We start from the raw sequence: 57,671 nt of genomic DNA, 5'->3' as shown, positions 1-57,671 counted from the left end.
AGACTGAGTCTTAACACACTCAAACTGACCTTTACTCTGCTGAATCCCCAATACTTCAGTATTTTCCTTCAGTTCGACGTTTGGAAGCCCCAGCAATATTGCACGTAACGCCTGACACAACCGGGGATTTCGAATACTTCCCACCTGAGGCATATACATGCCCTCATTAAAGCCTGACCGCAGAGATGGCTCCAATTGATATATTTGCTCGCTGGAGACCTCTTCGAGCCACAACTGATGGTCACGAGACCAGGCCAACGCTCGCTCTCTATCGTCAATAGACAGCACTAGTAACCCGGTTCGGGTTAGCTGTGGATCTATACCACTCTCTGCTTCAAGGGACTGTACCAGGTTAGGATAGTATTCCTGCGACCAGGTGGATAATGCGGTAATGGGAGGTGAATAGCGCCAGGGGTATAGAGGAGAAATAATACCGCCGCCCGCCCAACTTGCTTCACGGCCACACATGTGCCGCTCCAACAGCACAACTTCGCATCCGGCCAGGGCCAACTCCCTAGCCTGCATCATACCAATCGCTCCACCGCCCACGATGACAATTTTCATTACAAACTCTTCGCTTTTTGCTTAGACCTAGTACTTTGCTGGTGACCATAGCGGTTTATCCAGGCATAATAAACCCCCCCAAATGGAATTTGGATACAAATCAAAAGGAGATTGAATCGTGAAAGGTAAGGGATTTACCCTCGTTGAACTATTGGTCGTTCTGGCAATTATCGGGATCGTAACAGGATTCGGTATACCACAGGTGGCATCCGCTCTTCAGAACTCAAAAAAGAGCAGCTACTTAAACGAATTTGTCGGATTAATACTCTTCACCCGAAACTCAGCCATAGCCTCAGGCCATGTAACACTCCTTTGCCCCAGCTCAGATGAAAAAACCTGTGAAGCCGACTGGTCACAACCTTTGATGGCTTTTAGTGATCTCAATGGCAATAAAGAGCTGGATGAAGATGAGAGTATTTTGAGGAAACTCCCGGCTAACGAGAATTTTAGAGTTTCATTTAGAGCTTTTGGAGGGACAAAAGCTCTTCGATATTACCCATCAGGCATGACTTACAGACAAAACGGGACATTTACTATATGCCCCGTTTCACATGACAACTCGCTGATCTCCGCCGTTATAATTAACCGCGGAGGCAGACCCAAATTAGCAACTGATTCAGATGGAGACGGCCTCGTAGATCTGCCTAGCGGCAACAGACCAGGCTGCACTTAGCAAGCACACACTGGGCGATTAGCGCCAGCAGTCATCCTCGTCTGCTCCCCTGGTTCCAGCAGAATTTAAAGTCAAGTCGCCACAACGGTCTCCAGCCATAGCATTCTTAGGCGTGGCGGTTAACGAGAAAGTACTGGCTGTCTCTGTTGTGATTTCAAGGTCATAGTACTTTACACTTCCATCCAATGGGGCTTCAGAAGGATATAAATCCGCTATTGGTGGATTTCCAGCCCCCCCATCGGCTGCGCCGACATAGGTAAAGTTGTTTTCTGTGTAATAGCGCTCCATTGCAGCCGCCAGCCCCACCAAGGCTGACTGACCATCAGCCCGGCGCGACTTTGCGGTTGATTCCTGATAGCTCGGGTAGGCAATCGCGGCAAGAATGCCGACGATTGCCATTACGATCATTAGTTCTATGAGGCTGAATCCTCGAGAATTATTAACTGATTTCATTATTCACCCATTTAATTTTCGAAGATTTCCCGCCAACCCAGACGACCTTCACGATCAGAACCACTTCCGAAGTCGCCGCGCTGCTGCTCAAGACCACCATCAGAGTTCGTCCCCATAATGAAGTCTCCCATAATACCGGTCTCATTTAGAAGAGCGTCTGATCTGAGTGCACTGGTTGTATTACCCTGACCATCCGTATCTCCTGCATCGACGACTCCGTCGTTATTCACATCGAATACCGGATCCCCTGTTGTGCCATTATCCAGCCCAAGAATCATCAGCCAACTATGACCGCCGCCTTCACATCCCACATTATTTGGCACAGTGGTAGAGATTACAGCAAAGTCATTACGAATTAGAGGCTTATAAATTATTCGTTCACCATCCTCAGCACTGACAGGGTTATCGGAGGAATCTTTGGCAACCAAGTCCAAATACCAGCCATATTTACTGGTCCATGGATCCTCTGTGCCAGAGATTGTCCTTGAATCATAGGTCGTCGAATCAATAGTGATGGTTCCCTGCGTCAAGTATCTCGGAGCGAGATAAGTTCTATCCAGTTCTCCTGTACCTTTATCCCAGATCACATAGAAGGTTTGATCGTCGGTCACTGTTTCATCGCCATCAATCAGGTATTGACCTGTACCGAATGCTACCAACGCGTTAGGATCACTCCCAGACTCACTTGGATGCTTGGACAAATTGGGCGGTGAAGTAATTGGCTGATTGCCAGCAGCAGTAAACAGCGGCTTAGGTGAGGGGTTAGTTCCGTACACCACACTACCGGTAGTTTCATCCAGATCAAAAGCCCACATGTTGCCATCCAGGTCTCCAGCGTAAGCTCGGTCTGCCACCCGGTCACCATCCATATCAGCTACAGCAACACCAGACAACCCGCCCGTGCCCTGAGTGTCAATCTCGATATAGTCTGTTCCCTCAGTCCAGGTACCATCAACTCCTCCCTCTATATATACGATATATAGCTTGGTTGAATTATTTACCGAGTTATAACCGTTACCAAAGATCACCGCCCATTTATAGTCAGTGCTCTGATTACCAGTTTTGACCATTGCCACAATTGGAGGTGAAACCATATAACCAAGGTCATCGTCTCCCGTGAATTCCCACAGGGCGAGCTTTCCGATATCACTATCAGTAGAAGAACTATATTTGGTAGGGTCTGTTATATCCAACGCAAACAGTCCTTTTCCGCCTGTCCGCATTCCACCGACCAGAATAGTACGCCATTCTTTAGTACCATCTCCATCAGCATCAATATATACATCAGCAGCAACCGGAGTCAGATCCACATAATGTTTGTGCGCATAATCGGGATCGGTCAGATAGCTCAATCCTCCGGAGGTCAGACTTGAATACACAAGGTTAGGGATATAAGCCATCACCTCTTTTCCTTTGTCTGTATCTGAATCACCGGTATTGCCATTGAATCCATGCAACATTCCATCATTAGCCCCGACATAAACGACTGGGGTCCGGCTGGAATATGAGGAATAGAATGAGCTATAACGCTTTCCAACCGCTCCAAATGGATCACTGTCTGGATAGTTTTGAGACGGAGCTCCAACATATACAGGAGTTGAATTGATTATGTCACCCAACAACCTGTATCCATCGTTAGTTGAATCTTCGTCTTCCACATAGCGATCACGGAAATCCGTGCCATCCTTCGTGGTATCTCCACGCAGATAGTCAAGCCGGTTCTTGGCCGACGTTTCCTGATCTGAAGTAGCAGACCCCGGCGCAACACCTTCAAGCAAGTCTGTCTTTTGGGTATCCGTCAGGTTATCCCACGCAAAAGTCTTAGCCCGTCCAGTTCCACCACCTGAAATGTCAGTTGCGGTAGGATTGTATGTAAAGATATAGCGAGTTGGTGCTGCGGACTTTGTAGAAGATGTAAGGTGATCACTGGCTCTCCATGCCTCGTTTTCGGTGATACCTGTATTTTCGTTCAGTTTCGTAGCAATCAGATCCCCATACCAAGAAGTAGAATTAAATATTGTGGAGAAAATAACGGATTCCGACAGAATCGAACTGGTATTGAAGGTTACACCAGACCCTGACCCGATCTGCCCAACAATAGAGGTGACTGCACTTGACAGCTTACTGGAAAGTTCTGCTGAATCACTCGCAGTATACATTTCCCCCCGACCGTTCACTGCAGCATGATACATATCATCAACCTGTTCAGATCCCGGGCTGCTCAAGCCTGAAACATCAGGCCAGGTAGGCGTTGTAGTGTATGCATCAGTCACTTCATCATAATTTACTTCATCAAAAATAGTTCCAATTACACCCAACCCGACCATGTAAGTATTCATGTGAAGATTCGGATTACAGTCGTGATAAGGCTTCTCATCTGCTGTATCACATTTAGCGTTTACATTAACCTGACCTGATGTCTTATCGGTCCTCAGATTGTTCTCATAGTAGTACATCGCTACGTCTGCGAGTGTTTGAGAATAGGTATCCTGATACGGAAGTGTATGAGTAACAGAATCAGAATCAGTATAGGACTGGTCATCATAATCTGAATCATTATCTCCATCGTCATTCGCGATACTGGAAGTATCAGTATCATAATCCACTGTGCGGGTATTGAATCCATCACTGAATACCAGAGCAAAGTTCTTCTGACATGCCGCATCGATCGGTGCTGAACCATCAGTTCTCTTATACTGTTCACCGATAAAATCCAGTGTCCGTCTTAACGGTGTGCCGTTTGCATCAACTGCGTTGTATATTTTCTGCTGGAATGTAGTCGCGTCTGCAGTAACATCCAGGTCATACATACTCAGGTCGCTGCTGGTATTCTTGGTATCACTGAATTCAACGAAACCAACTCGAATTCCACTAAATCCTTCGAACGATTTGGCCAACGCTGCCCGAGCAATCTGGTGACGACGCCTGTGGAAAGAAAACCAATTGGCAAAGTTCTGCTTTTCTTCCAAGTAAGTTCTACCCGAAGGCAACACATCTGCATCAGCATAATTGCTAGAGGTCAGTTCGATTTTCTTCAAACACTTACCGTCAGGAGCAATCGCGTCCACCCCAGAAAAATCATTGGGGTATTCAAAGAACTGATCATAGTGAGAGGCAACAGGGTCAGTACTACAGTTACGCGTCTCCGTCGTTGCGGAAGTCAATGTCAATTGACCAGAAGGAGTGCTGCTGGCTGTTGTAATCAATATCTGGTCTACAAAAGCCAAGTTTTCACGGTAGCGTATACGCAGGGTTTCCGAACCATCTAAAGTGACATCAGCCCACTTTTCCCATACCCAAGAGGAAGATAACGTATGATTATCCCTCCAATAGTTCCACATCTGGCCTGTACCATCATCCAGCCAGTTGCCAGTGTTACCAATAGCGGTAATATCTCCACTATCCTTTCCATCAATGCTCATATAGACGGAATCATGACTTCCATCCCAAAACCAGCGCCGGACCCATATAGATACGTCCCCGGATAGGGAAATATCAACTTTGATTTCCCCTGTAGAGTCGCTTGGCACTGCCCCTGTAGTGCTGGCAGTCAAATTGTCTGTTCCCACAAAGTCTTTTCCGGAAGCATCCTTGGCGAGGTTTACATAATCCGCAGTGGACAAATTATCATCGCTATTGAGGACGCTGCCTTTTTTAAAGTCCGTACCGCTTATAAGGGCATTCAGCGAATCTTCTGCTTCATATAACTCTGAGTTAAAGTCTGTAAAGCCCGAATGGGTGAGGGAATATTCATAGGTGGATGTATCGCTTGAATCCACTATATAGTAGGTACCTGGCACATACTTAGTATCGGTGGTGGTAATACTACCATCTGCAGTACATTGTGTGGCGTCATCATCACACCACATATTAGTCGTTCCATAAAAACTGTTGCTTGGCGTGATCTCCTGGAACAGGGTTAGAGTTGTACCGGAAGCAGTAGAGTCCAACATAGGATCAAACAGAGTATTGGTTGTGCTTGCATCCGAGAAGGATGTATATGAACCAACTCCCGATACAGGTGACGTTACTGTTGCGCCGCCAAAAATTGTCCACGGTTCATAATCTGTACTTGGGTTATAAAACGCATTGTTGTAACTGCTACTACGCGCAAAGGCGTAAGCACGAAATGGAGGGATATTCTTGCGGCTACTATATAGTTGCTGACCTTTATTCCCATAATAACTTCCATTTGTCGTCCCATTGGGAAACAAATACCCGAAGTCTTCTACACCGACATCGCTGTCGTAAAAATTACCATTGGTAGAAAACTTCCCGTCGGATCCAACCCAAAACAACCCATCAACCATACTGGTAATGGTTTCCCAGTCCATACTTCCTGAATCATCAAAACCTACAATGATGTTTGGTTCTGCTGACTCATCAAGAAACAAGGGAGAATCAGGAAAATTACCCAATGCACTAGCGGTATATCCAGTCGTAGGAAGGACCAATCCGCCTCCCAAAAGGGCCCACGCAAACTTGCTGGCGTACTTTTTCATATAGTTACCTCCTACAACCACTTAGAAGCGCTTGCCGTAATATGATTCGATGATTCGTTGTGTCTGACCACTCCCACCAGTACTACGGGCAGTGATCTTGAAACCATAAATCTCACCGGATCCGGATTCATGGCTATAGGTGTTGACATTGATGGACGTATTATCTTCATCGGAGACAATTCCAACGTACTGAATATAGTATCTTGGCTCTGTACTTAGACCCGTAATAGCCGAGGCCTTTTTTGACTTGGTGTCAGTCCATTCTGAGTCGGTGTAATTGTCAGGCATCGCAGTGGAAGCATCGCTATACAGGCCATTATTACCTGCGTCAGTAAACAAGGACAGCGAGGCCACATTGTCTTCAATAAAGCTTTCTGCATCCTTCAACGCACTCTCCGCACCTTGTAAAGCAATATTTGAATCCTGCACAGCACCGGCCATTTTGGTCTGCATCACGGAATCACTCATCGAAGAAATTCCGAGAATTGTCAAAATCAGGAGAAATATAAGGCTTAAAAAAAGTGCCGCACCTGTCTGTTTTTTTAATGGCAAGTTCATTCAAACACCTCTTCCCTTACAAACGGTTTCTGATGGCAAATACTGACTCAAGATCCTGCTCAAACTGATCACCGGCCAACGTAATATTCTCTTCACTGGTTAAAGAAAACGTCACTTTGATGCTGACAATTCTACTCTCGACCAGAGATGCGTCCTCCGGCTCTAGGTAGCGGTTGACCGAGCCGTCTTCGTCTGAATCCTCACCCATTAGGAGCTGCATATCTTCAATGCCTTCCACCAATTCATGAGAGACATAGGAAGCCCCTTCGAGCTGTCTTAGATACAATGAGTTTCGACCGTCCGACCCCATACCTACATAATATGCTTTGGAGTAAAACGTCAGTATTTCCGAGTCACTTCCTCCATAGCTGCCTTCCAGTTTGTTATCGGTATTCACATCATTTGCATGCGTCACCGTATCCTTATTGGCCCCACTTGCGGTTGGAACATTACTAATGGCAAACAAATCTGCATTCTGGCAGTTGGAAACAATGACTACATCATTCTGTGAAAGGCCGCAGGAAGTCGCATCTTCAATTTTGAACTGCGCTGAGCTTTCGTTATAACTAACAACTTTACCGCCATCGCAGGGACCTGCCCCCTGTAACACCAGTGCATCCGTCTTTTCAATCAGATCGCCAGGGTCAGTTCCGACGGACAACCCCATGGCAGATAAGTCCCCTGCAGTGGCAGTAATATCGTTATATCCCACAATAGCGCTATCTGCGCTAAGATTAAAAACCTGTCCGGACGTTGAATCTGAAGCACCGGTCTTGCCTTCCCACTTGTCCCGGTCAAATATATTGTTCATGGATGCCCATTTAGCACAACCGAGATACGCTCCATTACGAATATCCCTGCCAAGTATTTCCATTCCAACCCTTCCACTCTCCTGAACTCGAGCCAACCCTGACTGCAATCTGTTAGCCTCACGAGAGGAACCAAACACTTGAGCCAATCCAAGCACTAATACAGCACTGAGAGCCAATGCAATCATTACTTCAACAAGAGACAGCCCTGACTGTTTTCTATTCATTTGAATAAACCTCACCTAAAGCTGTGTTCTCAAGTTAAGAGTTGATGTATCGGTACCTGCATCATCATTTGCAATCTCACCCTGCTTGACCCTTTCCGTCCAGGAAACAGAAATCGTAAAAACGCCACCAGCGAGCGCAATGTCCGCAACTCCATCAGGTAGCGCATCTTTAACGGCCTCTTCCCATTCATACTTGTCATTGTTTGCCATCTGCGAAACGCTGCACCCAGTAGAAGTCAGACAAGCTGCAGTCTGGGCTTTCCCTGTCATGCTGTTATAGTTTCCGCCCGAGACACCACCAGGATTGGCCCGCATTCTGTCCAGCATATTATTGGCCAGATATAGCGCGGTACCCCGAAGATTCGAGTTGGATGAAGCCTTGACCGAAAATGTCTGGATTCCAGCAACGCCTAAAAGGCCGATAGCGAGTATTAACACGGCCACTAGCAGCTCTATCATGGTAAAACCGGCTTGGTGTTTCTTAATCGGAGAGTTCATTAGCAATCAGCCCCCGTATCACCCACTGTAATTCGCCCGGCGGCATTAACTTCAATTTCACGATCAGTCAATGAAGCGTTTTGAGTACACATATCGAAGGTAAAGGTGTTTCCAGTTGCCATATTGGTAAAGCCCGAAGCACGAAAAGAAAGGCTGGACGCAGTTCCTGTCAGTGTAAGACCCGTATCAATAGCTTCAAATACTCGAATCTCTTCTCCTGCATCGTAGGTATCATCAGAATCAGAATCTATCCAGATTCGGAATCCGTTAGCCCAATCAGTAGTGCCGGAGACGGAGGAAATTCTTATTGTCCGTCCTCGTTTTACGGCTTCCAGCCTGGCCATATTTAATGCTCCTGAGAACTCATTAGTGTTGGCGGTCAATCTGCCGCTATCAACGATGTAGTTCATACTCGGAACACCGAATGCGAGAACGATGGCGATGATGGTTATCACCAACATCAACTCAACCAATGTAACACCTGTCTGCTTCATACTCACTCAACCCTTTTGCTGCAGTGTAAACATAGTCTAGTTGCCACGGGAGATCACGCCCAGCACGACGGGCGGGAGAATACATTGATAAGCGGTAATGTTGGAATGAAAAATGAGAATCAGCGCACGTTATGAGGAGCGAGACATCTCATTAGACGTGCGCGAGTATATAAGACGGGAGTTTCGGACTCAGGATATTTCTTTAGTAGGAATACGAAGTTCTTTCGGCATGGAAAACACGATATTCTCTTCCACCCCTGAAATTTCCACGGGTTCCTCGCCCCCCAGATCACGAAGCCTTTGTATGACTTGTCGAACCAGAACTTCCGGTGCCGAGGCACCAGCGGTAACCCCCACCTTCTTGGCCGAAGAGATCCATTCTGGCTGGATTTCATGAGCACCATCAATCAGATAGGCGCGCGCATTCATCCGCTCGGCGAGCTCTCGCAGCCGGTTTGAATTGGAACTATTAACCGAACCGACAACTAGAACCACATCACAGTCTGCAGCCAAATCTTTCACTGCATCCTGACGGTTCTGGGTCGCATAGCAAATATCGTCTTTACGGGGCCCTTTTATTTGGGGAAATTTGGCACGCAGGGCATCAATAACTTTTGCCGTATCATCCATGGAAAGCGTTGTCTGAGTGACATAAGCCAGATTCGATGCATTGTGTACTACCAGATTGGCCACATCTGTTTCATCTTCCACCAGGTAAATCGCACCACCGTTGCTGGCATCATATTGCCCCATGGTGCCCTCCACCTCTGGATGCCCCGCATGTCCGATCAGGATGCATTCACTTCCGTCACGGGAATAGCGCATGACTTCCATATGCACTTTCGTCACCAACGGGCATGTGGCATCAAATACTTTTAGGCCACGCCGATCTGCTTCTTTTCTAACCGCCTGGGATACACCATGTGCACTGAATATGACCAGGGAATCATCCGGAACTTCATGAAGTTCGTCGACAAAGATAGCGCCCCGCTGACGAAGGTTTTCCACCACAAAACGGTTATGAACGACTTCATGACGAACATATATAGGCGCTCCAAAAACATCCAGAGCACGATTGACGATTTCGATAGCCCGATCCACACCAGCACAGAACCCGCGGGGATTCGCCAATTTAATATCCATTGGATTACGCCTCACCATCCATTTCCGACAATTCGATGATTTCCACTTCGAATTCAAGATGACGGCCAGCGAGTGGATGATTGAAGTCTACGATAACTTCGTCATCAGAGACTTTCGCCACGACTCCAGGAAGTTCAGCTTTGGCCGCATCCGCAAACGACATCACCATTCCGGGCTCAAGTGTATCGAGATGACTAAAATCTTCCCGACGAAAGGTTTGGAGATTCTGAGGATTCTGCATCCCAAAACCCTGCTCTGGCTTGACCTGGAAAATTTTACGCTCACCACTGGCCATTCCGCGCATTAATTCCTCAAAACCCGCCGGCAATGTACCATCACCAAACTCAAAGGTTCCCGGAGCCTTATCGAAAGTAGAATCAACCACTTCCCCAGAGTCTAATCTAAGCTCAAAATTCAGTGTTATTTTAACACCGTGACCAACATACAACTTTGTCATGACGCTTTCCGGTTAAGAGGTTTTTTCTCGTTCCTGATTGGATTCGCTATGCTTATGCTGCCGAAAAAGATCAATGGCAATCATGAAAGCTCCAACAGTAATCGCCGAGTCTGCAATATTAAAGGCGGGAAAGTGGTACTCCCCGTAGAAGAAATGCAGAAAATCGACCACATATCCCAAGGTTATCCGATCATATAAATTACCTAACGCACCGCCCAATACCAGGCTTAAAGCGCAGGCAATCCACTTTTCCTCAGGCTTCAGTCGGGTCAGCCATATAATCAGCATCGCGCTGACAGCAACTGCCAGTAGCGCAAAAAACCAGCGCTGCCAGCCAGATGCATCGGCCAGGAAGCTGAATGCTGCTCCGGTATTGTGCAGCAATGTGAGATTAAAAAATGGCAGCACCGGCACCGACACTGCGTAGTCCAGATTTGTCGATGCCAGATATTTGGAGAACAGGTCAAGACCTATCACCAACCCGCTCAACCAGAGCCAATGCAACATTTTCAGATTTTTTACAGCCGCCATACCGATTAGCCGTTCTCCCGCTTACGCATATGAACGTGGCTCTCCATCGCCATCAACATTCTCAATACAACGGCCACATAAATCTGAGTGACTGTCGTGGGTACCGACGTCCGGCATATGGTGCCAGCAACGCTCGCACTTCTTATATTCTGAAGGAGACACTACAGCTTTCAAACCGGATACCTCAGTAGTCGCTGCCGCATCAGCCCCTGCGTCCGCCATGTTATGAACTGTCACACGCGAAGTAATCAGTACAAATCTCAGCTCGTCGCCAATCAGCTCAAGAGAGCTCTTCAAGTCTTCACTGCAGTACAGATCAACTTCCGTTGACAGAGATGCTTTGACCTTACCAGTATTACGTGCGTCTTCGAGCGCCTTGTTGACCGCCGCTTTGACTTCCAGAACCTGATTCCAGTATGCGCGCCCAAGCTCAACAGACTCTTCCAGTGGCTCCAGGCCCTCATAATAGGTTTCAAGGAAGACAGACTCGGACCTTGCACCCGGCAGACAGTTCCAGATTTCTTCCGCAGTAAAGCTCAGGATAGGCGCGATCCAACGTACCAGGGCTTCTGCAATATGATAGAGAGCGGTCTGCGCAGAGCGGCGTGCCACACTATCCTTCTGGGTTGTGTATTGACGGTCTTTGATGACGTCCAGGTAAAAACCACCCAGCTCCAGAACACAGAAGTTATGAACCTTCTGATATACCTGTACAAAGTTGTATTGCTCGTAGGCTTTCTTGATCTCTTCCTGAATCAACCAGGCTTTATCGACGATCCAGCGATCAAGGGCCAGCAACTCGCTCAGTGGCAACGCATGCTGCTCGGGCTCGAAACCATTGAGGTTGGCGAGAAGGAAACGCGAGGTATTACGAATCCGACGATAGCTGTCTGCTGTGCGCTTCAAAATCTCACGGGACAGAGCCATCTCGGCGCTATAGTCTGTCGCCGCCACCCACAAGCGCAAAATATCCGCACCCAGCTCATTCATGATTTCCTGGGGCTCAATGCCGTTCCCCAGTGATTTGGACATCTTGTGGCCTTTTTCGTCCACAGTGAAGCCATGTGTCAACACCTGCTTATACGGTGCTGTGCCATTGATTGCCACGGCGGTTTTCAGCGAAGACTGGAACCATCCACGATGTTGATCGGATCCCTCAAGATAAAGGTCTGCGGGATACTGTCCAAGCTCTTCTCTTGGCCTCAATACAGCGCTGTGAGTGACACCAGAGTCGAACCAAACATCCAGCGTATCTGTCACTTTCTTGTATTGGTCAGCCTCATCGCCCAGCAACTCAGCAGGATCCATATCCCACCAGGCATCCATTCCGACCTTTTCTACTCGCAGCGCTACTTGCTCAATCAATTCGGCGGTATTGGGATGAAGCTCTTCAGTGTTCTTGTCCACAAAGAAAGCGATTGGTACACCCCAAGTGCGCTGACGCGAAATACACCAGTCAGGGCTCTGCTCAACCATGGCTTCAATACGATTCTGGCCCCATGCTGGCACCCAACGCACTTTTTTGATCTCTTCCAGAGCTTTTTCTTTCAGCCCTGCCTTTTCCATACTGATAAACCATTGAGGTGTGGCCCGATAGATCAAAGGCGTTTTAGTACGCCAGCAGTGGGCATAGCTGTGCGTAAGCTTGCCATGACTGAGAAGATGGCCCTTCTCCTTTAGAACGTCGATGATATGGTCGTCGACCTTGTATACGTGTTCGCCAGCGAACAGTTCCACTGTATCCCGGTAGATACCCTTATCATCCAATGGGTTGATCGTCTCGATGCCGTATTTCCGGCATACCGCAAAGTCTTCCAGACCATGGTCAGGCGCGGTGTGTACAAGCCCTGTACCAGCATCAAGCGTTACGTGATCTCCCAGGAGAATCGGAACCTCCCGGCGATAAAACGGATGATGGAAACGCAGTTTCTCCAGGGCCGCCCCTTTGGCATGGCCAACAATACTGAAGTCGTCCAATTTCGCCCGTGCCATTACGGATTCCACCAGACTTTCTGCCATCAGCAGACGCTCCGCACCTTGACCGCGATCAATCTGGACCAGAACATAGTCAATATCCGCACCAGCAGAAATGGCCAGAGAAGCAGGCAATGTCCATGGAGTGGTTGTCCAGATAACAGCTGATACATCTCCGTCACCTGAAGCATCTTCAAAGACGTTTAATACTGCCGCCTGATCTACTGCCGGATATGAAACATCGATCGAGTTGGACGTTTTATCATGATATTCCACTTCAGCCTCAGCCAGCGCGGAACCACCTACGACACTCCAGTAAACCGGCTTATACCCTTTTTGCAAGTGACCACTTACTGCAATTTTGCCAAGTGCACGGATAATGTCGGCTTCCGTTTGAAAATCCATGGTGAGATAAGGCTTGTCCCATGAACCGAACACACCCAGACGAATAAAGTCTTTACGCTGTCCTTCCACCTGCTTCATGGCATATTCACGGCACTTCTGGCGGAACTCTTTATAGCCAACCTTTTCGCCGGCTTTGCCGATCATGGTTTCAACCTTGTGCTCAATAGGCAAACCATGACAATCCCAACCAGGCACGTAGGGAGAATCATATCCGGCAACCGTGCGGGATTTGACAATCACATCTTTCAGAATTTTGTTAACGGCATGGCCCAGGTGAATATTACCGTTAGCATAAGGAGGTCCGTCATGAAGTATAAATTTATTGCGACCTTTAAATGTGGCCCTGATCTTTTCGTACAACCCCATTTCCTGCCATTTTTGCAGCATAGCCGGCTCACGCTGAGGCAAGTTCCCTCGCATTGGGAAATCAGTCTCTGGTAGGTTCAGGGTATGTTTATAGTCGCTCATAATTTACCTAACATGCTCGCACCAGCCATCGTAGTGGTGCTGTTCTATTTTCCACATTGAAATTTACTGCTCTGCAATCTTTTTCGGCCGTCCGATAAAAAATTGCCTGGCTTGTTCAATATCCTGATGAATTCTGGTTTTCAATTCCGTCAGATCAGCAAACCGTTGCTCATCTCGCAGCTTTTCCAGAAATATCACCTGCAGCCTCTGCCCGTACAGATTCCGATCAAAGTCCAGCAAATGCACTTCCAGTGTGGGTTGGGGATCCCCACCTTCTATTGTCGGCCTGAAGCCCACATTTGCCACACCCGGTTTCATTTCGCCGGACTCGGTTAAAACATCGACGACGTAGACGCCTTTTAAGGCAGGCCGTCTGCGCCCCAGGTTCACATTGGCCGTCGGCACATTTAACTGCCGCCCTAGCTTACGTCCATGTAGTACCCGACCACTAATACTATAGGGATGTCCCAGCAGCTCCTCTGCTTTTTCAAAGCGGCCATCTCCCAACAGTCTTCTCAACCTTGTACTACTGACTCTGGCCCCGCCGACTTCAACTGTCGCGGTATGGTCTACGGAAAAACTATTCAGCTCCCCCGCTTTCTGCAACAGAGCAAAGTCGCCAGCACGATCACAGCCAAACCTGAAATCATCGCCCACAACCAAATGCTTGACGTGCAATCCCTCAACCAATACCTGGTCGATGAACTGCTGAGCCTCCAAATGACGCAATCGACGATTAAACTGAAGACACAAAACCACATCCACTTCCAGAGCGGCAATCGCCTCCAGCTTCTCCCGAAAACGCATTAAACGTGCAGGAGCATTTATCTCATCAAAAAACTCCCGGGGTTGCGGCTCAAAAACCATCACCACAGCAGGCAATTGCATCGCCTTGGCTTTGGCCTGCAATTGGCGAATGATGACCTGATGCCCATAGTGTACGCCATCAAAGTTGCCGATAGTCGCTACGCAACCACCGGAAAATGAATGCAAATTGTGGAGTCCCCGTATCAGTCTCATCAAACACTAAAGCCAAACAAAACGGCGATTATAAAGCAACTGGCCGATACAGCCCAACCGAATGCCGATAAATAAGCCAACTTGTGCACTAATCCTGCATTTTAAAATGCCGAACTCTCACACCGACAATAAACAGAAGAATAAAATAAGTGGCCGCTCCTCCGATACATAATCCGGAGATCCAGGCAATTTTTTGCCAAATATCGGCACTTAACCAGAATTGGTCACTGGGATTCAGCCAAATCAAGAACCCCACCATAGACAGCGAAGCGACCCCCAACTGTCCAACAAATCGCCACCACCCAGCCTGGACAGTATAAACTCCTTGCCTGAGCAATCCCCTCCACAGCAATCCTGCGTTCAAGGCCGCAGACAAACTGGTAGCAAGAGCCAGCCCGGCATGCGCCAATGGCAGAATCAGCATCAGGTTTAACACCATATTAGACACCATCGCAATCACCCCGACCTTGACTGGGGTCTTGGTGTCTTGACGAGAAAAGTAGCCGGTAGCGAGCACCTTGATCAGCATAAAGAACAACAATCCCGCAGCATATGCCCGCAGACTTTTGGCGGACATCAACACATCGTTGTCTACAATTGCACCGCGCTGAAACAAGGTAGAAATCAAGGGAACCGCCAGGATAGCGAGCGCCAGCGCAGCCGGCACACCGATTAACATCACCGCACGCATCGCCCAATCCAGAGTTGCTGAAAACTCTGTGCTATTTGCAGTGGCATGCTTACGGGACAAACTAGGAAGGATGACGGTCGCTATCGCAATCCCGAATACCCCCAGAGGCAATTCCGACAAACGATCAGAGTAATACAGCCAGGAAACACTTCCTGTCACGAGAAAAGAGGCCAACACCGTATCAAGCAAAAGGTTTACCTGACTGACTGAAACACCAAAAAGCGCCGGAGTCATCAACTTGAGAATACGCTTCACACCCTCATGATGGCGATCTACGCGGGGCTTGGGCAGCAAATTAAGTCTCGCCAGGAAGGGCATCTGAAAAATAAGTTGGGCAAACCCGGCGATCATCACTCCCCAAGCAAGCGCCATAACATTCTCATCCAGGAACGGGGTAATAAAGTAAACCGAACCAATCAGGCTGAGATTCAGCAGAACAGGCGTAAATGCAGGGACAGCAAAATTCCCATAGCTATTAAGTACCGCACCCGCGAATGCTGTCATGGATATCAAGAAGAGATAGGGAAAGGTGATTCGCAACATATCGACCGCCAAGCCGAACTTAACCTCTTCGTCCAGAAAGCCTGGAGCAAACAAAGCCGTCAACACAGGCGCCGCAAGCACTGCAACAGCCGTCATTACGCACAAAACCACGCCCAGAGTTCCGGCGACACTGTTCACCAATATTCGAATATCAGCAGGCGCAGCTGTGGCCCTATACTCCGACAATACCGGCACGAACGCCTGCGAAAACGCCCCCTCCGCAAACAATCGACGCATGAAATTAGGTATTTTGAATGCGACAAAAAACGCATCCGCCCCCGCACCAGCCCCAAAGAAGTTTGCGATCACAATATCCCGAATTAACCCCAATACCCGCGAGAGCATAGTCATCACGCCTACCAGCCCACTGGATCTCAACAGCGAGCCTGGCTTGATGTCTGCAGTCTGTTGCTTTTCCGGCGTATCAACACTCAAGGATTGAGCCCTTAAACATAAAAAACCAAGGAAACTGGCCGAAATTCGTCAATCCATACGATTCGCCCGACCCTAAAGGTGGCACATGCTAACACGTCGGAATAAAAGGAAGAAATGCTTTAACCTGCCTCCAACTACCCGCAATCGCACATCAAAAAGATTGGGGATTTTTTGACCTACCCATTGACAAACCAAGCTGAAAACGGCATTCTTCCGCGTCATTTATTTCGGCGGTCCTTTTTTCTGATACTCCTGAATGTCGAACAGCTTAGCCTGGTAACACTGGAGTATTGATAGCATCGAATTTTGAGGAGTTTACAGGTGGCGAATACCCCATCATCCAAGAAGCGCGCCAAGCAACAAGTTCAGCGTCGCTCTCACAACATGAGCCTGCGTTCCATGGTTCGTACTTATGTAAAAAAAGTTAGCGCACAAATCGAAGCCGGCAACTATGACGACGCTACCAAAGCGTTTCTGACAGCGACTCCGATTATCGACTCTATGGTAAACAAGGGAATTTTCAGCAAAAACAAAGCTGCCCGCACCAAGAGCCGCTTGAACGCAAAAATCAAAGCCCTGAAAGCATAATCAGCTTACAGAGTTTAAAAAAACCGGCTTTAAGCCGGTTTTTTTGTACCCAAATCACACCAAACAGACTACAGCAACACCATATTATCCCGGTGAATTAACTCCGGCTCATTCACATAACCCAGAATAGACTCAACCGCACTGGATGGCTGACCAATAATTTTAACCGTCTCATCCGCATCATAGTTAACCAGACCACGAGCCACCTCTTTGCCCTGCTCGTCAACACAGCTGACCATCTCACCGCGCTGAAACTGACCGCTAGCAGCCTTTACCCCTACCGGCAACAAACTTCGCCCCTGCCTGGTCAATACGCGCACAGCCCCCTCATCCAAGGTAAGCCGCCCCTTTGTCTTTAAATGCCCCGCCAGCCATTGTTTACGAGCATCCAACCTCTCTTGATCCGCAAGCAATAACGTTCCGACCTCTTCCCCCGAGCGTAAGCGCGCCAACACCTGCTCCTGCCGCCCCCCGACAATGACTGTCGCCGCCCCTGAGCGCGAGGCCAATCTGGCCGCCCTAAGCTTGGTTGACATCCCCCCACGCCCCAAGACACCAGCAGAGCCCGAGGCCATGGCATCCAATTCAGGATTGTTAGCCCTCGCCTGAGATACCATCCGAGCACCAGAACTCTTTCTCGGATCAGCATCAAACAATCCAGATTGATCGGTAAGAATCACCAAAGTGTCAGCTTCGATTAAGTTCGCCACTAGAGCCGCGAGAGTATCATTATCACCAAAGCGAATCTCATCCGTTACAACAGTATCGTTCTCGTTAATGATAGGGATAACCCCTAAATCCACCAGTGCCCGCAAAGCACTGCGCGCATTGAGATAGCGACGGCGATCGGACAAGTCATCGTGAGTCAGAAGAATCTGGGCGGTATGGCGACCGTGCTGCTTAAATTGCGCCTCCCAGGCCTGAACCAAGCCCATTTGACCAACCGCTGCCGCAGCCTGCAGCTCATGCAGATGATGAGGGCGCGCATCCCAACCTAACCGGCTCATACCCTCAGCCACCGACCCAGAGGAAACAATCACAACCTCTACGCCAGATTCAACCAGCCGCACCATCTGCTCCACCCAAGGCGCCATGGCATCAATCGCCAATCCCTTGCCATCATTAGTCAGGAGAGCACTTCCAATCTTGATCACCCAGCGCCGCCCATGCCTAAGCAGATCCCGCGCAACATCTGACGCCAAATCATCAAGCTGAATCGACTCAACCATGCCCCAACCCTTCTTTAACCCAAAGCATCGACAACATCACAACACCTATATCAGTATGGCGCGTAGACAACCTCAACATCCCCGTCATCATCATCGTCGTCGTCACCTCCTTCCTCTTTGGCCTTCTTCCGAGCCAGGCGACGCTGCTCCTGAAGAAACTGAATTCTTTCTCGAGCCTCATCATCCATCTTCTCGCGAATATGACGCTCTTCCTCTGCCAAGTCAGGATCCTCACGCTCCATTTCCGCACGCTCATCCATCCAACGCATGATGTCCTGACACAAACGATCCGTACCCTCTCCAGCCAAAGCCGAAATACTGTAGACAGGCCCATCCCACTCCAAAGACGAGAGAATGTGCTCACGAACCGCTTCCTGCTCATCATCCAGCAGCATATCCATCTTATTCAGCACCAGCCATCGCTCACGACCAGCTAGTGTCGGACTGAATTTCTCCAACTCTGCAGATATTTTCTTCACCGATTCAGCCGGATCTACCCCATCCGGCGGCACCACATCCACAATATGAAGCAATAACCGGGTTCTCACCAAATGCTTCAGAAAGCGAATCCCCAGCCCAGCCCCCTCTGACGCCCCCTCTATCAACCCGGGAATATCCGCAACAACAAAACTTCTGTGCTGCTGCACACGCACAACCCCAAGATTCGGCACCAGCGTAGTGAACGGGTAATCAGCCACTTTTGGCTTGGCTGCAGAAATACTCCGTATCAGAGTGGATTTCCCGGCGTTGGGCAGGCCAAGCAACCCAACATCTGCCAACACCTTCAGCTCCAACCTGAGATCCCGCGACTCCCCCGGCTGACCAGGCTTAGTCTGACGCGGAGCCTGATTCACACTTGACTTATAGCGGGTATTACCCAATCCATGAAACCCACCTTGAGCCACCTTGAGCACCTGCCCAATCTCAGTAAGATCACCTATAACCTCATTAAGCTCGGTATCCACCACCGTAGTACCCACAGGCACTTTCAGATAGATATCCTCACCACTGGCACCAGTGCAATTTCCACCACGACCAGGCTGACCATTTCCAGCCTTATACTTACGGGTGTATCGGTAGTCCACCAGCGTATTCACCGCCTCATCAGCCTGCAGATACACGGACCCACCATCACCGCCATCACCACCATCCGGGCCACCTTTAGGGATATATTTCTCGCGACGAAAACTCAGGCAGCCATCACCACCCTTACCAGCCTCAACATATATAGTGGCCTCATCAACGAACCTCATAAATCATCCCCCAGCAGCCTCGGATTGGCTGTATAACTTTGCATAATTTCACCATGCTGTCGCACCGACAGCACAAACAAAAAAGCTCCGCAAGTGCGGAGCTTTTTGATTCTGAGCAGATTCTTATTCCGCAGCGACGATACTAATAGTACGACGCTTAAGCGGACCAGCTACAGAAAACTTAACATAACCATCTTTTTTAGCGAACAGAGTGTGGTCACGACCACAGCCCACGTTCTCACCAGGATGGAACTCTGTACCACGCTGACGAATCAAAATGTTGCCAGCCTTAACCAGCTGACCACCAAAGCGCTTAACGCCAAGGCGTTTCGATTCTGAATCGCGACCGTTACGGCTACTACCTGCCGCCTTCTTATGAGCCATTGTATGTCTCCTTTAAAATCCAGTGAATGCCTGATTCCAACATCTAGTAAGATGCAAGAAGGCGGTTAGCCAGTAATGCCAGTGATTTTAACTTCAGTAAACCACTGACGATGCCCCTGACGCTTCATGTGATGCTTACGGCGACGGAACTTGATAATGTTCACTTTCTTGTGGCGACCATGAGCAATGATCTCAGCAGATACTTTGGCACCTTCAACAACGGGCGCGCCCACTTTGACATCATCACCGTTAGCAACCAGCAACACTTTATCGAACTCAACAGTCGCACCAGTTTCCAGTTCGATTTTTTCCAGCTTGATGCGCTCGCCTTCACGAACACGGTGCTGCTTACCACCACTAACAATAACTGCGTACATGCGTATTTATCTCCAACATGTCTTTCTACAGCCTCACCTGGCCCGGCGGGAAAGCCGAGTTTGTGCCAGCTTCGGCATTTGCGCCCATTTCTTGGTTACTGCCGCACCTGTTTTGACGGGAGTCACTTCGGACACCCTCTTGACAGGGAATGGATTTCAGCGGGCGCGAGATTATACAACCACGCCGATCAATAAGCAAACAATCCATTCCAAATACTGCCAAAGGCAATTACCCTGAAAATCAATGAGATGACCAATTCCAGACCTTATAACTTGACAGCCTCAGCCAAGGACCCATAGCATTGCCATCCCAATAGGTATCAACCAGAACGAATTGACATTCGTTCAATCCGGATTTCATCAAGACAATGCAGGCAGAACTCATATATAGCACCGTGAGCGATGACTTCGCCGCGGTGGACGAGCTTATTACGTCCCAACTCTTTTCGCGGGTCCCCCTGGTTGAGCGAATTGGCCAGTACATTGTCGAGTCCGGGGGCAAGCGGCTGCGGCCATTGCTAGTCCTGCTCGTCAGCAATGCAGTTCACAACAGCAATCCGGATTATATAAAGCTGGCGGCAATCATAGAATTCCTGCATACAGCCACTCTATTGCACGACGATGTTGTAGATACCTCCTCATTGCGGAGAGGTCGCGATACTGCAAATGCGAAGTGGGGTAACGCTCCCAGCGTGCTGGTCGGAGATTTCCTGTATTCTCGCGCGTTCCAGATGATGGTTGAACTCGGCAGCCTGGAAGTCATGCAGATACTGTCTGATGCCACCAACGTGATTGCTGAGGGAGAGGTTCTTCAACTTACTAACTGCAAAAATCCAGATATCACTCACGCCCAATATATGGACGTCATTACGGCCAAAACAGCCAAGCTGTTTGAAGCCGCCTCCCATAGCGCTGCGGCATTGGCAAATTGCACACAAAATCAACAGAAAGCTGCACAGATTTATGGTCTTGAGCTCGGAATAGCCTTCCAGCTAGTGGATGATGTTTTGGATTACACCGGCAATGCGGCTGACATGGGAAAAAATGTCGGAGATGATCTTGCCGAAGGGAAACCCACCCTCCCCTTACTGTTTGCCCAAGAACATTCTTCAGCGGAAGATCGCCAGTTAATCAGAAAGGCAATTCGTGAAGGAGGACTGGAGAATCTTGATGACATCCTAGAAGTGGTGCGTCGTTCAGGTGCCCTGGAATTCACAATGGAGCAGGCGCGTCGTCATGTAGACAACGCCATAGCACAACTTGAATTGCTCTCCCCCGGCCAGCATCGGGATGCCATGCTTCATCTTGCACAGTTTGCCGTCAATCGGAACAAATAGCCGCAAGTTAAATAAATTTATTGGCAATTAACCTGGTTCTACCGTTTCCGGCGATAGCCTGTTAAAGTAACTCAGAACCCAGCCAGTAGAAGTGATTATGCAGCAATTATCAGAATTGGATACCTCTTTCCTGTATTTGGAGAGTGAGTCCTCCCCAATGCATATAGGGGGCATCTACGTTCTGAACTGCCAGGATCGCGGCCGCCCATTAACCTATGACGACCTATACAAGCATGTAGAATCGCGCCTGACAGCCTCCAAGAGGTTTCGACAGCGGCTGGTCGAGGTTCCGCTAAAGTTAGACCACCCTTATTGGGTAGACGACCCCAACTTTGACCTCACCCATCACCTGGACCACGTCACCCTCCAAAATGGAGGCAATACCGCTTCCCGACTTCTTGAATTAGCATCATCGATACTTTCAATCCCCCTAAACCGGGAGCGTCCGCTGTGGCACATCACCCTGATTGACGGCTTATCCAATATCAAGGATTTTCCAGGTGCTTGTTGTGCCTTGGTGGTCAAGATTCACCACTCCGCCGTGGACGGAGTAACGGGCGAAGAACTGATGGGCGCTCTACTTGACTTTACCGCCGATGGAGAGCGTAAATTTCAGCCGGTAGAATGGAGCCCTCAACCGCTTCCTTCCAAAGCCAGGTTGATCAGTAGTGCCTATGGAAATGCACTGAACACCCCTTTTAGACTTGCCAATATGGCAAAAGACGCTGCGGCTTCAGCTTTCTATACCTTACTAGTACAGCGTTTACGTAAGCTATCTCTTCCACCTTCTCTGTTCAGTGCCCCCTACACCAGAATCAATCAACCGATAGACAACAGCAGAAGCATTGCATTTTTTGAGTGCAGCCTGAATCAATTGAAGCAAATCAAGAAGTCGCACCCCGAACTAACCCTCAACGATGTTGTCGTCACGTTGTGCTCCGAAGTACTTTCCTTTTATCTGTCGGAAACCAGTGAGGAACTTCCTGAGAGCTCGCTAATTGCAATGCAGCCAATTTCGGTCAGATCGAAACATATTGACAGCCCCACTGGCAGCCAGCTGTCAGCCTTGCTGATTTCGCTGTCCACTGACGAGCCCAATCTGGCTATCCGAATGCAGCGTATACACGACAGTGCCAGCGCATCTCACGTCTACAGACAGGCAATATCCGCATCTCGACTGACACAACTGGTCCCATCAGCGATGCTTGGTCTGTCTGCCCGCATTTACACCGAGTTTCAACTGGCCCAGAAACACAAACCCCTGTTCAATGTCCCCATCACAAATATCCCTGGCCCCCAATACCCCTTGTATTTCAACGGCGCCAGAGTTGACTATCAATTAGGAACAGCACCTCTTTTTGATGGTTTGGGACTGGTTTTTGTCATTTCCAGTTACGCTGGAAAGGTGACATTCACCCTGACATCCTGCCCCTCAGTAATTCCCGACCTCCAACCACTTGTAGACCACTTTCCGGTAGCCATAGACAAGCTGAAGAAAGACCTGGCAGAAACCAGCCCAGAGGAAATTGAAAGCCTAATAAGTGAAGAAACAGATCAAAATGTGCTGGCAGGAATGATTGGAGACATTGTTTCCCTGTTTAGCAATCTATTTACCAACAGCAAAACGGAAACTTCCGAGGAATCAAAGTAGCTCTTTTAGTTCGCCTCTAAAACTTAATCGCTCGATAGACTGACACTTCCATCTCAGGATCCCAGAATTCTTCCGATAAGCCCGCTTTCTTTTTAAGCTCTCGCACAAACCTGCGAGGGTCTGGCAGCATATCCCACACCGAGGGCAAATAGGTTGCCCGTCTTTGCCTCCAGCGCAAAATCACACCGTGCTCGCTCGGAATTAAACGCCGAACCAAGTCATCCTCTGAAGCAACGGGAAAGCTCTCAGGCGGCGTTAAAACGGATATTTCCAGCTCGCAAGACACCCTCTCATCTTTAGTCAGAGGATGAAACCTGGGATCCCTGAATGCGGCCGAGTAAGCATTTTCAGCAACATCCTCCGCCAGCGGCCTCATTGCCTGAAGTGAACCGATACATCCCCGCAGCACACCATTCAGCGTCAGGGTAACAAAGCTCGCTCCCGGCTCCGCCAGCACCCCGGACAGAGAGTCAGCATCAAGTCTCATTGGCCCAGCATGATCAAGAGCATAATCGATGGAACTCCATGCAATCTGGCGAAGCCTCTGCCGGTCCTCAGCCGTCATATCAGTGGAGTGCATAGGCCCCATACCCAACGACCCTGCTTTTGTCTCCCGCTGTGTCTCCGGAGTTGGCAATGCGGAGCCTCTCAACCCCAATATCCTTTCCAACAGCAATTTTTAGGAGCCCGTTAAGCACCCGACAACCACAAGCCTCATCACCGTGCAGCGTATATTCCCGGTTTAGAATTCTCATTGAGGTATGATCATCTTTTCGTCGCGCACTTTCATAGTCGAGATAGTGACTAAGGTCAGAGCTGGCTACAATTAAGGTTTCTTCGCCCCCCCATACCAGCTCCAGGACCTCAGACACATTTGCGGCACTTGCATCCCCAACGACCAGTGGAAGCAACTCAAAATCCTTTAAGCATAACTGAAGGAAGGGTAACTGAACTTCAAGGCTATGCTCCTGCGCATGAGGCCCTTCATGCTCAATCACTTGAGGCAACTCCAATACACGCCGCTTCAATTCCTGATCAATAGAAATCAAGCCCAAAGGGGTGGCAAACTCTGTTGACTCCGGGACCGCAAGACCTTCAAACGCCACTCTGTGACTGGGCCCAATAAGTACCACCTTATGTATTTTTGAAGCATAAGGCGCTAGCTGCGCATAGGCTGCCGCTGCGATAACACCTGAATAAACCAAACCCGCATGAGGAACAATGATTGCCTTGGGTAAAGCATCACCGGAAACCGGATATTCGGACAAATAACCGGAAATCATATTTTTGAGCTGATCTCTGTTGGCGGGATAAAACAGACCTTCAACCGCGGGCTGGCGAATAGACATCACAACACCTCCTGCGTTCAGACAATTCTGAATTGATACTGTAATAGTTTAGCAGAATTGCTCAGGCACACCGCGCTGACTTAGTAGCTTCAACATGACCTATCCAGGAGAAAATTATGTTGAGGGAATAAAAAAAGCGCACCTGGTTTTTCCAGCCGCGCTTTTTCTCAACTATTACCCATCTATCTGGTGGGTAGCGCTACTTCAGCTTATTGAAAAGCCCAACGAAGAAACTCTTTCTTTTCTTCTGCCGACGCCTTACCCCATAAGACTTTCAGAGCATCCAGACGTGACAATCCCGCATCCACCGGAGCTACCCCAGCCGTCTGGGCAGCGGGTGCTGCAGTAGTAGCGACTGGAGCCGAAGCTACCGGAAACGCGGTCACAGCAGGCGTTTGAGCCGGAGAGACAATTGTTGCGGGCTTCACATATTTGCTATCTTTGGCGACGCTTCTCCCACTTTCAGTCACAATGGCCGCTTGGAAGGTCTCAACGAACTCACGCGCCTCATTTTTGCTTCCGGGACGCTTGAAATTAAAGTTATATGTTTGACCAGCGCTGGCATTGAACTTTACTTGCCGCTGCTCGGATTGAATCAGCTCAGCACGGGGCGCATCTGCATCATTAGAATCACGCACCTTAGAAAACAGGCCGTTGTATTTGTACACAACCACGTGCTCGCCCGGCAACAGATCGTAGGTCAACGACATACTTTCCAGCACGTATTCTTTCTGCTTAATGCCATCGATTTCAATCACATCAATATCTTCCGGCGTTACCAGCTTCGCAACCTGACTCTTATCCAATGTATCCCCTTCATATACTTTAACCACACGGGATGAAGCGGTACAGGCAGATAGAACAACTGCCGCCATCAACATACTCGTCCAACAGAGACTTCTCTGAAGCAAATTCATAACTTCCTCATAATCATTATTACCGGAGTGGAATCAAGGCAAACAGGAAACTGATGCCCCACTCACCGATGATTTAAAAAACGCGGGTCATTTTGATATGGCAGAGACCGGGATGCAAGCTACAGGCACTTTGAGCAGGCGATCTCAATCAAATCAATGTTTATTGCGTAATTCAGTGATCTGTGCCATGGTTAATTCGTATACAAATACAATAATAATCAGCCTTGCCCAGATTTAGACGGAGAGCACGTCATGGATACTTTTAATCGCGCAGGTGAAAATGGAGCTACACCGTTCAGAACAGACCGCTTCTTTTCAGTAAGCGACAAGTGGTACTTCTCCACCAGAGAAGGGTTTGACAGCGGCCCATACGCAAGCAAATTAAGGGCCGAAGAAGGGCTAAAGCGATTCCTGAAAGTCGCGCAACTGGTCCCTCACGAAGACTCCCACAAGGTTACCCGAATACATAGAATTTATTAAACAGCTGCACCCGCGAGCGCCTCAAAAGCCAACATAGTGCCACGGGTGCATAGCAAGGCAATCCCGCCAGCCAGTATGTCATCAAGCATGATTCCAGCTCCCCCGTGGACATGGCGATCACACCAGCTGATGGGCCAGGGTTTCCAGATATCAAACAACCGAAAATACACAAATCCCAGTATCAGCCACGGACTATTCCAGGGGAGTGCAATCAGCGTTAGCCACTGAGCGACCCATTCATCCCAGACAATGGCGCCATGATCGTGAGTATTCCAGTCACGAGCAGTTTTACCACATAGATATATCCCGACTACCCCGCCTACAACGATGACAGCCAACTGTGCCCACCATTCAAGATGAGCCAGAAACAGCATGTAAAGCAATACTGCCGCCGCTGAGCCAACCGTTCCCGGCGCTACAGGACTCAAGCCAGACCCCAATCCTGTTGCCAGCAGATGCACAGGATTCGTCATCGTTTCTCCCACGCCAGGCCTGTATTCAGATTTTGAGAAAGCTTTATCTGTCGATGACGGCAGGTCATTTGACATACTACGATTTCCTGTTTTATCCAAAGTGGTTGAAACCCGTTTTTTGAAAATCCTGACGCTTACCCGCTCCATCAATAACAGAAAGTTCTTGACCACTCTTGACTCGACCAATTCTGGTCAACGGCATCTTGTCAGAAGATAGTTCCAATATTATCGAACGAAGATCTTGCGGCGCGGTAAAGCACAACTCGTAATCATCCCCACCAGCAAGCGCATAATTCAGCGCTTTATGCCCCCCGCAAACCTCGGTCAGCTCTTTGCTTATGGGCACTTGGCTGGAAAATATCTCCGCCCCGACATCGGAGACATCCGCGATATGCTGCCAATCAGCCAACAACCCATCTGAGATATCAATCGCAGACGAAGCGACCCCCAGCAGCCTTCTACCCAAATCGAAGCGGGGAACAGGGGCCTGGTAGCAGGATAAGAGCATTTTCTTTGCAGTCGTAAGCCTTTTATCGCCAGCAAGAGCAACTTCAAGACCTCCGGCGGCATTACCAAGCCATCCGCTAACCCAGATGTCCTCACCGGGCTTCGCCCCGTTCCTCATTAAAGCCTGACCCGGAGGAACCAGACCGAGAACAGTGATAGAGATATTAAGCGGCCCTTTGACGGTGTCACCACCAATCAACGGTATTTGCCACCGGATCGCTTTTTCATGAAGGGTGTCAGCAAATGTTTGACACCAATGCAGGTCCAGCCGAGGCATACTCAAAGATAGAGTGAACCCCAAGGGCCCAGCCCCCATAGCCGCCAGATCACTTGCAGCGGCTGCCAGCGCACGAGACGCAACAACGTCTCCTGGGCAATCATCAGGAAAATGCCGTCCTGCAATCATGGTATCAGTGGAAACAACGACCTGTTGATCCGTTACTCCCAGAACTGCACAATCATCGCCAATTCCTTTGGCAATTCCTGCAGAAATAGACTTCCACGCATCCGGAGAGCGACGGAAAAATTGATTGATCAGAGAAAACTCATCCATTCCTGACACGACAAAACCAACCTCTATGAGCGCTATGCCCCTCAGGAAAGATGGCCTCCCTAATTACCGCTTACTCCGGGAAGCGTTAATCTCAACTTCACGAAACTTGGGAGCCAGTTTATCCAGCACGCTGTTAACGAACTTGTGCCCATCCGTACCACCAAACTTTTTGGTCAGCTCCACCGCTTCATTGATGGCTACCCGATAAGGGACATCAATTCTGTTGATCAATTCATAGGCTCCCATACGGATAACCGAGAGCTCTATCGGATCAAGATCTTCCACTTTTCTGTCGATACATGGAGTCAGAGCCTCATCCAAAGCCTTAACTTGCGAGGTCACACCGCGAAGAAGCTCACGAAAGAACTCTTTGTCGACCTTTTCCATGTCGTTATCGACCAGAAACTCAGCCTCGACCTGAGAGACTGAAGAGCTTGCGATCTGCCATTGATATAAGGCCTGCAGAACCAGTCGACGTGCGCGACGACGCTTGTCCGCCATACTTGGTCCCGATCTTCTCGAAGGCTCCCTGCCTCTCTGATCCTTATCGTTGTGTTCGTTTTCGCTCACTTAAGCGCCCACCTGTTGGATTACCCCGACCATTTCCAGCGCTGACAGCGCCGCTTCGGCACCTTTGTTTCCAGCTTTGGTACCAGAGCGCTCAATAGCCTGCTCGATACTGTCTACAGTCAATACGCCAAATGCCACGGGAATTCCGGTCTGCAGAGCAACCTGACCCAGCCCTTTGGCACATTCTCCGGCCACATACTCAAAATGAGGAGTTCCGCCACGAATAACAGCCCCAAGTGCGATAATGGCATCCGGCTTTTGCTTGTCAGCAACCTGCTTCACCATTACCGGCATCTCGTAAGCCCCTGGCACCCGATATACGGTGATCTGGCTTTCCTTGACGCCATGCCGCTTCAACGCGTCAATTGCCCCCTCAAGCAGACTCTCCACAACAAAACTGTTAAAACGCCCAACTACGATAGCGTAATCCGCGCCAGCGCCTTGCAAAAAGTCGCCTTCCACCACTTTAACTGACATTCATTTCTCCCGCTCAATAAAATTTTAAATCTTCTAGCACTTCGATTGCTCACTCTTCATGAGTAACAGCAACCGGCTCACCGTTAAACGGCAGGTATTCCACTACCTCCAAATCAAACCCGGACAGTGCACTGAAACGCATTGGTGCGCTTAATACCCGCATTTTACCTACCCCCAGATCACGTAGAATCTGAGATCCGGTTCCAATCGTTTGATACCCCGTCGACCCGGGATTCTCACCCACAGGCTTACGACGACGAGGATTAAAGAAGTCCTGTACTTTCTGGCCAATATCCTCTTCCCCGGATTCACTATCCAGAAGGATGACCACACCCTCACCCGCCTCAGCGACATAGGCCAACGCCTTACCTATGGGCCAGCTTTCGGAATCTTCGCGCACAGCGCCCAGAAGGTCCCGCAAAACATTGGCAAAATGCACCCTAACCAGAGTCGGAGAATCCGGTTTCGGCTCCCCTTTTACCATAGCCAAATGAATATGCCCCTGAATCGTGTCCTGATAGGTGATCAGATTAAACACTCCGTAATCAGTAGGCAGCTCATGCTCATCGATTTTCTCGACAGTCTGCTCCGTCACAGCGCGATAATGAATCAAATCTGCAATAGTACCGATTTTCAGGTTATGCTCTTCGGCAAACTTTTCCAGCTCTGGACGACGTGCCATCGTGCCATCTTCGTTCATAATTTCCACGATGACGGCTGCTGACTCAAAACCTGCCAGACGAGCCAGATCGCATCCCGCTTCGGTATGACCCGCCCGACTCAACACTCCACCGGGCTTCGCCATCAATGGAAAAATATGCCCGGGCATAGCTATGTCTTCAGGACGGGAATGACGGCCGACAGCAACCCGCACCGTATGCGCACGGTCTGCAGCAGATATTCCGGTGGTAACGCCCTCAGCAGCCTCGATGGAGACGGTAAAATTGGTTCCATACTGAGCCTGGTTGGCATTGACCATCAAAGGCAATTGGAGATATTCGCAACGCTCCTTGCTCATTGGCAGACAAATCAATCCGCGCGCATGCTTCGCCATGAAATTAATATCTTCCGGACGCACCATCTCGGCGGCCATAATCAGGTCGCCCTCATTCTCGCGGTCCTCATCATCCATCAGGATTACCATTTTGCCCTGACGGATATCCGCAATAATTTCTTCGATAGTATTCAGCTTCATAAAATGTCTCTACCTCAGGGTTTCAAAAACCCATGATGTGCCAGAAATTGCTTATTGAGTTTAGACTCTCGGCCATCAGATTCCGAATCCTCAGCCGGCGCACGCATCAATTGCTCCATATAACGAGCCAGAATATCCACTTCCAGGTGAACTTTATCACCTGGCTTCAGAGTATCGAGAGTGGTCTCCTGTGACGTATGCGGTACGATATTCAACGCAAACTCGCATCCGGAAATATTATTTACCGTCAGGCTGACGCCATTCACCGTCACAGAGCCTTTTGCTGCCAGATAACGTTCGAGTTGCTCAGGGGCAGCTATTGTCAATTGAATTGACCGGCCGTCCGGCTTTCTCGATATGACTTTCCCTACGGCATCCACATGGCCAGTGACGATATGACCTCCCAACCGGCTGCTCAACATCAGGGCTTTTTCAAGATTTACCCGATGACCTCTCCCCCACTCTTTAATGCATGTGTGAAGAACCGTTTCCAGGGATACATCAGCATTAAACCAGTCAGAGCCAAATTCAGTCACTGTCAGGCAGACACCATTGACTGCGATACTGTCACCCAGTGCCACGTCCGACATGAAAGATCTCTCACAGCCGATACGCAGGCTGTAGTCGCCCCCCTTGGCCACACAGTGCTGAACGGATCCTACCGTTTCAATCAACCCCGTAAACATCGTCTGCTAGTGTTCCTCTAATCGGTAAATCAGTCTCAAGTCGTTACCCATCAGTCTGCAATCCGACAAATATAGCTGCGGCAGCTGATCCATTCTTTCAAACCCTCCCATCAGGAAGGACGCTCGAGCATCACTTCCCATCAGCTTTCCTGCCTGATAAATCCATAATTCATCAACCAACCCCGCTTCCAGGAACGCTCCAGCCAGTTCCGGACCAGCCTCGATCAAAACCTCATTACAGCCCTTTGCCGCTAAATCCTGCAAAATGTACAGCAATCCTTGCTGCCCGGTAACATCAACTCCTTTGATTGAAACATTTCTGATTGAAACGTTGCCGGGGAAATTCTTTGCCTGAAGCTGAACCGCCCCCTGAGGAGAGGTAAAGATCATTACCTCTCCGGGAGGCGACACGATTTTCATGTCAGGCGTAGTCCGCCCCTGCCGGTCCAACACAACCCTCAATGGTTGCCGAAGGCCTCCTGGACTTTGCTGCTCAACCATTTCACTGCGGACGTTCAAGGAAGGATTGTCTGCCAGGACCGTACCGATGCCTGTAATCACCGCTGAACTTCGGGCGCGCAAGGCCTGAACATCCTCCCGCGCTTCAGAACCGGTAATCCACTGACTTTGGCCATTCGCCAGAGCAGTACGACCGTCCAGACTCATCGCCATTTTCAGTCGCACCAGTGGAATTCCCTTCTGCATACGCTTGAAAAAGCCTGCGTTCAACGCAATTGCCTGGGTTTCCATACATCCGGATTCTGTCGCGATTCCTGCATCAGCAATTCTGGAAAGCCCGGTACCCGCTACTTGAGGGTTTGGATCTTTCACCGCTGCGACAACTCTACGAACTCCAGCCTTAATCAACGCGTCCGCACAGGGAGGGGTTTTACCAAAATGACTGCAAGGCTCAAGGGTGACATAACAATCCGCCCCCCGGGCATTATCTCCGGCCGCCTTCAAGGCATTGACTTCCGCATGCCCTTCACCAGCGCGCTGATGATAACCAGAGGCAATGATTTGACCATCCTTCACCAACACGCACCCTACTCTGGGATTAGGATCGGTGGTATACAGCCCTTTGGCAGCTTCCCGAAGCGCGAGAGCCATCATTTCGTAATCAAATGCAGACAGCGACATGGAAAAACTAGTCTTCCTGGGTGCTTTTTACTGGTTTAGAGCTATCTACCGGTTTAGAGCCTTCAGCCGGTTTAGAGCCATCTGCCAGTTTAGAGCTATCGGACTGGATAGCATCGCGGGACAGCTTATCGATTTCTGCCCGGAATTCATTCAAATCCTGGAACGATCGATAGACAGAAGCAAAACGAACATAGGCAACCTGATCGAGTTCTTTTAATTCTGTCATGACTTCCTCTCCCACGATCCGGGAATCCATTTCCCGCTCGCCGGTTGATCTCATTCGGAATTTGATACGGTCAAGCGCAGCCTCAATATTCTCAACACTGACAGGGCGTTTTTCCAGAGCTTTGGTTAGTCCCGCGCGCAATTTCCCTTCATCAAAGGGCTCCCGAGTGCCGTCCTGCTTCACGATGCGCGGCATGACGAGCTCGGCGGTTTCGTATGTGGTGAATCTTTCCGAACAGGAAACACACTCCCGGCGACGGCGCACCTGACTGCCGTCTGCCACCAGACGGGAATCAATCACTTTGGTATCCGCAGCACTACAAAACGGGCAATGCATGTATCACTCCTTAAGCCCGGAAAGAACGGGTAATCTGACAAATAAGAATCGCGGGCGTCTTCATGACGCCCGCACTTGGATCAGGCGTAAACCGGGAACTTTTTGCAAAGTTCCAGCACCTGCTGTTTGACACGCTCGATCGTGTCTTCATTGGTAATGTCATCAAGAATATCGCAAATCCAGCCGGTCAGCTGTTTGGCTTCCTCTTCTCCCATGCCCCGGGTCGTCATGGCTGGCGTACCAATACGCAATCCGCTGGTAACAAAAGGTGAACGAGGGTCATTGGGAACGGCATTCTTATTGACAGTAATATTGGCGCGGCCAAGTGCTGCATCAGCATCTTTACCGGTAATATCTTTCTTGATCAGATCCACCAGGAACAGGTGATCATCAGTACCGCCAGAGACGATATCGTAACCCCGCTCGATAAACGTGTTCGCCATGGTTTGCGCATTGACCACGACCTGCTTCTGATAGTCTTTGAATTCATCGCCCATGGCCTCTTTGAAGCACACAGCCTTGGCTGCAATGATATGCATCAGTGGACCACCCTGGCTTTCAGGGAACACGGCAAAGTTCAGTTTCTTTTCCAGTTCTTCGTTGGCTTTAGCCAGGATCAGGCCGCCACGAGGGCCGCGAAGAGTTTTATGGGTGGTGGTAGTGGTAACATCCGCAATTTGGACCGGGCTGGGATAAACACCAGCCGCCACCAAACCGGCAACATGCGCCATATCGACAAACAGATAAGCACCAACTTCATCCGCGATTTCGCGAAACTTTTGCCAATCGATCACGCGTGAATAGGCAGAGAATCCAGCCACGATCATACGAGGCTTGTGCTCACGGGCCAGTTGGGCCACTTCTTCATAATCAATTTCGCCGGTCTCGGGATTCAATCCATACTGAACAGCTTTGTAGATACGGCCAGAAAAGCTCACAGATGCTCCGTGAGTCAGGTGACCGCCGTGAGCCAGGCTCATCCCGAGGATGGTATCACCAGGCTTACACAGCGCCATATATACCGCAGCATTTGCCTGAGACCCTGAGTGCGGCTGCACGTTGGCAAAATCAGCACCGAACAGCTCTTTGGCACGATCGATGGCCAACTGTTCGACAATATCGACATATTCGCAACCACCGTAGTAGCGCTTGTTAGGGTAACCTTCAGCATATTTGTTGGTGAGGCCGGAACCCTGCGCCTGCATTACCCATGGGCTGGTGTAATTTTCAGATGCGATCAGTTCGATATGCTCTTCCTGTCTGTGTTCTTCCTTTTCCATTGCAGACCACAGTTCCGGATCAAAGCTTGCAATTGACATGTCACGGGTAAACATCAGGTTGCCTCTACTTGTAAAAGCTTGCACTTGTAAAAGATAACGCCCTGGGATTTTGAATTCTCTGTAGCAAAGACAGAAATCACCTCCCCGGCTTGAAGAAAGGGCGCCATTTTAATCGATTCTACGATTTCCTTCACCCTATTTCGCGCCAGCCATAGTAGCCCACGGACATATCGATCAGAGCCTTCCCAAGAACCAAGTTGAGTTTGCGCAAAACCGCTATTTCCGTTAACTTTACCACCCATTCAACGGCACCTATGGGAGCCTTCCCGATCTATTGCCATTGCCTTACTGATTAAGGCTGTCCCGATTATCTATAACGCAGTACGAATTTAACAAAGGTTTCGTCCTCTATGGCTCAGTACGTCTATACCATGAACCGCGTGGGCAAGGTGGTTCCGCCCAAACGCGAAATTCTGAAGGATATCTCTCTTTCCTTTTTCCCCGGCGCCAAAATTGGCGTTCTGGGCCTGAACGGCTCTGGTAAATCCACCCTGCTGCGTATCATGGCAGGTATTGATACCGATATTCAGGGTGAAGCCCGCCCACAACCCGGCATCAATGTGGGATACCTGCCACAGGAACCCCAGCTGGATGAAAGCAAAGATGTTCGGGGCAACATCGAAGAGGCTGTTACTGAGATCAAGACAGCCCTCACCCGCCTCGACGAAGTCTATGCGGCTTATGCTGATCCGGATGCAGATTTTGATGCTCTGGCAGCAGAACAGGCAAAGCTGGAAGCAATCATCCAGGCAACCGACGGCCATAACCTGGACCGCACCCTGGAAGTAGCTGCCGACGCCTTGAGGCTTCCAGCTTGGGAAGCAGATGTCAGCAAACTTTCCGGTGGTGAACGCCGCCGTGTAGCACTTTGCAAGCTTCTCCTGTCCAAGCCCGATATGCTTCTCCTGGACGAACCAACCAACCACCTGGATGCGGAAAGTGTTGCCTGGCTGGAACGCTTCCTTCTGGAATATCCAGGCACTGTCGTTGCTATTACCCACGACCGCTACTTCCTAGATAATGCCGCTGGCTGGATTCTGGAGCTGGACCGTGGTCGCGGCATCCCTTACGAAGGCAACTACAGCCAATGGCTGGAAGCAAAGGAGAAACGTCTGGAGCAGGAAGCCCGCACTGAAGCGGCGCACCAGAAAACCATCAAGTCAGAACTTGAATGGGTACGCAGCAACCCCAAAGGGCGCCACGCCAAGAGCAAGGCGCGACTGTCACGCTTTGAAGAACTGAGCTCTCAGGAATTCCAGACTCGCAACGAAACCAACGAGATCTACATACCACCAGGACCTCGCCTGGGCGATGTGGTATTTGAAATCGATGGCGTCAGTAAAAGCTACGGCGACAAGGTGCTGTTTGAGAACTTAAGTTTCAACATCCCCCCAGGCAGCATTGTCGGTGTAATCGGCGGTAACGGCGCAGGTAAATCCACTCTGTTCAAAATGCTGGCAGGAATTGAGGAACCCGATACAGGCGCTATCCGTAAGGGTGAAACAGTCAACCTGGCTTATGTCGGACAAATGCGCGAATTGGATGACAGCAAAACGGTGTGGGAGGAAGTCAGTGACGGCCTCGATATGATCGAAGTCGGCCAGTACCGTACCCAGTCACGCGCCTATCTGTCCCGTTTCAACTTCCGGGGAAGCGACCAGCAAAAACGGGTAAATGAACTTTCCGGCGGTGAGCGCAACCGACTGTTTCTAGCCAAACTGCTGAAACAGGGCGGCAATGTGTTACTGCTGGACGAACCCACCAACGACTTGGATGTGGAAACCTTGAGGGCGCTTGAGGAAGCGCTGCTGAACTTCCCCGGCTGCGCCGTGGTCATCTCGCACGACCGCTGGTTCCTTGATCGGGTCGCCACCCACATCCTGGCCTACGAAGGCGACAGTGAGGTGGTTTGGTTTGAAGGGAACTTCACCGAGTATGACGAAGACTACAAGAAACGGGTCGGCGTTAGTGCTGCTGTTCCAAAACGAGTCAAATACAAACGCCTCGCCTGAAAATAAAGCGCTATACGAGGCAGTCCGGTCGGACTGCCTCCGCGTGAACTTCCTTCAACTTCGGACTATAGTTAATAAAACCCGGAAAGAGTTAATAAACCCGGCAAGGAATTGAATACATGTCCGAAGATGATCAAAACAAGGAGCGGCGCCGCTTCCATCGAATACCCTTTGATACGTCGGTATTAATCCAACAGGAATGGCAGAAATGGCCTTCGGACCTGATCGATATATCATTTAAAGGCGCACTAATCGGAAAGCCCCAAGGCTGGGAAACAGCGCAAACCCACGCGCCATTCAGAATCCAGGTCGAAATCGATACCGAAACTTATATACGCTTTACGGCGACTCTACGCCATGAGGAAGATGACCGACTGGGATTTCACTGTGAAAACATGGACCTGGACAGCGCCTCAGTACTCCGACGCTTGGTGGAACTTAACCTGGGCGATCCCAAGCTACTGGAAAGAGAATTGGCCAGCCTGATGGAAGGCTAGCCGGGGCACGCTATAAAAGCTCCAAAGCCTGCTCGAGCTTGGTAACTGCAACCACTTCCATTCCTTCAGGAATTTTTCTGGGCACGTTGGCCTGTGGCACGATGGCTTTGGTGAACCCATGTTTGGCGGCCTCCGTCACACGTTCCTGCCCACTGCTCACAGGACGAATTTCTCCAGATAGCCCCACCTCACCAAATACAACCCAATCGCGAGGTATTACTCTGTCCCGAAAGCTTGAAGCAATGGCCAGAATGACTGAAAGGTCGGCGCTGGTCTCGGCCACCTTCACACCACCCACCACATTAATAAACACATCCTGATCACCAACGTGCAATCCACCATGGCGATGCAAGACGGCTAGAAGCAATCCCAGGCGCTGCGGCTCCATACCTACCGCCAACCTTCGAGGTGCGGCACCATAGCCCTGATCAACCAGAGCCTGTATTTCAACCAGCAAAGGCCGAGTTCCTTCCCAGATGACGGTGACAGTACTTCCCGCTGCCGACTCTCCTTCCCGATTCAGAAATATGGCGCTTGGGTTTTTCACATCTTTCAACCCATTCTCAAGCATGGCAAAAACGCCCAGCTCGTTTACCGCACCAAATCGATTCTTAATCGCCCGCAACGTTCTGTAGCGACTATCCTCACTTCCTTCCAACATAATCGAGGCATCTATCATATGCTCCAGAACTTTGGGTCCAGCCAGCGATCCATCCTTGGTCACATGTCCGACGATCAAAAGGATTGTGCCGGACTGTTTCGCATAGCGGGTCAACGCTGCAGCAGCTTCCCTAACCTGGGCGACACTTCCCGGCGCCGACTGTAGCTCCGGATTGAACATCACCTGGATACTGTCTATCACCATAATATTCGGGGTAAAGTCATTGGCAGTATTGATGATCGTATCCACATCCGTTTCTGCCATAACCTGCAGTCCATGAGACTCCAGCTGAAGGCGACGCGAGCGCATGGCAATCTGCTGCACTGACTCTTCCCCGGTGACATACAGAACCTTGACCGCTTCGGCCAGCCGACAGGACGTCTGCAACAACATGGTACTCTTCCCCGCTCCGGGGTGACCGCCCAACAATACGACCGATCCAGGCACGAGCCCACCACCAAGCACCCGATCCAGCTCCTGACTTCCTGTCCCTACCCGAGGCAATTCCTCCAGTTCTACTTGGTCCAGACTTTGGAGTTGAGCACGCTGTCCTGCGAAACCGCCGGCAACATGACGAGTCTGACTGGCCTTGGCCGACGACTCACGGAACTCACTGATGGTATTCCAGGCCTGGCATTGCAGACACTGCCCCATCCACTTGCGGTAGTCCGCACCACATTCAGTACAGACAAATTGAACTTTTGCCTTTGCCATAAATCTATTGCTAATTGAATTAGGACGCTGCGTTGGGCGTCCTTCGGTCAAATTTTTATGAGTTCTCGTGATATGGACGGCTTAACTCATGGACACTTTCAATGAAGGCTCCAGCATGCGCGGGATCCACCTCTGGTGTAATTCCGTGCCCCAGGTTGAATACGTGACCATTACCAGGACCGAAGCGCTTCAAAATATCCGCCACCTGGGCTCTGATAGCTTCAGGGCTGGCATATAGAACAGCCGGATCCATATTACCCTGCAATGCCACTCGGTCTCCCACCCGCTTGCGTGCGTCACCAATATCCGTGGTCCAGTCAAGACCTAAGGCATCTGCTCCGGTCTCAACCATAGATTCCAGCCATTGACCGCCATTCTTGGTAAACAGGATGACTGGAACCTTACGACCTTCATTTTCACGAATGAGACCGCTGACAATTTTCTGCATGTAAGCCAGAGAAAAGTTCAGATAACCTTCGGGGGTCAATGATCCGCCCCAGGTATCAAAAATCTGTACTGCCTGGGCACCTGCGCGAATCTGCGCATTCAAATAATCGGTCACTGCCAGGGCCAGCTTATCCAGCAACTGATGCAATACCTCTGGCTGGCCATATACCAATTTCTTGATTTCTCGGAAATCCTTGCTGGAGCCCCCTTCAACCATATAGGTAGCCAAAGTCCAAGGGCTACCCGAAAACCCGATAAGCGGCACTTTGCCATTCAGAGCCCGCCGAATAGTGGAAACTGCCTTAATCACATAATCCAGATCAGATTCCGCATTCGGTACAGGCAACGCATCAACATCAGCCTGAGTCCTGATCGTCTTTTTGAATCGTGGGCCTTCACCTGTCTCAAAATAGAGCCCCAGTCCCATGGCATCAGGAATTGTCAGGATATCTGAGAACAATATTGCCGCATCCAGAGGGTAACGCTCCAATGGCTGCAGGGTCACTTCACATGCAAGATCCGGATTCATACACAGATCCATGAAGCTTCCGGCCCGGGCCCGACTTGCCCGATATTCCGGAAGATATCGTCCTGCCTGACGCATCATCCACACAGGAGTCACATCGACAGGCTCGCGCAACAGCGCCCGCAGAAATCGATCGTTCTTCAGTTCTGACATAAATTCTCCAGAGTAACCCTTGCCGCTGAATTGTCGACAGTACAACCCTTATCAGGGACCATAAAAACAAAAAAGGCATGGTACTCGATACCATGCCTTCTGTCAGAATAAATCAGGAAAAAATTAGACTTCGAGGAAGTCCAGAATCCCTTCAGCAGCCTGGCGGCCTTCCCAAATAGCTGTCACCACCAGATCAGACCCCCGGACCATATCGCCACCGGCGAATATTTTTGAGTTGGTCGTCTGGAATTTAAATTCCTGCTCTTCGGGAGCCACGACACGCCCGGAAGAATCCACCTCTACGCCGACATCCTGCAACCAGGGAGCCGGGCTAGGACGAAAACCAAATGCAATCAATACGGAATCCGCAGGCAAAACTTCTTCACTACCGGGTACCGTTTCCGGGCGACGACGGCCATTTTCATCGGGCTCACCCAGACGGGTTTGCACAACTTTTACTCCCTCAACCTTGTCCTCACCGATAATGGCAATAGGCTGGCGATTAAACAGAAACTTCACGCCCTCTTCCTTGGCATTCGTCACTTCTTTCCGGGATCCCGGCATGTTCGCTTCATCCCGACGATAGGCACAATGAACCGTCTTGGCTCCCTGACGAATGGCCGTACGGTTACAGTCCATTGCGGTATCACCACCACCAAGCACCACAACGCGCCGACCGCTCATATCAATGAAATCATCAGCCGACTTTTCAAAGCCCAGGCAACGATTTACGTTTGATATCAGATATGGAAGCGCATCATGCACACCAGGCAAATCTTCTCCTGGGAAGCCGCCTTTCATGTAGTTGTATGTACCCATCCCCATGAAAACCGCATCATACTCATCCAGCAACGCCTGCAAAGTGACATCGGTGCCGATTTCAGTGTTCAGGCGAAACTCGATACCCATCCCTTCAAATACTTCGCGACGACGAGTCATCACGCTTTTTTCCAGCTTGAACTCGGGAATTCCGAATGTCAGTAGCCCACCGATTTCCGGATAGCGGTCAAACACTACCGGCTTTACGCCGCTACGAATAAGAACATCCGCACATCCGAGACCCGCAGGCCCTGCACCAATAATGGCAACTTTCTTATCAGTCATTACCACTTTGGACATATCCGGGCGCCAACCTAATGCAAATGCGGTTTCAGTAATATACTTCTCCGCAGATCCTATGGTGACAGCCCCGAATCCGTCATTCAGGGTACAGGCTCCTTCACATAAGCGATCCTGTGGGCATACCCGCCCGCATACTTCAGGCAAAGTATTGGTCTGGTGGGACATTTCCACCGCCTGCATGATATTGCCTTCAGAAATCAGCTTGAGCCAGTTCGGAATAAAGTTATGAACAGGACACTTCCACTCACAGTAGGGATTACCACACTCCAGGCAACGATGCGCCTGGTTTTTGGCCTCGTCTTCCTTGAAAGGTTTGTATATTTCCACAAACTTTTTCTTGCGACGGCTTACAGGCAACTTTTCCGGGTCTTGCCTTCCTACATCGAGGAACTGAAAATTGTTACTCAGTCTCTCAGCCATGCGTTTAAACCTCTAAAACTCATCAATAATGGGGAATTCTTATCACAGCAATGCTTTCGTCTGGCCGGACACGGCCGCCCGGTTATTCCGGGCGGGCGCGAGTACTGTCCAGCAGACTGGCAAGACTGGCAGCTTTGGGCTTAACCAACCAGAATCGTCCGACATAATCGTCGAAGTTATCCTGTATGTTCTGCGCCCAGCTACTGCCGGTTTCTTCAATGTGCTCTGCAATCACATCTCTTAAGTGATTTCGATAAGCCTCTGTCTGCTCACTGGTAATGCGGTGGATTTCGACCAGCTCATGGTTGTATTTGTCAACAAACCGGTTTTCCAGATCCAGTACGTAGGCAAATCCACCCGTCATACCTGCACCGAAGTTGTGACCGGTTTTACCAAGAACAGTCACCATACCACCGGTCATATATTCACAACAGTGATCACCAACACCTTCAACAACCGCATGTGCTCCAGAGTTCCGCACAGCGAATCGCTCGCCGGCTACGCCTGCAGCAAACAATTTACCGCCGGTCGCGCCGTACAAGCAGGTGTTACCGATGATGGCGGTCTCTTGTGAAGCAAAAGAGCTGGCTTCAGGCGGACGAATCGTCAATTTGCCTCCGGTCATGCCTTTACCGACATAGTCGTTGGCATCGCCTTCGATATGCATATGCAGACCACCTGCGTTCCACACACCAAAGCTTTGCCCGGCAGTTCCGGTCAATTTCAGCACAATCGGCGCATCTGCCATCCCTTGGTTACCGTGCCGTCTGGCAATCTCACCAGACAAACGGGCACCTATAGAGCGGTCACAGTTGGTAATATTAAAACTGAACTCGCCACCTGACTTGGACTCAATCGCAGACAATGTGACTTCCACCATCTCCTCAGCCAAAGATCCCTTATCGTATGGCTGATTACGGTCAACCTGGCAGGTGTGCGGCTTGTCAGCCGGAATATTCTCGCTGCTCAAGATCGGCGTCAGATTAAGGTTGCGCTGCTTGGGCGTGTTTCCAGGGAGAATTTCAAGCAGATCGGTTCTACCCACCAATTCCTCAAGAGTACGAACGCCTAACTTGGCCATCCATTCTCGAGTTTCAGTAGCGACAAACTGGAAGTAGTTGATCGCCATTTCCACTGTTCCCTGGAAATGTTTCTCACGCAGGGCCTTATTCTGGGTTGCCACACCTGTAGCACAGTTATTCAGGTGACAGATCCGCAAGTATTTACAGCCAATAGCCACCATTGGCCCGGTTCCGAAGCCGAAACTCTCCGCACCAAGAATCGCAGCTTTGACCACATCAAGACCGGTCTTCAAGCCGCCATCAGTCTGCAGGCGCACCTTACCACGCAGATCATTTCCGCGCAGAGTCTGGTGCGCTTCTGAAAGGCCCAGTTCCCATGGAGAACCGGCATACTTGATAGAGGTCAACGGGCTCGCGCCAGTACCGCCGTCGTAGCCGGAAATAGTGATGAGATCAGCGTAGGCTTTGGCAACACCCGCGGCAATCGTTCCTACACCCGGTTCTGACACCAGTTTTACCGATACCAGTGCATCCGGATTAACTTGCTTAAGGTCGAAAATCAGCTGCGCCAGATCCTCAATAGAATAAATATCATGATGAGGCGGAGGCGAAATCAGCGTTACTCCCGGCACAGAAAAACGCAAGCGAGCGATCAATTCATTGACCTTCCCGCCGGGCAGCTGGCCTCCCTCTCCCGGTTTGGCACCTTGCGCCACCTTGATCTGAAGAACTTCCGCTCCGACCAGATAATGGGGCGTAACACCAAAGCGGCCGGAAGCCACCTGACGAATCTTGGAACGTCTCTCAGTGCCATAGCGGGCAGGATCTTCACCACCCTCACCAGAGTTGGAACGACCTCCCAGGCGGTTCATCGCCACAGCCAATGCCTCATGGGCTTCAGGCGACAATGCACCTATCGACATGGCAGCTGAATCGAATCGCTTATAGATACTTTCAACGGGCTCGACTTCATCGAGCTCTATCGACTTGGCCTTGCTGGAAAGTGTCAACAAATCGCGGATCGTGGTCACCGGGCGCCCATTGACGTAGGAGGCATACTCCTGATAAATGCCATAGTCACCGGATTTCACAGCATCCTGCAATGTGCGCACAACGTCAGGGTTATAGGCATGATATTCACCGCCGTGAATAAACTTCAGCAGCCCGCCCTGCAAAATAGGCTTACGCTTGTTCCAGGCCATCTTGGCCAATGCTTCCTGCTCGCTTTGCAGGTCATAGAAAGTCGCCCCTTCAATTCGGCTGACAACTCCCTTGAAGCAAAGGTCCACAATTTCTTCGGAGAGGCCAACCGCTTCGAACAACTGAGCGCCACGATAGGAAGCGATGGTTGAGATCCCCATTTTTGAGAGAATCTTCAACAGACCTTTATTTATCCCTCTACGATAGTTGTTCTTCGCATCGATTGGATCGATCAGCAACTGACCATCATTAATCAAATCATTCAGCACTTGGTATGCCAGATAGGGATAAACGGCTGTGGCACCGAAACCGAATAGCACCGCAAAGTGGTGCGGGTCACGAGCCCAGGCAGTTTCAACGACAATATTGGAGTCAGTTCTCAAACCACGCTCCACAAGACGATGATGGACTGCGCCTGTCGCCATAAAGGCACTGATCGGCAATTCACCTTGCTGGATATTCTTGTCACTGAGAACCAACAGCACTTTACCATTGCGAACGGCTTGTTCCGCCTGGTCGGCAACAGACTCGATAGCCTGCTTCAGACCCAACTCTGGGCGGAAAGATAACTTGATGGTCTCAGATTCAAATCCAGGCCTGTCATTGGAAAGAATCCTAAGAAACTTCGCCGGAGACAATACCGGGGTACTTAGGATAATACGGTTAGCATGCTCAGGACTTTCCTCAAAGACATTCCGCTCTGCTCCCAGACAGGTTTCCAGGGACATTACGATGGTTTCACGTAATGGATCGATAGGCGGGTTGGTGACCTGGGCAAACTTCTGACGGAAATAGTCGGCAACAGTACGCACTTTTCCAGACAATACGGCCATAGGCGTATCGTCTCCCATAGAACCGACCGCTTCCTGACCACTCTCGGCCAAAGGACGCAATACCTGATCCCGCTCTTCAAAGGAAACCATGAACATCTTCATGTAGCTGTTCAGTTCTTCCTTGTCCATCAGAGTGAACTCAGGAGTCTGCTGATTCAGCTTGGTTTCGACGCGCAAGGCATTCTCGCGCAACCACTTTTTATAAGGCTGAGCAGCTTTTAATCGATTATCGATATCCTTGGTGTGCAACACTTCGCCGGTCTGGGTATCGACAGCCAGAATCTGTCCCGGACCTACACGCCCTTTCGCGACGACATCTTCAGGCTTGTATCCGTAGGTTCCGATTTCAGAGGCGAGCGTGATGAAACCGTTTTTAGTGATCACCCAACGTGCCGGACGAAGACCGTTACGGTCAAGCAAGCACATGGCATAACGGCCATCTGTCATCACCACGCCGGCAGGCCCATCCCAAGGCTCCATGTGCATGGAGTTATATTCATAGAATGCGCGCAAATCCGCATCCATGGTATCCACATTCTGCCAGGCTGGCGGAATCATCATTCTTACTGCACGGAACAGGTCCACGCCACCCGCAAGCAACACTTCCAACATATTATCCATAGAGGAAGAGTCAGACCCAGTCCGATTAACGATAGGCTGAAGTTCCTGCAGGTCTGGCAAATGCTCGCTCTTGAACTTATTGGCCCTGGCCAGAGCCCAGTTTCGATTGCCCTCAATGGTGTTGATTTCTCCATTATGGGCAAGGTAGCGGAATGGTTGGGCCAACGGCCAGCGAGGCATTGTGTTGGTGGAAAAACGCTGATGGAAGACACAAATAGATGTTTCCAGGCGCTCATCACCCAGATCTTTATAAAAGCTGGGCAAATCAACCGGCATCATCAGGCCTTTGTAAGAAATCACCTGATCCGACAGAGAGCAGATATAAAATTCACTGTCGTCTACCAGTGCCTTTTCTGCCATACGCCGTGCGACATACAGTTTGACACTCAGTTCATGCTGGCTAAGGGAGTCATCGATATTAACGAAAATCTGCTCAATTCCAGGCAGACAATCCAGCGCCATCGGCCCAAGACAGGCCGTATCAGTGGGCACAACCCGCCAGCCGACCGGCGTCAGGCCCTGTGCCGCAATCGCGGCTTCAAGCTGCTCTCTGGCAGCCTGAGCCTTGGCGGGATCAGGATTCAGGAACACCATACCAACAGCGTATTTGCTGCTGAGATCAGTATTCAATGATTCTTTGGCGACTTCACGCAAAAAGGAATCAGGCTTTTGTATCAGCAGACCACAACCGTCGCCTGTTTTACCGTCTGCGGCAATTCCGCCACGGTGGGTCATGCATGTAAGCGATTCAATTGCTGTGCGTAGCAGCTCATGGCTGCGTTCGCCTTCCATATGGGCTATCAAGCCAAAACCACAGTTATCTTTGAATTCGCTGGGTTGATACAGACCTGTTTTCATAAGCAATCTCTCATTAAAATCCTTACGAATCAGAAGCTTATTGATACAACATGCAATAAAAAACGCTTCTGATAGGCAAAAATGGGCCGCCCATTCTACACTCGGACAGGCCATTGCTCAAATTTAAAGGGAAAAGTTAATTAGTAAAAGTACTTAAAACGACAAAAGTCTGGGAAATCACTTACCTGCAATGTCCTGCCAGACGCAGGGAGCACCGTGTGAATCAGCCAGACTCACACACTAGTTCGAAGCAACATGCAGGCCAGTAAGACTACGAATCCAAGCTCCAGCCTCCTGAACCTCTGCAGGTAACTGAGCCAACCCCTCCCGGGCTTTTTCTTTAGTGGAATAGACACCGTGCAGCACAACATACCAGTCCTTACCCTGGTAGTCGGACTTCACATAAAAATAACCATCTGAATTTTTTACTTTTTTCAAGTAGGTGGTTGCAGCCTCTTCCGAGAACGACCCCAACACCTGGATTGTCCAACTCCCGCGGGGTTGGCTATTAACCCATTCGGCAGAGCGCTTAAGCTCTGCAAGCGCTCCTTCATCATTCACCGTGGAAACCTGCACTACAGCGTTCTGCACCGAATCAGGCTCAACAGCTTCAGACGACTTAACATCGGATTTATCTTCTCCCTGACCTGAATTCTGCACCATTCGCGGGGCATTGGCTGTTTCATTCTGCACCAGGTCTGTGCCTTCTGGCGACACATCTGCATTTTTATCGCTGCTTTCCACCTCATCACTGGCTTCAAGAGCCGCATCATTCACACCGGCAACCTCAGAAGTCGCATCCTCAGCAGTCTTATCCGCGGGAACATCTGATTCGGGCGCGACCGGTATTGCAATGTCACTTTCAGAAACAGGCTCAACCGTATCGGAACTCAACCCTTCATCCTGAATACCTATAAGGCTCGCAACATTGATTTCCGGCTTTCCTCCAGGCAGATCCTCATCCATCTCCCCAGGTTGAGTCTCCTCAGAGCCCGGTGTCGGCAGCGCAATGGTCAAACGCAAGGTATTATCCGGCAAGATTTCATCTGCCGGCTCTGAGTCATATTGCAGAGCAATTAACCCTGTTGCCAGCACAAGAGCAACAATCACCAGCCCTGCAAAAAGCCTGTTCATATGCATGGCTCTGTTATTTACAGCTTGCCCCGCATCATTCCCAGACAGCAAAACAGACGAAACAATTCGATTGATTCTACCAGGCAGCCCTTTACCCAATTGATGTATTTTATTCAGAGCATCCTGCCCAACATCAGGGTTTCCGCGCCAACCCGCGCTTTGCAAGCGCTGCAACACATAACTGTCGGTGTCCTGTTGATTGAAGTTTCTCAACTGAAGCTGGTGAAACGGCTGGGACTCGGAGACAGGGAAAAGCCTTCTAATCTGCTCCACCATTTGCTGCTGGGCCAGAAGCACCAACCCAAAGGCGCCCGAACGCCGTGGATTAAAACGTTTGGCTAGCAATTCGATGCTTTCATCAGACAATTCATGGGCATCATCTATGACAAAGAGCGTCCTGATCCCATGGCTGTATCGATTTTGACAGGTTTCCAGGATTCGACCTGAAAGCGTTTCGGTGGTATCTCCCTTGGAAACGACTACACCAAGGAGTTTTGCCATCTGAACGATAAGACTCGCCCGCCCTTCGAGCAGCTTTGGCCTTACCCATACGATCTTTAAAGCTTCCTTTTCATACCCGGTAAGCTGCTCAAGCAGGTAGGATTTGCCACTACCCTTATCTCCGGTTACAACCAGGATATGATCAGAGAAATGTACCAGATGCCTTAGATTATCCAGCAGCTCTTGGCGCTGGGCGCCGCCAAAAAAAACAGCCCCCTCACCATTATTGTCCGCTATGAACGGATCAACGGCAAAACCATATTGTTGCCGCCACAGCTCAGCAGTGTAGACCTGATCCCGGCTTTGCTCGCTTGCGGACATAGACTGGCCCTAGTGGTGCGAAAACTCTGCCAGAGTCTGCTCCAGCATGTCACGCCCAAACTGATCTGTCACCCAGGCACTACCAAGCCCACGCATCAGTACCAGCCGCAATTGGCCATCCAATACTTTTTTATCTATCGACATATAACGAATAAAGTCTTCTGCCGTCATATTTGAAGGAGGCCTTACCGGCAGGTTCGCGCGACTGAGAATATTAACAACTCGCTTATAATCCTCCTGGGCCAGGTCACCTATTCTTAACGACAGGTCTGCAGCCATTACAGTACCAGCAGCAACGGCTTCACCATGTAACCACTCTTTATAATGGGTAAACGCCTCTATCGCATGACCAAAAGTATGCCCGAGGTTCAAAATTGCGCGCACACCCTGTTCGGTTTCGTCCTCAGCAACCACCTCTGCCTTCACCTCACAGGACTGGCGGATAGCGTATTGAAGCATTTCTGCGTCCAGAGCCATCAAATCATCCAGGTTTGACTCCAGCCACTCAAGGAACCCGACATCTTTAATCAGGCCATACTTGATGACTTCCGCAAGGCCGGCAGAAAACTCACTCTCCGGAAGAGTTTGCAAAGTCGAAGTATCGATAAGAACGGCTTTCGGCTGATAGAATGCGCCGATCATATTCTTGCCCTGAGGATGATTGATTCCCGTCTTACCCCCGACTGACGAGTCTACCTGCGACAAGAGCGTCGTTGGTATCTGGATAAAATTAACACCGCGCTGATAAGACGCTGCGGCAAACCCCGTCATATCACCGATAACACCGCCACCCAGAGCGATCAAGGTTGTCGTCCGGTTATGCCTCTGACCGATAAGGTGATCAAATATCGAAGCCAGAGACTCCATATTCTTATACTCTTCGCCATCAGGCAGAACAGTGACATCCACATCGAAACCATCCAGCAACTGCCGGACTTTCTCGAGATACAACGGCGCTACAGTTTCATTTGTCACAATCATGACCTGCCGGCCGGAAATGTGCCTGATCAAGCAGTCCTTTCGAGCCAGAACATCACCACCGATGTAGATGGGGTAGCTACGCTCCCCTAAATCGACATTAAGAGTTTCCACAATTATTCAACCTTAGGAGATGAAGAAGGCATCCAGACTGGAGAAGCCTGCAGCGCCTTTATAATTTCTCTGACCACAGTCCTTGGCCGCTTTTGATCTGTACTAATAACATAGTCTGCCATAGAGCGATAGATCGGCTCACGAACAGCCATCAGATTTTGCAGAACTTTCATCGGATCACTATTCTGCAGAAGCGGCCTTTTACGGTCCTTTCGCGTCCTCTGGTACTGCTGCTCAACAGAGGTATGCAGATATACGACAAAGCCCTTGGCACTTAGATGGTACTGATTCTCCTCACTCCCCACAGCGCCGCCGCCGGTTGCGACAACGATTTCCGGTTCGTTTGAGAGCTCCTCAATCACCATTCTTTCTCGCGCCCGGAACCCTTGCTCCCCTTCGACATCAAATATCCAGGGAATATCCGCGCCAGAGCGCTCCTCTATCTCACGATCGGAGTCCTTGAACTCAAAGTGCAGTTCCTTTGCCAGAAGCTTGCCGATTGTGGTCTTACCGGTCCCCATGGGACCCACCAGAACAACATTATGTTTGAAGTCTTGCATGCCTTGTCAACCATCGCTTAAGCGCAGCGGAGCATAGCATGAGAAAGCCATAAGGCTCTAGTACTGTCCATAACGCAAAAAGCCACCCGAAGGTGGCTTTCTGTACAGTTTTGATCGAATTAGTTTTCGATCAGACCGTTGGTGATAAGTTTTGGAGTAATGAACACCAACAATTCGGAGCGTTCATCCGACTCTTCGGTCTTCGTGAAGAGACGGCCAAGATAAGGAATATCACCAAGGAACGGAGTTTTCGTTACCGTGGTAGACTGCTCGGAAGTAAATATTCCACCCAGCACAATAGTTTCACCATTACCCACCAAAACCTGCGTGGTGATTTCATTCGTATCCACACTTGGAATACCAGCAGTAGTTGTGCCACGACTATCCTGATTCACAACCAGATCCATGATGATTTTGTCATCAGGTGTAATTTGGGGAGTCACTTCAAGAGCCAATACAGCCTTCTTAAAGGACACCGAAGTCGCACCACTGGAGGAAGCTTCCTGATAAGGGATTTCTTCACCGGATTCAATTCGAGCAGTTTGTCTGTCAGCAGTAACAATCTTCGGCTGAGCAATTACCTCACCTTTGCCGTCAGATTCAAATGCAGACAACTCAAGCTGCAATACATTGAAGCCGCGCTGAAAACCAATAGCGATTGACGACGCATTGGTTCTGGTGACACCCAGATCTACGGCGAGAGCATCAGGAAAAGTTGCCACCGTCGGCAGATCGCCCGTTGGATCACGAACAAACTCGTTAATCCCGTTAAATGCCTCGGTATTTGAGGTTGAGCCACCACCAATAATCCAATCACCAGACCCATTACTCTTGAACCTACTTCCACCCCAGGTAATCCCCAGATCATCAACAGCGTCTGTGCGAGCCCTGACAATCCGAGCCTCGATCAATACCTGACTAACAGGAACATCCCAAGTACCAATCAGCCTGCGAACTTCAGAAATTTTATCAACTGTCTCACGAATGCTGATCGTATTGGTGCGTTCATCAGAAGAAATAAACCCTCTCGTAGATATCAGCTCCTTATCTGATTTAAGCAAATCAACGATATCCTTGGCTTTCGCATAGTTAATTTGAATAACCTCAAGTCTAACTGGGGCCAGCTCTTTAACCTGTTTGGATGCTTCCAATTCAAGCTTCTCACGCGCCGCAATTTCTTCTGCGGGCGCAACAAGAAGAACGTTGCCGATTTTACGCTGATCCAAACCTTTCGTTTTTAGCACTAACTCAAGCGCCTGATCCCAGGGGACATTTTGCAACCTGAGTGTAATTCTACCGCCAACAGTGTCACTAGCAACCAGATTCAAACCAGTAAAATCAGCAATCAACTGCAACACGGAACGAACTTCGATATCCTGAAAGTTCAGAGACAGCTTCTCACCAGTGTAAGGAAACTTGTCTTTTTGACGCTGTTCGGCCTCATCTGCAGTCAGTGGCTCAACAGTCAAGGTAAACCTGTTATCTGCCTGGTATGCCAAATAATCAAACTCCCCTTGGGGCTTAATCATTACGACAGCATCGCCTTCTTCAGTATAAGCATCGATATACTGCACTGGTGTAGCGAAATCTATAACATCAAGGCTACGCTGCAACTCCTTAGGAAGGCGGGTTTTCCCAAACCTAAGCTTGATATTCCCCGCTTCCTCGGCCATATCAACGCTGACCTTATCATTTGAAAAGTCAATCATTACACGACCATCACCGGATTCACCGCGGCGAAAATCAATATTTGTCACTGCCAATTCCGAGCTAGTGCTGGAAGAAACCACAGAGGAAGAAGGTGACGCAGTCGATGAAGAAGTGATCTTTGAGCTTCCCAATTCCACAACAACAGTATTTCCCTGAACCGCTGTGGCGTACGGAACCAGCTCAACCAAATTCATGATAACCCTTGTACGCCCTCCTGCTTCGAGCACAGTAACGCTTTGGGTGTTGCCTTTGGAAATCTGATGGTACTTTTCAGAAAGGCTACTTGTCACGCCAGCAAAATCAAGCGCGATACGCGCGGGCTGCTCAATGGAATATCCATTTGGCTCAGGGGGCGTGCTATCAAACTTCAATTTAATCTCAGTGCGATCACCAGGAAGCGCAGCAAAATCTATGGCCGTGAGATTAACTGCATGTGACACTCCACACATCATAGATAGTACGAGAGTGAACCATATCTTACTCATAAGCGCTTTCATTGTTTTCTCCAAATAACTCTCACCGGGCACTCGATTCACCATCATCAGTTTACTTCCTTCAATCCCATGGTACGGGGACGCTCAAACCAGCCTCCCTGTCCGTCTGAGACAATTTCAATTAGTTCAATCTGAGACTCAGTCACCTTAACCACCTTGCCATGGTTCTTGCCCATATAGTTGCCGACTCTCACGCGGTGAATCCCCCCTTCTCCGTCACTAACCAGACCATAGAGGGTAGATTCATCCTGCTTAACAATGGTCCCCACCATTGCCATACTACCAATAGCAAACGATTCCAAAAGCTCCTGAGGACGATTAAAGTCTGGCTTCACATTACTTTTTGGCTGCTGCTCCAATGAAGCAAGCTGTATTGTCTGTGGCGCCGTAAACGGAGACCTTCGATTTGCAGCGCTGTACGAAAACGCTTCGTATGCCTTAAATTCGGGCAAAGGTTCAATCCTTTTTTTCGGGCGAGCCTTCACTTCCTTTACATATGCTTCCAAGTCCTCAAACCCTGAACCGGTGGAGCATCCCGTAAGTTGTGACAACAGAACTGTCAGCAAAATCGTTAGAGTTATCCTAAACATCAATTAGCTCCACTACCGTTGTATCGATAGGTTTTTGCCTCAATATTCATCGACAGAACCTCACCCTGGTCTTTCTTGATTGTGAAGTTATGCAGGGTAACAATCCTCGGCAAGCCAGCAACACCACTGATGAAAGCAGCAATGTCGTGATAGGTTCCCTTCAGGCTAATTTTGATAGGCAATTCAATGTAAAATTCCTTGGACACTTCCTTCTGCAAATCTATTGAAGAGAGCTCCAATCCGCTCAACGATCCAACGGTCGATATATCCTCGAGCAAACCAGGCACTTCAGTATCACTTGGCAGCTGCCGCAACAACGCACCGAAGGTTTTCTCCATCTCAACCATCTGAGCCTTGTATTCATCTAGATTCGCAACTTGACCAGCCTTAACCTCGAATTGACTTTTCAGGTCTTTTTCTTCCTGGGCCCTAGTTGCCAGAGTTGCATCCAAATCTTTGATATCAAACCAATATACTGCCCCCAACACCAATGCTATTAGAAGAATGCAGCATATTGCCTTAACAGGTGCCGGCCACGATCCTGCGTTATTAAAGTCAAGATCGTTGATATCAAAGTTTTTCATCCCCTCAAGAGAGTCCGCAAAGCTCATATCACGCACCTCCCTTCTTCTTGTCTTCGCTACCTGGCGTTTCCTGCTTCACACTCATTACGAATGCACTCTTTGTCTCATCGCCAGAGAGGGCTTTAACAGAACTTAAATTTGGCTCTTTATACCAGTCAGACTCATCTAGATTGCGCATGAGATTTGATATTCTGCTGTTAGACTCTCCCACGCCCTGGAGCGCAAGGCTGTCCGCCGACTTAGATAAGGACGTTAGGTAAACCCCATCAGGCATAACCCTGACGAGCTCATCAAACTGACGAACAATAATAGGTCTTTTACCCTGTAGATCCTGAATTACCCGCATACGCTCTAACAGCTCATCCCGCCGCTTCTTCAACTGCTGAATTTCCTTTATTTGCTTATTCAGCTGGGCAATTTCATTCTTAATGAAGTTATTCCGCTGTTCCTGATAGTCAATATTATTGACGACAGTCTGGTGCCACAAAAATCCAAGCCCTGCACTGATAATCAGAAAACCAGCTAAAACGGTTATGAATTGCTTCTGCCGCTCAGCTCGCAGCTCCTCACGCCACGGACGAAGGTTAATCTTTGCCATTAGTCGAAACTCCTCATCGCCAATCCACATGCGATCATCAGCGATGGCGCATCATTGCTTAACGCAGAAGCGTTTACTTTGGATGATACCGTCATATCCGCAAATGGATTCGCCACCAAAGTAGCTGTTCCGACGCGCTCCTGGACCAACTCCGCCAATCCTGGGATGGAAGCGGTTCCTCCCGCCAGCACAATGTAGTCGACCTCATTGTATTGGGTTGATGAGAAGAAAAACTGCAAAGAGCGCGCTACCTGTTGAACAACGGCTTCTTTGAATGGCTCAAGCACTTCCTGCTCATAATCGTCAGGTAGGCCACCCTGCTTCTTGGCCAATCCGGCTTCTTCCTGAGACAAGCCGTAACGACGCTGAATTTCTTCTGTTAGCTGTTTCCCGCCAAATAATTGTTCACGGGTATAGATAGTTTTGCCGTCTGACAACACGCTTAATGTCGTCATAGTCGCCCCGATATCCAGAACAGCGACCGTTTGCGATTCACCAACATTATCTAACTGCCCCTCTATGAGGCCGACAGCTCGCTCCATCGCGTAGGCTTCAACATCGACCACCTTGGTAGTCAGTCCGCCGATATGCAGTGAATCCTCTCTGAGCTCAACGTTTTCCCGGCGACAGGCAGCCAGCAACACATCCTGCATTTCTGCATTAATGTCATTTGCCCCCACCACTTCGAAATCCAGAGCCACCTCATCCAAGGGATAAGGGATATATTGATCGGCCTCCAGCTGAATCTGGGACTCCAGATCCTGCTCCCGGATAGTCGAACTCATTTGTATGATTTTTGTAATTACCGCCGACCCGGCGACCGCGACAGCGGCCTGTTTTGTATTGGGTCTTGCCTTGCTTACAACCCGGGAAATGACATCCCCTACGGCTTCGGCATCATTAATATTTTTTTCCACAACAGCATTGGGCGGAAGCGGCTCTACCGCATAGCTGTCAACCCGAAAACGCCCGCCGTGCTGGCTTAGTTCAATCAGTTTTACAGACGTAGAACTGATATCAAGACCAAGAAGCGGTTGCTTTTTCTTTCCTAATAGTCCAAACACAAAGGTGCCTTCTCAATGATGCTGCTACATAGTTAACAGAACTTTGCTTAAACAAGCATAGACAACAATTAAAGATTACTAAAACCAAGCCAATAAAAAGCGTATAATTGTTGTTGCTCGTCAAACCTAAAGAGATTTCTTAAATAATAGACATAGATTCAAAAGATGTCAGGAAAAACATGCGAAATTTTGTGAGACTGTTACGGTTTTTTTGTTGGAGTTTTGTAGTTGGTATTGCCGGTGGCTTACTCGTTGCAACGAGTTTTTACCTTGTCTTGTCACCCCATCTTCCCGAAGTTGAACAACTTCGTACCGTACAGTTACAAACTCCTTTACGTATCTATACCCGAGACCAGCGCCTGGTCGCCGAATTTGGCGAGAAGCGCCGCTCCCCCATCAACATCCAAGATGCCCCAAAAAATCTGCTAAACGCATTCATGGCAGCGGAAGACAGTCGCTTCTATGAGCATGGCGGCGTGGATATAAAGGGACTGGTTCGAGCATCGGTACAACTCGTCAGCACCGGCAGCATCCAATCCGGTGGCAGCACCATCACCATGCAGGTTGCGAAGAACTTCTTCCTCAGCCAGGAACGCACCTTTTCCAGAAAATTCAACGAAATACTCCTTGCCCTAAAAATAGAGCAAGAGTTGGAAAAGGACGAAATCCTCGAACTCTACCTTAATAAGATCTACCTGGGGAATAGGGCATATGGAGTAGAGGCAGCCGCCAATGTGTACTATGGCAAATCCATTAGAGAGCTGACGCTAGCTGAAAGCGCCATGATCGCGGGGCTTCCCAAAGCACCCTCACGCTATAACCCACTGGCATCTCCAGACAGAGCCCTCATTCGGCGCAACTGGATACTGGACCGCATGCTCGAGCTGAACATGATCAGCCAGAATGACCATCAATTTGCAAAGAGCACGCCAATTACAGCCAATTACCACGGCACCCAACCCGAGGTTGAAGCACCTTATATCGCAGAGATGGCACGTCAGGAGATTGTTGACTCATATGGCGTTGATGCCTATACCGACGGCCTGCAAGTCGTTCTCACCATCGACAGCAAACTACAGAACACCGCCGACGCCGCGCTTAAGAAAGGCATTCTGGACTACAGCCGACGCCATGGATACAAAGGCCCCGTAGCCAGGCCCGGTGAAGCAGCTCTTGAGGACATGGAAACCACTCTCAAGCAGTTGGAAGACTTACCCTCTGCAAAAGGCTTGTATCCCGGCGTCGTATCAAAAATTGAGGACAAGTCGCTTTTTGTCACCACCAAAGATAACAATATCGTTGAGATTCAGTGGGAAGGCCTACGGTGGTCCAATCCGTTCTACGACGTCAACAGCCAGGGCCAACGCCCCAAAAACGCCAGCGAAGTCGCCGAACTTGGAGACATCGTATACATCAGCCTGGATGACGAAGGCTACAAAATGGCTCAAATGCCGGATGTACAAGGCGCACTGGTTTCCCTCACTCCTGAAGATGGCGCAATCCTCGCCCTGGTAGGCGGCTTCGACTTCTATTTGAGCAAGTTCAACCGAGCCACCCAGGCTCGCAGACAACCGGGCTCCAACTTCAAACCATTTGTGTATCTATCAGCCCTTGAAAACGGAGCCACCGCATCCACAATCATCAATGATGCCCCCGTCGTTTTTGAGGACTCACAACTGGAAGCCTCATGGCGCCCACAGAACTCCTCTGGAAAGTTCTATGGCCCGACCAGACTGCGTAGAGCCCTATATCTGTCACGAAACCTGGTATCCATTCGCCTGGTTCAGAAGATCGGGATTAACAATATTGTTAACGGCGTAGAACAGGTGGGATTCGATAGCCGCCGCATCCCCAAAGACTTGTCCATCGCCCTGGGCTCAGCAGCGTTCACCCCACTGGAGATTGCCTCAGGCTATGCTGCTCTCGCCAACGGAGGACATCGGGTTAAACCTTATCTGATCAGCAAGATCATCGACCATGAAGGACAGGTCGTTTTTAGCGCTGATCCAGAAATAGCCTGTCGCGATTGCATGCAAACCGCGTCAGCATCCACAACTAACCAGGATGAGCCAACCCCGCTGGACGATGCAGCCACGCAGCAACCCAAAATAGCCCCCCTGATAGCGGACCCCCGCTCAGTTTATATCCTTAACAGCATACTGCAGGATGTTATCCGACAGGGCACCGGCACCAAAGCTCGCGTGCTTGGCAGAAACGACCTCTCAGGCAAAACTGGAACCACCAATGATCAGGTGGATGCTTGGTTCTCCGGATATAACGGCAATATTGAGACAACAGTCTGGGTTGGCTTCGACCAGCCAGACACCCTCGGCCGCCGAGAATATGGAAGCAGAGCTGCGCTCCCTATCTGGATTGACTACATGAGGACTGCACTGGAAGACATGCCAGAGGCTCCCATGAAGCAGCCTCCAGGCATAGTTACAGTAAAAATAGATCCAGATACCGGCGAGCGCGCCACACCAGGACAAGAGAATGCCATATTCGAGATATTCACAGAAGAAAGTGCTCCTACGCTAAAAATAGTAGAAGACTCAACAGATGAAATTCCGCCACAGTCGGACGCTCCACCACCGGAAATCATTTTTTAGGACACAAAAAAACCGCATCAATGATGCGGTTTTTTTTGGGCGATCAAATTAGATTATACGACTTTGATATCGTCAATGGAGTTTAACGGGTAGTGCTCAGGATATGGCATCCGGGCAACACCTGTATCAACCGCCGCCTTGGCTACCGCAGCACAAACTTCGGTCAACAGGCGCTTATCCATTGGCTTGGGAATAATATAATTCCGACCAAACTTGAAGCTTTCGCCGCCATAGGCATCAATCACATCCTGAGGAACCGGCTTCTTGGCCAACTCGCGTATCGCCTCAACGGCAGCCACCTTCATTTCCTCGTTAATAACCTTGGCACGAACGTCCAACGCTCCACGGAAAATAAATGGGAAACCAAGCACATTATTTACCTGATTAGGGTAATCTGAGCGACCGGTTGCCATGATCAGGTCATCGCGAGTTGCCAACGCCACTTCCGGCTTAATTTCCGGATCAGGGTTTGAACAGGCGAACACAACAGGGTTCGGCGCCATGCTGGCCAGCATTTCCGCTGACAGCAAGTCCGGTCCAGACAAGCCAACAAATACATCGGCTCCATCACAGGCATCAGCCAGGGTGCGTTTGTCTGTATCAACAGCAAACATCGCCTTGTACTGATTCAGATCATCACGCCCAGAGTGAATAACACCCTTACGGTCGAGCATGTAGATATTCTCAGACTTGGCACCGCAGCTGATAAGCAGCTTCATACAGGCCACTGCGGCTGCACCGGCTCCAAGACATACAATTTTGGCACTCTCAATGGACTTACCCTGCAGCTCCAACGCATTCAACATACCTGCCGCCGTAACAATCGCAGTACCATGCTGATCATCATGAAACACAGGGATATCGCACTGCTCAATCAGGACACGCTCTATTTCGAAGCATTCCGGCGCTTTGATGTCCTCCAGGTTAATACCACCAAAGGTATCAGCAATACGGGCAACTGTATCGATAAATGCCTGCGGGCTTTCCGCCTTAACCTCAACGTCAAATACGTCGATACCGGCAAACCTCTTGAACAGAACACCTTTACCTTCCATTACAGGCTTACTGGCCAAAGGACCCAGATTACCAAGTCCCAGAATAGCAGTACCGTCTGAAATTACGGCTACCAGATTGCCTTTATTAGTATATTTGTATGCAAGATTCTGGTCTTTAGCGATTTCACGGCATGGCTCTGCAACACCTGGACTATAGGCCAACGACAGGTCTCGTGAAGTTGCTGTGGGTTTGGTGATTTCCACACTCAGCTTTCCTGGGCGTGGGTTAGCGTGATACTCAAGCGCAGCTGTTTTCAAATCTTCTGACATTGCTTTTTTCCTACTCTCTTTATTTGGAAAGGCTGTCGACTCGGGCAGTTGCTCCGACCCAGACAACCTACTCCATAGGCCCTAAATCCGGGGGTCCACATTATTACTTGTTTACTTTATGTGCTCAAGTGAAATACTCACTCGCCCCGCCCCTCACAAAACAGCATAAGTCTCCCATCACACCATGGCCGATGCTTGACTTGCCGCAAGACAAAGCAAAAAAAAGCCCGCAATGCGGGCTTTTTTCGAAATTCTTTTCAAGCTTAGCTTGGACGACCAATGCGACCGCCGAAACGCTTGTTGAAGCGATCAATACGACCACCGGTATCCAATACCTTCTGCTTCCCAGTGTAAAATGGGTGACAAGCAGAGCATACGTCGACGTGAAGATCTTCACACAGCGTAGACTTAGTCTTAATCTGGTTACCGCAACTGCAAGTTGCTGTAATTTCTTTGTATTCTGGGTGAATACCTTGTTTCATATCATACC

Annotated in this window: 52 protein-coding genes (1 of these 52 only partly in view); 8 read left to right on the top strand and 44 right to left on the bottom strand. The window is 49.7% G+C overall.

Annotated features, from left to right (window positions below; translation table 11 throughout):
- On the bottom strand, nucleotides 1–564 hold the beginning of the coding sequence (gene thiO / locus BTA51_RS21295) for a glycine oxidase ThiO (protein ID WP_094711004.1). 567 nt of this gene lie to the left of the window's left edge; only the first 564 of its 1,131 coding nucleotides appear in the window; it begins with the start codon at nucleotides 562–564; the stop codon falls past the left edge of the window.
- A 118-nt stretch (nucleotides 565–682) separates the two neighbouring features.
- Here thiO and BTA51_RS21290 point away from each other — a divergent pair, with 118 nt between their 5' ends.
- Complete coding sequence (locus BTA51_RS21290) at nucleotides 683–1,237, top strand: GspH/FimT family pseudopilin (protein ID WP_168188246.1); 555 nt, start codon at nucleotides 683–685, stop codon at nucleotides 1,235–1,237.
- Between the two features lie 18 nt (nucleotides 1,238–1,255).
- Here the strand turns inward: BTA51_RS21290 and BTA51_RS21285 are convergent, their stop codons facing one another.
- The 12 genes from BTA51_RS21285 to murJ all read right to left on the bottom strand — a co-directional run bounded on the left by BTA51_RS21285 (nucleotide 1,256) and on the right by murJ (nucleotide 16,445).
- Nucleotides 1,256–1,690 (bottom strand): type IV pilin protein, encoded by a 435-nt coding sequence (locus BTA51_RS21285; RefSeq protein ID WP_094711000.1) that lies wholly within the window; start codon nucleotides 1,688–1,690, stop codon nucleotides 1,256–1,258.
- Nucleotides 1,691–1,701: 11 nt separating this feature from the next.
- The gene (locus BTA51_RS21280) at nucleotides 1,702–6,192 is read right to left on the bottom strand and encodes a pilus assembly protein (RefSeq protein WP_094710998.1); all 4,491 of its coding nucleotides are present in this window, start codon (nucleotides 6,190–6,192) and stop codon (nucleotides 1,702–1,704) included.
- Between the two features lie 21 nt (nucleotides 6,193–6,213).
- Nucleotides 6,214–6,750: a PilX N-terminal domain-containing pilus assembly protein gene (locus BTA51_RS21275; RefSeq protein WP_094710996.1), complete on the bottom strand. Its 537-nt coding sequence runs from the start codon at nucleotides 6,748–6,750 to the stop codon at nucleotides 6,214–6,216.
- Between the two features lie 16 nt (nucleotides 6,751–6,766).
- Nucleotides 6,767–7,786 carry a PilW family protein gene (locus BTA51_RS21270; RefSeq protein ID WP_094711048.1) on the bottom strand — a complete coding sequence of 340 codons (1,020 nt, stop codon included), beginning with the start codon at nucleotides 7,784–7,786 and terminating at the stop codon, nucleotides 6,767–6,769.
- A 15-nt stretch (nucleotides 7,787–7,801) separates the two neighbouring features.
- A complete protein-coding gene (gene pilV, locus BTA51_RS21265; RefSeq protein WP_094710994.1) occupies nucleotides 7,802–8,284 on the bottom strand; it encodes a type IV pilus modification protein PilV in 483 nt (160 codons plus the stop codon).
- Complete coding sequence (locus BTA51_RS21260; protein ID WP_094711046.1) at nucleotides 8,284–8,778, bottom strand: GspH/FimT family pseudopilin; 495 nt, start codon at nucleotides 8,776–8,778, stop codon at nucleotides 8,284–8,286. The genes pilV and BTA51_RS21260 overlap by 1 nt, the downstream gene beginning before the upstream one ends.
- 189 nt (nucleotides 8,779–8,967) lie before the next feature.
- Nucleotides 8,968–9,921 (bottom strand): 4-hydroxy-3-methylbut-2-enyl diphosphate reductase, encoded by a 954-nt coding sequence (gene ispH / locus BTA51_RS21255; RefSeq protein WP_094710992.1) that lies wholly within the window; start codon nucleotides 9,919–9,921, stop codon nucleotides 8,968–8,970.
- 4 nt (nucleotides 9,922–9,925) lie between these two features.
- Complete coding sequence (locus BTA51_RS21250; protein WP_094710990.1) at nucleotides 9,926–10,378, bottom strand: peptidylprolyl isomerase; 453 nt, start codon at nucleotides 10,376–10,378, stop codon at nucleotides 9,926–9,928.
- Nucleotides 10,379–10,390: 12 nt separating this feature from the next.
- Nucleotides 10,391–10,909, bottom strand: a complete 519-nt coding sequence (gene lspA / locus BTA51_RS21245) for a signal peptidase II (protein WP_094710988.1) — start codon at nucleotides 10,907–10,909, stop codon at nucleotides 10,391–10,393.
- Between the two features lie 21 nt (nucleotides 10,910–10,930).
- On the bottom strand, nucleotides 10,931–13,756 hold the full coding sequence (ileS, locus tag BTA51_RS21240; protein WP_094710986.1) for an isoleucine--tRNA ligase: 2,826 nt from the start codon (nucleotides 13,754–13,756) through the stop codon (nucleotides 10,931–10,933).
- Nucleotides 13,757–13,819: 63 nt separating this feature from the next.
- Complete coding sequence (ribF, locus tag BTA51_RS21235) at nucleotides 13,820–14,776, bottom strand: bifunctional riboflavin kinase/FAD synthetase (protein WP_094710984.1); 957 nt, start codon at nucleotides 14,774–14,776, stop codon at nucleotides 13,820–13,822.
- A gap of 88 nt (nucleotides 14,777–14,864) precedes the next feature.
- Nucleotides 14,865–16,445, bottom strand: coding sequence for a murein biosynthesis integral membrane protein MurJ (murJ, locus tag BTA51_RS21230; protein ID WP_094710982.1), 1,581 nt, complete (start codon nucleotides 16,443–16,445; stop codon nucleotides 14,865–14,867).
- Between the two features lie 321 nt (nucleotides 16,446–16,766).
- On the opposite strand from murJ, the gene rpsT reads away from it, so the two are divergent.
- Nucleotides 16,767–17,033 carry a 30S ribosomal protein S20 gene (rpsT, locus tag BTA51_RS21225; RefSeq protein ID WP_094710980.1) on the top strand — a complete coding sequence of 89 codons (267 nt, stop codon included), beginning with the start codon at nucleotides 16,767–16,769 and terminating at the stop codon, nucleotides 17,031–17,033.
- A gap of 68 nt (nucleotides 17,034–17,101) precedes the next feature.
- On the opposite strand, the gene proB is transcribed toward rpsT, so the two are convergent.
- From proB to rplU, 4 genes are all read right to left on the bottom strand, one after another.
- Nucleotides 17,102–18,262 (bottom strand): glutamate 5-kinase, encoded by a 1,161-nt coding sequence (gene proB, locus BTA51_RS21220; RefSeq protein WP_094710978.1) that lies wholly within the window; start codon nucleotides 18,260–18,262, stop codon nucleotides 17,102–17,104.
- 50 nt (nucleotides 18,263–18,312) lie between these two features.
- Complete coding sequence (cgtA, locus tag BTA51_RS21215) at nucleotides 18,313–19,515, bottom strand: Obg family GTPase CgtA (RefSeq protein ID WP_094710976.1); 1,203 nt, start codon at nucleotides 19,513–19,515, stop codon at nucleotides 18,313–18,315.
- A gap of 123 nt (nucleotides 19,516–19,638) precedes the next feature.
- Entirely contained in the window at nucleotides 19,639–19,899 is a 261-nt protein-coding gene (gene rpmA, locus BTA51_RS21210; RefSeq protein WP_094710974.1) for a 50S ribosomal protein L27, read from the bottom strand.
- Between the two features lie 65 nt (nucleotides 19,900–19,964).
- Entirely contained in the window at nucleotides 19,965–20,276 is a 312-nt protein-coding gene (gene rplU / locus BTA51_RS21205) for a 50S ribosomal protein L21 (protein ID WP_094710972.1), read from the bottom strand.
- 368 nt (nucleotides 20,277–20,644) lie between these two features.
- Between rplU and BTA51_RS21200 the strand changes: the two genes are divergently transcribed.
- Entirely contained in the window at nucleotides 20,645–21,613 is a 969-nt protein-coding gene (locus tag BTA51_RS21200) for a polyprenyl synthetase family protein (RefSeq protein WP_094710970.1), read from the top strand.
- A 97-nt stretch (nucleotides 21,614–21,710) separates the two neighbouring features.
- The gene (locus BTA51_RS21195) at nucleotides 21,711–23,264 is read left to right on the top strand and encodes a wax ester/triacylglycerol synthase family O-acyltransferase (RefSeq protein ID WP_094710968.1); all 1,554 of its coding nucleotides are present in this window, start codon (nucleotides 21,711–21,713) and stop codon (nucleotides 23,262–23,264) included.
- Between the two features lie 16 nt (nucleotides 23,265–23,280).
- Here BTA51_RS21195 and amrA read toward each other — a convergent pair whose 3' ends face one another.
- The 3 genes from amrA to BTA51_RS21180 all read right to left on the bottom strand — a co-directional run bounded on the left by amrA (nucleotide 23,281) and on the right by BTA51_RS21180 (nucleotide 25,488).
- A complete protein-coding gene (amrA, locus tag BTA51_RS21190; RefSeq protein WP_094710966.1) occupies nucleotides 23,281–23,844 on the bottom strand; it encodes an AmmeMemoRadiSam system protein A in 564 nt (187 codons plus the stop codon).
- Entirely contained in the window at nucleotides 23,831–24,613 is a 783-nt protein-coding gene (amrB, locus tag BTA51_RS21185; RefSeq protein WP_094710965.1) for an AmmeMemoRadiSam system protein B, read from the bottom strand. Before amrB ends, amrA begins: the two co-directional genes overlap by 14 nt.
- A gap of 209 nt (nucleotides 24,614–24,822) precedes the next feature.
- The gene (locus BTA51_RS21180; RefSeq protein ID WP_168188245.1) at nucleotides 24,823–25,488 is read right to left on the bottom strand and encodes a DUF2057 family protein; all 666 of its coding nucleotides are present in this window, start codon (nucleotides 25,486–25,488) and stop codon (nucleotides 24,823–24,825) included.
- A gap of 294 nt (nucleotides 25,489–25,782) precedes the next feature.
- Between BTA51_RS21180 and BTA51_RS21175 the strand changes: the two genes are divergently transcribed.
- Complete coding sequence (locus tag BTA51_RS21175) at nucleotides 25,783–26,010, top strand: DUF6316 family protein (protein WP_094710961.1); 228 nt, start codon at nucleotides 25,783–25,785, stop codon at nucleotides 26,008–26,010.
- Here BTA51_RS21175 and BTA51_RS21170 read toward each other — a convergent pair.
- The 10 genes from BTA51_RS21170 to BTA51_RS21125 all read right to left on the bottom strand — a co-directional run bounded on the left by BTA51_RS21170 (nucleotide 26,007) and on the right by BTA51_RS21125 (nucleotide 33,755).
- Nucleotides 26,007–26,558, bottom strand: coding sequence for a phosphatidylglycerophosphatase A (locus tag BTA51_RS21170; RefSeq protein WP_094710959.1), 552 nt, complete (start codon nucleotides 26,556–26,558; stop codon nucleotides 26,007–26,009). The genes BTA51_RS21175 and BTA51_RS21170 overlap by 4 nt on opposite strands.
- A 16-nt stretch (nucleotides 26,559–26,574) precedes the next feature.
- On the bottom strand, nucleotides 26,575–27,543 hold the full coding sequence (gene thiL, locus BTA51_RS21165) for a thiamine-phosphate kinase (RefSeq protein WP_094710957.1): 969 nt from the start codon (nucleotides 27,541–27,543) through the stop codon (nucleotides 26,575–26,577).
- Nucleotides 27,544–27,606: 63 nt separating this feature from the next.
- Nucleotides 27,607–28,044, bottom strand: a complete 438-nt coding sequence (gene nusB / locus BTA51_RS21160; protein WP_094710955.1) for a transcription antitermination factor NusB — start codon at nucleotides 28,042–28,044, stop codon at nucleotides 27,607–27,609.
- A 69-nt stretch (nucleotides 28,045–28,113) separates the two neighbouring features.
- Nucleotides 28,114–28,590 (bottom strand): 6,7-dimethyl-8-ribityllumazine synthase, encoded by a 477-nt coding sequence (gene ribE / locus BTA51_RS21155; RefSeq protein WP_094710953.1) that lies wholly within the window; start codon nucleotides 28,588–28,590, stop codon nucleotides 28,114–28,116.
- Between the two features lie 49 nt (nucleotides 28,591–28,639).
- The gene (gene ribBA / locus BTA51_RS21150) at nucleotides 28,640–29,785 is read right to left on the bottom strand and encodes a bifunctional 3,4-dihydroxy-2-butanone-4-phosphate synthase/GTP cyclohydrolase II (RefSeq protein ID WP_094710951.1); all 1,146 of its coding nucleotides are present in this window, start codon (nucleotides 29,783–29,785) and stop codon (nucleotides 28,640–28,642) included.
- 14 nt (nucleotides 29,786–29,799) lie between these two features.
- Complete coding sequence (locus BTA51_RS21145) at nucleotides 29,800–30,471, bottom strand: riboflavin synthase (RefSeq protein ID WP_094710949.1); 672 nt, start codon at nucleotides 30,469–30,471, stop codon at nucleotides 29,800–29,802.
- A gap of 6 nt (nucleotides 30,472–30,477) precedes the next feature.
- Nucleotides 30,478–31,611 carry a bifunctional diaminohydroxyphosphoribosylaminopyrimidine deaminase/5-amino-6-(5-phosphoribosylamino)uracil reductase RibD gene (gene ribD / locus BTA51_RS21140; protein WP_094710947.1) on the bottom strand — a complete coding sequence of 378 codons (1,134 nt, stop codon included), beginning with the start codon at nucleotides 31,609–31,611 and terminating at the stop codon, nucleotides 30,478–30,480.
- A 7-nt stretch (nucleotides 31,612–31,618) separates the two neighbouring features.
- Complete coding sequence (nrdR, locus tag BTA51_RS21135) at nucleotides 31,619–32,173, bottom strand: transcriptional regulator NrdR (RefSeq protein WP_246841119.1); 555 nt, start codon at nucleotides 32,171–32,173, stop codon at nucleotides 31,619–31,621.
- Between the two features lie 80 nt (nucleotides 32,174–32,253).
- Complete coding sequence (glyA, locus tag BTA51_RS21130; RefSeq protein WP_094710945.1) at nucleotides 32,254–33,507, bottom strand: serine hydroxymethyltransferase; 1,254 nt, start codon at nucleotides 33,505–33,507, stop codon at nucleotides 32,254–32,256.
- On the bottom strand, nucleotides 33,507–33,755 hold the full coding sequence (locus BTA51_RS21125) for a hypothetical protein (RefSeq protein WP_094710943.1): 249 nt from the start codon (nucleotides 33,753–33,755) through the stop codon (nucleotides 33,507–33,509). Before BTA51_RS21125 ends, glyA begins: the two co-directional genes overlap by 1 nt.
- 108 nt (nucleotides 33,756–33,863) lie before the next feature.
- On the opposite strand from BTA51_RS21125, the gene ettA reads away from it, so the two are divergent.
- Together ettA and BTA51_RS21115 are read left to right on the top strand one after the other, a co-directional pair.
- Complete coding sequence (gene ettA, locus BTA51_RS21120; RefSeq protein WP_094710941.1) at nucleotides 33,864–35,525, top strand: energy-dependent translational throttle protein EttA; 1,662 nt, start codon at nucleotides 33,864–33,866, stop codon at nucleotides 35,523–35,525.
- A gap of 119 nt (nucleotides 35,526–35,644) precedes the next feature.
- On the top strand, nucleotides 35,645–36,022 hold the full coding sequence (locus BTA51_RS21115; RefSeq protein WP_094710940.1) for a PilZ domain-containing protein: 378 nt from the start codon (nucleotides 35,645–35,647) through the stop codon (nucleotides 36,020–36,022).
- 10 nt (nucleotides 36,023–36,032) lie between these two features.
- Here the strand turns inward: BTA51_RS21115 and radA are convergent, their stop codons facing one another.
- The 12 genes from radA to BTA51_RS21055 all read right to left on the bottom strand — a co-directional run bounded on the left by radA (nucleotide 36,033) and on the right by BTA51_RS21055 (nucleotide 53,247).
- Nucleotides 36,033–37,397: a DNA repair protein RadA gene (gene radA / locus BTA51_RS21110; RefSeq protein ID WP_094710938.1), complete on the bottom strand. Its 1,365-nt coding sequence runs from the start codon at nucleotides 37,395–37,397 to the stop codon at nucleotides 36,033–36,035.
- A 55-nt stretch (nucleotides 37,398–37,452) separates the two neighbouring features.
- Complete coding sequence (hemE, locus tag BTA51_RS21105) at nucleotides 37,453–38,523, bottom strand: uroporphyrinogen decarboxylase (RefSeq protein WP_094710936.1); 1,071 nt, start codon at nucleotides 38,521–38,523, stop codon at nucleotides 37,453–37,455.
- A gap of 123 nt (nucleotides 38,524–38,646) precedes the next feature.
- Nucleotides 38,647–40,065 (bottom strand): FAD-dependent oxidoreductase, encoded by a 1,419-nt coding sequence (locus BTA51_RS21100; protein ID WP_094710934.1) that lies wholly within the window; start codon nucleotides 40,063–40,065, stop codon nucleotides 38,647–38,649.
- Between the two features lie 82 nt (nucleotides 40,066–40,147).
- Complete coding sequence (gene gltB / locus BTA51_RS21095; RefSeq protein ID WP_094710932.1) at nucleotides 40,148–44,599, bottom strand: glutamate synthase large subunit; 4,452 nt, start codon at nucleotides 44,597–44,599, stop codon at nucleotides 40,148–40,150.
- Nucleotides 44,600–44,839: 240 nt separating this feature from the next.
- A complete protein-coding gene (locus BTA51_RS21090) occupies nucleotides 44,840–46,555 on the bottom strand; it encodes an AAA family ATPase (RefSeq protein ID WP_094710930.1) in 1,716 nt (571 codons plus the stop codon).
- Nucleotides 46,556–46,564: 9 nt separating this feature from the next.
- Nucleotides 46,565–47,647: a 3-dehydroquinate synthase gene (gene aroB, locus BTA51_RS21085; RefSeq protein ID WP_094710928.1), complete on the bottom strand. Its 1,083-nt coding sequence runs from the start codon at nucleotides 47,645–47,647 to the stop codon at nucleotides 46,565–46,567.
- A 2-nt stretch (nucleotides 47,648–47,649) separates the two neighbouring features.
- Complete coding sequence (gene aroK, locus BTA51_RS21080) at nucleotides 47,650–48,207, bottom strand: shikimate kinase AroK (RefSeq protein WP_094710926.1); 558 nt, start codon at nucleotides 48,205–48,207, stop codon at nucleotides 47,650–47,652.
- A 119-nt stretch (nucleotides 48,208–48,326) separates the two neighbouring features.
- A complete protein-coding gene (gene pilQ / locus BTA51_RS21075) occupies nucleotides 48,327–50,459 on the bottom strand; it encodes a type IV pilus secretin PilQ (protein ID WP_094710924.1) in 2,133 nt (710 codons plus the stop codon).
- On the bottom strand, nucleotides 50,459–51,001 hold the full coding sequence (locus BTA51_RS21070) for a pilus assembly protein PilP (protein ID WP_094710922.1): 543 nt from the start codon (nucleotides 50,999–51,001) through the stop codon (nucleotides 50,459–50,461). Before BTA51_RS21070 ends, pilQ begins: the two co-directional genes overlap by 1 nt.
- On the bottom strand, nucleotides 51,001–51,612 hold the full coding sequence (locus tag BTA51_RS21065) for a type 4a pilus biogenesis protein PilO (RefSeq protein ID WP_094710921.1): 612 nt from the start codon (nucleotides 51,610–51,612) through the stop codon (nucleotides 51,001–51,003). Before BTA51_RS21065 ends, BTA51_RS21070 begins: the two co-directional genes overlap by 1 nt.
- Before the next feature lies 1 nt (nucleotide 51,613).
- Nucleotides 51,614–52,183: a PilN domain-containing protein gene (locus tag BTA51_RS21060; protein ID WP_094710920.1), complete on the bottom strand. Its 570-nt coding sequence runs from the start codon at nucleotides 52,181–52,183 to the stop codon at nucleotides 51,614–51,616.
- Nucleotides 52,183–53,247 carry a pilus assembly protein PilM gene (locus BTA51_RS21055; RefSeq protein WP_094710918.1) on the bottom strand — a complete coding sequence of 355 codons (1,065 nt, stop codon included), beginning with the start codon at nucleotides 53,245–53,247 and terminating at the stop codon, nucleotides 52,183–52,185. Before BTA51_RS21055 ends, BTA51_RS21060 begins: the two co-directional genes overlap by 1 nt.
- Nucleotides 53,248–53,426: 179 nt before the next feature.
- Between BTA51_RS21055 and BTA51_RS21050 the strand changes: the two genes are divergently transcribed.
- The gene (locus tag BTA51_RS21050) at nucleotides 53,427–55,856 is read left to right on the top strand and encodes a penicillin-binding protein 1A (protein ID WP_094710916.1); all 2,430 of its coding nucleotides are present in this window, start codon (nucleotides 53,427–53,429) and stop codon (nucleotides 55,854–55,856) included.
- 53 nt (nucleotides 55,857–55,909) lie between these two features.
- On the opposite strand, the gene BTA51_RS21045 is transcribed toward BTA51_RS21050, so the two are convergent.
- Nucleotides 55,910–57,181 carry a malic enzyme-like NAD(P)-binding protein gene (locus tag BTA51_RS21045; RefSeq protein WP_094710914.1) on the bottom strand — a complete coding sequence of 424 codons (1,272 nt, stop codon included), beginning with the start codon at nucleotides 57,179–57,181 and terminating at the stop codon, nucleotides 55,910–55,912.
- 263 nt (nucleotides 57,182–57,444) lie between these two features.
- Nucleotides 57,445–57,663, bottom strand: a complete 219-nt coding sequence (gene rpmE, locus BTA51_RS21040) for a 50S ribosomal protein L31 (protein ID WP_094710912.1) — start codon at nucleotides 57,661–57,663, stop codon at nucleotides 57,445–57,447.
- Nucleotides 57,664–57,671: the final 8 nt, after the last annotated feature.

Source organism: Hahella sp. CCB-MM4 (assembly GCF_002260525.1).
Taxonomy (GTDB): Bacteria; Pseudomonadota; Gammaproteobacteria; order Pseudomonadales; family Oleiphilaceae; genus Hahella.
Note: the sequence above shows the minus strand (reverse complement) of the source record. Positions and strands in the feature narration are given on the sequence as shown.

What these genes read in the sequence shown, in the direction of transcription:
- BTA51_RS21200 (WP_094710970.1), top strand. Translation starts at nt 20,645, where the DNA reads ATGCAGGCAGAACTCATATATAGCACCGTGAGCGATGACTTCGCCGCG.
- proB (WP_094710978.1), bottom strand. Translation starts at nt 18,262, where the DNA reads ATGGTTGAGTCGATTCAGCTTGATGATTTGGCGTCAGATGTTGCGCGG.
- BTA51_RS21285 (WP_094711000.1), bottom strand. Translation starts at nt 1,690, where the DNA reads ATGAAATCAGTTAATAATTCTCGAGGATTCAGCCTCATAGAACTAATG.
- nusB (WP_094710955.1), bottom strand. Translation starts at nt 28,044, where the DNA reads ATGGCGGACAAGCGTCGTCGCGCACGTCGACTGGTTCTGCAGGCCTTA.
- cgtA (WP_094710976.1), bottom strand. Translation starts at nt 19,515, where the DNA reads ATGAGGTTCGTTGATGAGGCCACTATATATGTTGAGGCTGGTAAGGGT.
- BTA51_RS21275 (WP_094710996.1), bottom strand. Translation starts at nt 6,750, where the DNA reads ATGAACTTGCCATTAAAAAAACAGACAGGTGCGGCACTTTTTTTAAGC.
- ispH (WP_094710992.1), bottom strand. Translation starts at nt 9,921, where the DNA reads ATGGATATTAAATTGGCGAATCCCCGCGGGTTCTGTGCTGGTGTGGAT.
- BTA51_RS21090 (WP_094710930.1), bottom strand. Translation starts at nt 46,555, where the DNA reads ATGTCCGCAAGCGAGCAAAGCCGGGATCAGGTCTACACTGCTGAGCTG.
- ribE (WP_094710953.1), bottom strand. Translation starts at nt 28,590, where the DNA reads ATGTCAGTTAAAGTGGTGGAAGGCGACTTTTTGCAAGGCGCTGGCGCG.
- gltB (WP_094710932.1), bottom strand. Translation starts at nt 44,599, where the DNA reads ATGAAAACAGGTCTGTATCAACCCAGCGAATTCAAAGATAACTGTGGT.
- BTA51_RS21060 (WP_094710920.1), bottom strand. Translation starts at nt 52,183, where the DNA reads ATGGCAAAGATTAACCTTCGTCCGTGGCGTGAGGAGCTGCGAGCTGAG.
- BTA51_RS21180 (WP_168188245.1), bottom strand. Translation starts at nt 25,488, where the DNA reads ATGGCGGCAGTTGTTCTATCTGCCTGTACCGCTTCATCCCGTGTGGTT.
- pilQ (WP_094710924.1), bottom strand. Translation starts at nt 50,459, where the DNA reads ATGATGGTGAATCGAGTGCCCGGTGAGAGTTATTTGGAGAAAACAATG.
- amrA (WP_094710966.1), bottom strand. Translation starts at nt 23,844, where the DNA reads ATGCACTCCACTGATATGACGGCTGAGGACCGGCAGAGGCTTCGCCAG.
- BTA51_RS21065 (WP_094710921.1), bottom strand. Translation starts at nt 51,612, where the DNA reads ATGAGCTTTGCGGACTCTCTTGAGGGGATGAAAAACTTTGATATCAAC.
- rplU (WP_094710972.1), bottom strand. Translation starts at nt 20,276, where the DNA reads ATGTACGCAGTTATTGTTAGTGGTGGTAAGCAGCACCGTGTTCGTGAA.
- BTA51_RS21045 (WP_094710914.1), bottom strand. Translation starts at nt 57,181, where the DNA reads ATGTCAGAAGATTTGAAAACAGCTGCGCTTGAGTATCACGCTAACCCA.
- radA (WP_094710938.1), bottom strand. Translation starts at nt 37,397, where the DNA reads ATGGCAAAGGCAAAAGTTCAATTTGTCTGTACTGAATGTGGTGCGGAC.
- ettA (WP_094710941.1), top strand. Translation starts at nt 33,864, where the DNA reads ATGGCTCAGTACGTCTATACCATGAACCGCGTGGGCAAGGTGGTTCCG.
- BTA51_RS21195 (WP_094710968.1), top strand. Translation starts at nt 21,711, where the DNA reads ATGCAGCAATTATCAGAATTGGATACCTCTTTCCTGTATTTGGAGAGT.
- BTA51_RS21070 (WP_094710922.1), bottom strand. Translation starts at nt 51,001, where the DNA reads ATGTTTAGGATAACTCTAACGATTTTGCTGACAGTTCTGTTGTCACAA.
- BTA51_RS21250 (WP_094710990.1), bottom strand. Translation starts at nt 10,378, where the DNA reads ATGACAAAGTTGTATGTTGGTCACGGTGTTAAAATAACACTGAATTTT.
- ribBA (WP_094710951.1), bottom strand. Translation starts at nt 29,785, where the DNA reads ATGAAGCTGAATACTATCGAAGAAATTATTGCGGATATCCGTCAGGGC.
- BTA51_RS21115 (WP_094710940.1), top strand. Translation starts at nt 35,645, where the DNA reads ATGTCCGAAGATGATCAAAACAAGGAGCGGCGCCGCTTCCATCGAATA.
- BTA51_RS21050 (WP_094710916.1), top strand. Translation starts at nt 53,427, where the DNA reads ATGCGAAATTTTGTGAGACTGTTACGGTTTTTTTGTTGGAGTTTTGTA.
- ribF (WP_094710984.1), bottom strand. Translation starts at nt 14,776, where the DNA reads ATGAGACTGATACGGGGACTCCACAATTTGCATTCATTTTCCGGTGGT.
- amrB (WP_094710965.1), bottom strand. Translation starts at nt 24,613, where the DNA reads ATGTCTATTCGCCAGCCCGCGGTTGAAGGTCTGTTTTATCCCGCCAAC.
- BTA51_RS21170 (WP_094710959.1), bottom strand. Translation starts at nt 26,558, where the DNA reads ATGTCAAATGACCTGCCGTCATCGACAGATAAAGCTTTCTCAAAATCT.
- BTA51_RS21280 (WP_094710998.1), bottom strand. Translation starts at nt 6,192, where the DNA reads ATGAAAAAGTACGCCAGCAAGTTTGCGTGGGCCCTTTTGGGAGGCGGA.
- BTA51_RS21260 (WP_094711046.1), bottom strand. Translation starts at nt 8,778, where the DNA reads ATGAAGCAGACAGGTGTTACATTGGTTGAGTTGATGTTGGTGATAACC.
- rpmA (WP_094710974.1), bottom strand. Translation starts at nt 19,899, where the DNA reads ATGGCTCATAAGAAGGCGGCAGGTAGTAGCCGTAACGGTCGCGATTCA.
- ribD (WP_094710947.1), bottom strand. Translation starts at nt 31,611, where the DNA reads ATGTCGCTGTCTGCATTTGATTACGAAATGATGGCTCTCGCGCTTCGG.
- glyA (WP_094710945.1), bottom strand. Translation starts at nt 33,507, where the DNA reads ATGTTTACCCGTGACATGTCAATTGCAAGCTTTGATCCGGAACTGTGG.
- BTA51_RS21125 (WP_094710943.1), bottom strand. Translation starts at nt 33,755, where the DNA reads ATGGGTGGTAAAGTTAACGGAAATAGCGGTTTTGCGCAAACTCAACTT.
- lspA (WP_094710988.1), bottom strand. Translation starts at nt 10,909, where the DNA reads ATGGCGGCTGTAAAAAATCTGAAAATGTTGCATTGGCTCTGGTTGAGC.
- BTA51_RS21100 (WP_094710934.1), bottom strand. Translation starts at nt 40,065, where the DNA reads ATGGCTGAGAGACTGAGTAACAATTTTCAGTTCCTCGATGTAGGAAGG.
- BTA51_RS21175 (WP_094710961.1), top strand. Translation starts at nt 25,783, where the DNA reads ATGGATACTTTTAATCGCGCAGGTGAAAATGGAGCTACACCGTTCAGA.
- rpmE (WP_094710912.1), bottom strand. Translation starts at nt 57,663, where the DNA reads ATGAAACAAGGTATTCACCCAGAATACAAAGAAATTACAGCAACTTGC.
- BTA51_RS21145 (WP_094710949.1), bottom strand. Translation starts at nt 30,471, where the DNA reads ATGTTTACGGGGTTGATTGAAACGGTAGGATCCGTTCAGCACTGTGTG.
- BTA51_RS21270 (WP_094711048.1), bottom strand. Translation starts at nt 7,786, where the DNA reads ATGAATAGAAAACAGTCAGGGCTGTCTCTTGTTGAAGTAATGATTGCA.
- hemE (WP_094710936.1), bottom strand. Translation starts at nt 38,523, where the DNA reads ATGTCAGAACTGAAGAACGATCGATTTCTGCGGGCGCTGTTGCGCGAG.
- ileS (WP_094710986.1), bottom strand. Translation starts at nt 13,756, where the DNA reads ATGAGCGACTATAAACATACCCTGAACCTACCAGAGACTGATTTCCCA.
- thiL (WP_094710957.1), bottom strand. Translation starts at nt 27,543, where the DNA reads ATGGATGAGTTTTCTCTGATCAATCAATTTTTCCGTCGCTCTCCGGAT.
- nrdR (WP_246841119.1), bottom strand. Translation starts at nt 32,173, where the DNA reads ATGCATTGCCCGTTTTGTAGTGCTGCGGATACCAAAGTGATTGATTCC.
- aroK (WP_094710926.1), bottom strand. Translation starts at nt 48,207, where the DNA reads ATGCAAGACTTCAAACATAATGTTGTTCTGGTGGGTCCCATGGGGACC.
- pilV (WP_094710994.1), bottom strand. Translation starts at nt 8,284, where the DNA reads ATGAACTCTCCGATTAAGAAACACCAAGCCGGTTTTACCATGATAGAG.